Annotated in this window: 46 protein-coding genes and 1 pseudogene (1 of these 47 cut by a window edge); 27 read left to right on the top strand and 20 right to left on the bottom strand. The window is 64.5% G+C overall.

The annotated features are described in order from the left end of the window. Window positions 1-649 carry the 5' portion of a YciC family protein gene (locus QBK88_RS17855; protein WP_277963063.1) on the bottom strand. 11 nt of this gene lie to the left of the window's left edge, so only the first 649 of its 660 coding nucleotides appear in the window; the start codon lies at window positions 647-649; its stop codon lies beyond the left edge, outside the window. 201 nt (window positions 650-850) lie between these two features. Between QBK88_RS17855 and QBK88_RS17850 the strand changes: the two genes are divergently transcribed. The 4 genes from QBK88_RS17850 (at window position 851) to QBK88_RS17835 (ending at window position 4,242) form a co-directional block, all read left to right on the top strand. Next, on the top strand, window positions 851-1,561 hold the full coding sequence (locus tag QBK88_RS17850; protein ID WP_268148104.1) for a DUF2076 domain-containing protein: 711 nt from the start codon (window positions 851-853) through the stop codon (window positions 1,559-1,561). Between the two features lie 129 nt (window positions 1,562-1,690). After that, window positions 1,691-2,170, top strand: a complete 480-nt coding sequence (locus QBK88_RS17845; protein ID WP_158153504.1) for a LabA-like NYN domain-containing protein — start codon at window positions 1,691-1,693, stop codon at window positions 2,168-2,170. 15 nt (window positions 2,171-2,185) lie between these two features. Next, window positions 2,186-2,797 carry a 3'-5' exonuclease gene (locus QBK88_RS17840; RefSeq protein ID WP_277963062.1) on the top strand — a complete coding sequence of 204 codons (612 nt, stop codon included), beginning with the start codon at window positions 2,186-2,188 and terminating at the stop codon, window positions 2,795-2,797. Between the two features lie 107 nt (window positions 2,798-2,904). Beyond that, entirely contained in the window at window positions 2,905-4,242 is a 1,338-nt protein-coding gene (locus QBK88_RS17835; protein ID WP_277963061.1) for a DEAD/DEAH box helicase, read from the top strand. Window positions 4,243-4,338: 96 nt separating this feature from the next. On the opposite strand, the gene QBK88_RS17830 is transcribed toward QBK88_RS17835, so the two are convergent. Then, window positions 4,339-5,574: a TIGR03862 family flavoprotein gene (locus tag QBK88_RS17830; RefSeq protein WP_277963060.1), complete on the bottom strand. Its 1,236-nt coding sequence runs from the start codon at window positions 5,572-5,574 to the stop codon at window positions 4,339-4,341. A 151-nt stretch (window positions 5,575-5,725) separates the two neighbouring features. After that, entirely contained in the window at window positions 5,726-6,643 is a 918-nt protein-coding gene (locus QBK88_RS17825; RefSeq protein WP_268148114.1) for a histone deacetylase family protein, read from the bottom strand. Window positions 6,644-6,724: 81 nt separating this feature from the next. On the opposite strand from QBK88_RS17825, the gene QBK88_RS17820 reads away from it, so the two are divergent. From QBK88_RS17820 to QBK88_RS17805, 4 genes are all read left to right on the top strand, one after another. Then, the gene (locus tag QBK88_RS17820) at window positions 6,725-7,294 is read left to right on the top strand and encodes a GNAT family N-acetyltransferase (protein ID WP_268148116.1); all 570 of its coding nucleotides are present in this window, start codon (window positions 6,725-6,727) and stop codon (window positions 7,292-7,294) included. A gap of 89 nt (window positions 7,295-7,383) precedes the next feature. Continuing rightward, window positions 7,384-8,253, top strand: coding sequence for an acyl-CoA thioesterase II (gene tesB / locus QBK88_RS17815; protein ID WP_277963059.1), 870 nt, complete (start codon window positions 7,384-7,386; stop codon window positions 8,251-8,253). Continuing rightward, a complete protein-coding gene (locus QBK88_RS17810) occupies window positions 8,250-8,843 on the top strand; it encodes an HAD family hydrolase (RefSeq protein WP_277963058.1) in 594 nt (197 codons plus the stop codon). Before tesB ends, QBK88_RS17810 begins: the two co-directional genes overlap by 4 nt. A gap of 255 nt (window positions 8,844-9,098) precedes the next feature. Beyond that, window positions 9,099-10,379 (top strand): carbohydrate porin, encoded by a 1,281-nt coding sequence (locus QBK88_RS17805; protein ID WP_277963057.1) that lies wholly within the window; start codon window positions 9,099-9,101, stop codon window positions 10,377-10,379. Here the strand turns inward: QBK88_RS17805 and ypfJ are convergent, their stop codons facing one another. Further along, window positions 10,380-11,279 carry a KPN_02809 family neutral zinc metallopeptidase gene (gene ypfJ / locus QBK88_RS17800; RefSeq protein ID WP_277963056.1) on the bottom strand — a complete coding sequence of 300 codons (900 nt, stop codon included), beginning with the start codon at window positions 11,277-11,279 and terminating at the stop codon, window positions 10,380-10,382. A 146-nt stretch (window positions 11,280-11,425) separates the two neighbouring features. On the opposite strand from ypfJ, the gene pcaH reads away from it, so the two are divergent. Together pcaH and pcaG are read left to right on the top strand one after the other, a co-directional pair. After that, window positions 11,426-12,145, top strand: a complete 720-nt coding sequence (gene pcaH, locus QBK88_RS17795; protein WP_277963055.1) for a protocatechuate 3,4-dioxygenase subunit beta — start codon at window positions 11,426-11,428, stop codon at window positions 12,143-12,145. Window positions 12,146-12,158: 13 nt separating this feature from the next. Next, window positions 12,159-12,764, top strand: coding sequence for a protocatechuate 3,4-dioxygenase subunit alpha (gene pcaG, locus QBK88_RS17790; protein ID WP_277963054.1), 606 nt, complete (start codon window positions 12,159-12,161; stop codon window positions 12,762-12,764). Between the two features lie 69 nt (window positions 12,765-12,833). Here the strand turns inward: pcaG and QBK88_RS17785 are convergent, their stop codons facing one another. Then, window positions 12,834-13,655: an aldo/keto reductase gene (locus QBK88_RS17785; RefSeq protein WP_277963053.1), complete on the bottom strand. Its 822-nt coding sequence runs from the start codon at window positions 13,653-13,655 to the stop codon at window positions 12,834-12,836. A 29-nt stretch (window positions 13,656-13,684) separates the two neighbouring features. Then, window positions 13,685-15,403 (bottom strand): FAD-dependent oxidoreductase, encoded by a 1,719-nt coding sequence (locus QBK88_RS17780; RefSeq protein WP_277963052.1) that lies wholly within the window; start codon window positions 15,401-15,403, stop codon window positions 13,685-13,687. A gap of 191 nt (window positions 15,404-15,594) precedes the next feature. Here QBK88_RS17780 and QBK88_RS17775 point away from each other — a divergent pair, with 191 nt between their 5' ends. Next, a complete protein-coding gene (locus QBK88_RS17775; RefSeq protein WP_277963051.1) occupies window positions 15,595-16,371 on the top strand; it encodes an IclR family transcriptional regulator in 777 nt (258 codons plus the stop codon). 160 nt (window positions 16,372-16,531) lie between these two features. Continuing rightward, window positions 16,532-17,275 carry a sugar phosphate isomerase/epimerase family protein gene (locus QBK88_RS17770; RefSeq protein ID WP_277963101.1) on the top strand — a complete coding sequence of 248 codons (744 nt, stop codon included), beginning with the start codon at window positions 16,532-16,534 and terminating at the stop codon, window positions 17,273-17,275. Window positions 17,276-17,362: 87 nt separating this feature from the next. Here QBK88_RS17770 and QBK88_RS17765 read toward each other — a convergent pair whose 3' ends face one another. Beyond that, on the bottom strand, window positions 17,363-18,679 hold the full coding sequence (locus tag QBK88_RS17765) for an MFS transporter (RefSeq protein WP_268148136.1): 1,317 nt from the start codon (window positions 18,677-18,679) through the stop codon (window positions 17,363-17,365). A 351-nt stretch (window positions 18,680-19,030) separates the two neighbouring features. Here QBK88_RS17765 and quiC point away from each other — a divergent pair, with 351 nt between their 5' ends. Beyond that, complete coding sequence (gene quiC / locus QBK88_RS17760) at window positions 19,031-20,941, top strand: 3-dehydroshikimate dehydratase QuiC (protein WP_277963050.1); 1,911 nt, start codon at window positions 19,031-19,033, stop codon at window positions 20,939-20,941. 111 nt (window positions 20,942-21,052) lie between these two features. Further along, on the top strand, window positions 21,053-21,724 hold the full coding sequence (locus QBK88_RS17755) for a TetR/AcrR family transcriptional regulator (RefSeq protein ID WP_277963049.1): 672 nt from the start codon (window positions 21,053-21,055) through the stop codon (window positions 21,722-21,724). Here QBK88_RS17755 and QBK88_RS17750 read toward each other — a convergent pair. From QBK88_RS17750 to QBK88_RS17735, 4 genes are read right to left on the bottom strand one after another with little or no spacing between them, the layout of a single operon-like run. After that, window positions 21,651-23,402: an FAD-dependent oxidoreductase gene (locus tag QBK88_RS17750; protein WP_277963048.1), complete on the bottom strand. Its 1,752-nt coding sequence runs from the start codon at window positions 23,400-23,402 to the stop codon at window positions 21,651-21,653. The two genes, QBK88_RS17755 and QBK88_RS17750, sit on opposite strands and share 74 nt — an antisense overlap. A gap of 9 nt (window positions 23,403-23,411) precedes the next feature. Further along, on the bottom strand, window positions 23,412-23,732 hold the full coding sequence (locus QBK88_RS17745; RefSeq protein WP_158153523.1) for an NIPSNAP family protein: 321 nt from the start codon (window positions 23,730-23,732) through the stop codon (window positions 23,412-23,414). A 2-nt stretch (window positions 23,733-23,734) separates the two neighbouring features. Further along, entirely contained in the window at window positions 23,735-25,462 is a 1,728-nt protein-coding gene (locus QBK88_RS17740) for an FAD-dependent oxidoreductase (RefSeq protein ID WP_277963047.1), read from the bottom strand. Between the two features lie 10 nt (window positions 25,463-25,472). After that, complete coding sequence (locus QBK88_RS17735) at window positions 25,473-26,282, bottom strand: shikimate dehydrogenase (protein ID WP_277963046.1); 810 nt, start codon at window positions 26,280-26,282, stop codon at window positions 25,473-25,475. Between the two features lie 150 nt (window positions 26,283-26,432). Here QBK88_RS17735 and QBK88_RS17730 point away from each other — a divergent pair, with 150 nt between their 5' ends. Further along, window positions 26,433-27,203, top strand: a complete 771-nt coding sequence (locus QBK88_RS17730; protein ID WP_277963045.1) for an IclR family transcriptional regulator domain-containing protein — start codon at window positions 26,433-26,435, stop codon at window positions 27,201-27,203. Window positions 27,204-27,210: 7 nt separating this feature from the next. Here QBK88_RS17730 and QBK88_RS17725 read toward each other — a convergent pair whose 3' ends face one another. The 3 genes from QBK88_RS17725 to QBK88_RS17715 all read right to left on the bottom strand — a co-directional run bounded on the left by QBK88_RS17725 (window position 27,211) and on the right by QBK88_RS17715 (window position 29,828). Further along, the gene (locus QBK88_RS17725) at window positions 27,211-28,071 is read right to left on the bottom strand and encodes a shikimate dehydrogenase (protein ID WP_277963044.1); all 861 of its coding nucleotides are present in this window, start codon (window positions 28,069-28,071) and stop codon (window positions 27,211-27,213) included. Window positions 28,072-28,077: 6 nt separating this feature from the next. Continuing rightward, window positions 28,078-28,524, bottom strand: a complete 447-nt coding sequence (gene aroQ / locus QBK88_RS17720; RefSeq protein WP_277963043.1) for a type II 3-dehydroquinate dehydratase — start codon at window positions 28,522-28,524, stop codon at window positions 28,078-28,080. A gap of 413 nt (window positions 28,525-28,937) precedes the next feature. After that, on the bottom strand, window positions 28,938-29,828 hold the full coding sequence (locus QBK88_RS17715; protein ID WP_277963042.1) for a LysR family transcriptional regulator: 891 nt from the start codon (window positions 29,826-29,828) through the stop codon (window positions 28,938-28,940). 151 nt (window positions 29,829-29,979) lie between these two features. On the opposite strand from QBK88_RS17715, the pseudogene QBK88_RS17710 reads away from it, so the two are divergent. Both QBK88_RS17710 and QBK88_RS17705 read left to right on the top strand, forming a co-directional pair. Continuing rightward, window positions 29,980-30,624, top strand: a pseudogene (locus tag QBK88_RS17710) (hydrolase). Between the two features lie 26 nt (window positions 30,625-30,650). Beyond that, complete coding sequence (locus tag QBK88_RS17705; RefSeq protein WP_277963041.1) at window positions 30,651-31,214, top strand: antibiotic biosynthesis monooxygenase; 564 nt, start codon at window positions 30,651-30,653, stop codon at window positions 31,212-31,214. Between the two features lie 12 nt (window positions 31,215-31,226). Here the strand turns inward: QBK88_RS17705 and trmA are convergent, their stop codons facing one another. Beyond that, window positions 31,227-32,312 carry a tRNA (uridine(54)-C5)-methyltransferase TrmA gene (gene trmA / locus QBK88_RS17700; RefSeq protein WP_176572008.1) on the bottom strand — a complete coding sequence of 362 codons (1,086 nt, stop codon included), beginning with the start codon at window positions 32,310-32,312 and terminating at the stop codon, window positions 31,227-31,229. Continuing rightward, window positions 32,309-33,604 (bottom strand): NCS2 family permease, encoded by a 1,296-nt coding sequence (locus QBK88_RS17695; RefSeq protein ID WP_277963040.1) that lies wholly within the window; start codon window positions 33,602-33,604, stop codon window positions 32,309-32,311. Before QBK88_RS17695 ends, trmA begins: the two co-directional genes overlap by 4 nt. 272 nt (window positions 33,605-33,876) lie before the next feature. On the opposite strand from QBK88_RS17695, the gene QBK88_RS17690 reads away from it, so the two are divergent. The 3 genes from QBK88_RS17690 to QBK88_RS17680 are packed head-to-tail and all read left to right on the top strand — an operon-like array spanning window position 33,877 to window position 37,522. Beyond that, entirely contained in the window at window positions 33,877-34,356 is a 480-nt protein-coding gene (locus QBK88_RS17690) for a 2Fe-2S iron-sulfur cluster-binding protein (protein WP_277963039.1), read from the top strand. Next, window positions 34,353-35,342, top strand: coding sequence for an FAD binding domain-containing protein (locus QBK88_RS17685; RefSeq protein WP_277963038.1), 990 nt, complete (start codon window positions 34,353-34,355; stop codon window positions 35,340-35,342). Before QBK88_RS17690 ends, QBK88_RS17685 begins: the two co-directional genes overlap by 4 nt. Next, on the top strand, window positions 35,339-37,522 hold the full coding sequence (locus tag QBK88_RS17680) for a xanthine dehydrogenase family protein molybdopterin-binding subunit (protein ID WP_277963037.1): 2,184 nt from the start codon (window positions 35,339-35,341) through the stop codon (window positions 37,520-37,522). Before QBK88_RS17685 ends, QBK88_RS17680 begins: the two co-directional genes overlap by 4 nt. A 73-nt stretch (window positions 37,523-37,595) precedes the next feature. Here the strand turns inward: QBK88_RS17680 and QBK88_RS17675 are convergent, their stop codons facing one another. After that, a complete protein-coding gene (locus QBK88_RS17675; RefSeq protein WP_277963036.1) occupies window positions 37,596-38,822 on the bottom strand; it encodes an MFS transporter in 1,227 nt (408 codons plus the stop codon). A 392-nt stretch (window positions 38,823-39,214) separates the two neighbouring features. Here QBK88_RS17675 and QBK88_RS17670 point away from each other — a divergent pair, with 392 nt between their 5' ends. The 3 genes from QBK88_RS17670 to QBK88_RS17660 all read left to right on the top strand — a co-directional run bounded on the left by QBK88_RS17670 (window position 39,215) and on the right by QBK88_RS17660 (window position 41,890). Then, window positions 39,215-40,651 (top strand): cytochrome ubiquinol oxidase subunit I, encoded by a 1,437-nt coding sequence (locus QBK88_RS17670; protein WP_158152582.1) that lies wholly within the window; start codon window positions 39,215-39,217, stop codon window positions 40,649-40,651. A 3-nt stretch (window positions 40,652-40,654) separates the two neighbouring features. After that, window positions 40,655-41,662, top strand: a complete 1,008-nt coding sequence (cydB, locus tag QBK88_RS17665) for a cytochrome d ubiquinol oxidase subunit II (protein WP_268148172.1) — start codon at window positions 40,655-40,657, stop codon at window positions 41,660-41,662. Window positions 41,663-41,728: 66 nt separating this feature from the next. Continuing rightward, window positions 41,729-41,890 carry a DUF2474 domain-containing protein gene (locus QBK88_RS17660; protein ID WP_158152584.1) on the top strand — a complete coding sequence of 54 codons (162 nt, stop codon included), beginning with the start codon at window positions 41,729-41,731 and terminating at the stop codon, window positions 41,888-41,890. A 95-nt stretch (window positions 41,891-41,985) separates the two neighbouring features. Here the strand turns inward: QBK88_RS17660 and QBK88_RS17655 are convergent, their stop codons facing one another. Next, window positions 41,986-43,110 (bottom strand): methyltransferase, encoded by a 1,125-nt coding sequence (locus QBK88_RS17655; protein WP_277963035.1) that lies wholly within the window; start codon window positions 43,108-43,110, stop codon window positions 41,986-41,988. Between the two features lie 118 nt (window positions 43,111-43,228). Next, the gene (locus QBK88_RS17650) at window positions 43,229-43,951 is read right to left on the bottom strand and encodes an autoinducer binding domain-containing protein (RefSeq protein WP_277963034.1); all 723 of its coding nucleotides are present in this window, start codon (window positions 43,949-43,951) and stop codon (window positions 43,229-43,231) included. Between the two features lie 201 nt (window positions 43,952-44,152). Between QBK88_RS17650 and QBK88_RS17645 the strand changes: the two genes are divergently transcribed. Further along, window positions 44,153-44,929: a ferredoxin--NADP reductase gene (locus QBK88_RS17645; RefSeq protein ID WP_277963033.1), complete on the top strand. Its 777-nt coding sequence runs from the start codon at window positions 44,153-44,155 to the stop codon at window positions 44,927-44,929. Window positions 44,930-45,061: 132 nt separating this feature from the next. On the opposite strand, the gene mscL is transcribed toward QBK88_RS17645, so the two are convergent. After that, the gene (gene mscL, locus QBK88_RS17640) at window positions 45,062-45,475 is read right to left on the bottom strand and encodes a large-conductance mechanosensitive channel protein MscL (RefSeq protein ID WP_158152588.1); all 414 of its coding nucleotides are present in this window, start codon (window positions 45,473-45,475) and stop codon (window positions 45,062-45,064) included. Window positions 45,476-45,641: 166 nt separating this feature from the next. Between mscL and radA the strand changes: the two genes are divergently transcribed. The 3 genes from radA to QBK88_RS17625 form a co-directional block, all read left to right on the top strand. After that, on the top strand, window positions 45,642-47,009 hold the full coding sequence (gene radA, locus QBK88_RS17635) for a DNA repair protein RadA (RefSeq protein ID WP_277963032.1): 1,368 nt from the start codon (window positions 45,642-45,644) through the stop codon (window positions 47,007-47,009). 723 nt (window positions 47,010-47,732) lie between these two features. Next, window positions 47,733-49,433, top strand: a complete 1,701-nt coding sequence (locus QBK88_RS17630; RefSeq protein ID WP_277963100.1) for a ShlB/FhaC/HecB family hemolysin secretion/activation protein — start codon at window positions 47,733-47,735, stop codon at window positions 49,431-49,433. Between the two features lie 24 nt (window positions 49,434-49,457). Next, on the top strand, window positions 49,458-57,466 hold an 8,009-nt coding region (locus QBK88_RS17625), incomplete at its 3' end, for a two-partner secretion domain-containing protein (RefSeq protein WP_277963031.1).

Genomic DNA, 57,466 nt, shown 5'->3' with positions numbered 1-57,466 from the left:
CGGTCTTGCCCACGCGCAACATGTACAGGCGGTAGGCCACCACGCTGGTGAACAATTGCAGGAAGCCGTTGAGGCTATCGAGCAGCAACATTTGCCAGTGGCTGGGGTCAGGCCAGACGGTATTGCTGGCCAGGTCGATGGCCCATAGCGGCACCAGCGAGCCGAACACACAGGTGGCAATGGGCAGCAGGTGCCCCTGGGTCAGCTGGAAACTGTCGCGCATGGCCGCCATGGGGGTAAGGCCTCGCAGTACCAGCAAGTACTCGGCGAACACCAGTCGGATCATCACGTACACCCCGGGCAGGATGAACAGCGACAGGCCCAGCATGATCAACAGCGTGCTGGTGGCCGCCAGCACGGCGAAGAACGGCCACATCTGCAGCGTGGCCGCCAGCAGATTGCGCTTGAGCGGTTGCAGGCCCTGGCTGCGGGCATCGAGGAACAGAATCAGGGCGCCGGTGTACAGCGGGTAGAACAGCAGGCCCACGGCGATGTCATACATAGGCAAGGCATCGGGGCCGATGCTGTGTTGCACCACTTGCGAGGCCAGGGCTTCGAGCACCAGCAGCGGCAGGCACAGCTGGGCGATGCCGGCCAGGTTGCGGCGGAAGAAATACAGGGAGTCACGCAGTACGTCTAAGGGGTTCATCAGTCGCGATCGCACATGAAAAAGCAGGCCGACACTTTAGCCCATGCGCCCCGTGGCTCCAACCGTGGCGGTCGGGCGGCCGGCTGAAGGAAGTTTCATGCTGCGCCGCCATTGAAACCGTCACCCGGGTGCCCCATTTTGTACGCAGGCCGCCCATATCGGGCCGGGCCGAATTTTTACCGGCAATCTAACGAGGTCGCCATGAACAGCGAAGAGCAAACCCTGATCGATGGACTGTTTACCCGGCTCAAGCAAGCCGAAGCGGGATCAGCCCCACGTGACGCCCAGGCGTACGAACGGATCAAGGAACATGTGGCCGCGCAACCGGCAGTGCCTTATTACATGGCCCAGGCCATCCTGGTACAGGAAGCGGCCCTCAAGCGCATGGACGAGCAGGTCAAGAAACTCCAGGCCGACCTGGCCCAGGCACGTGCCCAGGCAGGCTCGGGCAACCAGCAGCCCGCCAGCGGCGGCTTCCTGTCGAACCTGTTCGGCGGTGGCTCGCGTTCCGAGCCCGCACCGGCCCCGCAGCAATCGGGCGGCTGGCGCGAGCCTGGCAACGGCTACCAGCAGCCTGCGCCGCAGCAACCACAATACGCACCGCCACCCCAGCAGGCGGCTCCGGCAGGTGGCGGCTTCATGCGGGGTGCCTTGCAAACCGCAGCCGGCGTCGCCGGTGGCGTGATGCTGGCCGAAGGCATCAGCAGCCTGTTCCACCACAACAACCAGCCTCAGGAAATCGTCGAGGTGCTGCAAGAGCCTGTGCAGGACCAGGGCGGCTGGGGCGGCAGCGAGCCTGAGCGCTTCGCCAACAACGATTCGTGGGGCAACGATAGCGGTAACCTCACTGACACCGACTTCAGCGATGACAGCGGTGGCAGCTTCTTCGATGACGACGACACCTTCGTCTGAGCCCCTTCGGCAGGCGGCCCGCGGCAGTTGCCCGGGCCGTTTCGCCAGACAATTCCCAGCACGCGCGTCGCAACTGGCATACTGACGGCCTGATCAAGGTCGAGCGCTCCGGCGCCACGAGGATGTGCGGTGAAAAGAATCGCGGTGTTCGCCGATGTACAAAACCTCTATTACACCGTGCGCCAGGCCTACGGTTGCCATTTCAACTATGCCGCCTTGTGGGCCGACATCAGCCAGCGCGGCCAGATCGTCGAAGCCTATGCGTATGCCATCGACCGTGGCGACAGCAAGCAGCAGCAGTTCCAGCAGATCCTGCGCAACCTGGGGTTCACGGTAAAGCTCAAGCCTTACATCCAGCGCAGCGACGGCTCGGCCAAGGGCGACTGGGACGTAGGCATCACCATCGATATCATGGACGTGGCCGACCGCGTCGATGAAGTGGTACTGGCCTCCGGCGACGGCGACTTCGACATGCTGCTCGACCGTATCATCAGCAAGCACGGTGTGCAGGCGGTTGCCTACGGCGTACCGGGGCTCACGGCGAACTCGCTGATCCGCGCCGCCAGCCGCTACGTGCCCATCGAAGGCGCGTTGTTGCTCAAGAATTGAATACCTGGAGTTGTCTTGGAACGTATTGCCGTCATCGACTTTGAAACCACCGGCATCTCGCCGGGCGCCTACTGCCGTGCCACCGAAATCGCCGTGGTGATGCTCGAACGCGGGCAGATCGTCGATCGCTACCAGAGCCTGATGAATGCGGGGGTGGCCGTGCCCGCGTTCGTCTCCAGCCTGACCGGCATCACCACCGCCATGGTCCGCGGTGCGCCGCCGGCTGCCCAGGTAATGGGTGAAGTGGCCGACTTTGTCGGTGACACGCCGCTGCTGGCCCACAACGCCTCGTTCGACCAGCGGTTCTGGGATTATGAACTGGGCCTGCTGCGCCGCGAACGTCGCCAGCGCTTCGCCTGCTCCATGCTGCTGGCCCGGCGCCTGATGCCGGCGGCGCCCAACCACAAGCTCGGCACCCTGACGCAATGGGCCGGCCTGCCGCACACCGGCACTGCCCACCGGGCCATGGCCGACGCCGAGATGGCGGCCAACCTGGTTCAGCACCTGGCCGGCGAGCTGCGTCAGACCCATGGCTTGAGCCAGGTGTCCCATGCATTGTTCTGCACCTTGCAGAGGGTGCCGGCGGCGAAGATCGGCGACGCGCTGCGCAAGCATCGCGGCGCCTGACCGCCCCGCCAGCGACCGTTCAGAAAAACTCGCTGGCAAGCCCGCCTCCACACGCCCTGACAAGGTAAACTGCGCGCATTGCAGAATTTGACCTGACGGTACCCTCGATGACATTCGCCACCCTTGGCCTGATTGAACCCCTGTTGCGCGCCCTGGAAACCCTTGGCTACCAGACCCCGACGCCGGTACAGGCCCAGGCCATTCCAGCGGTGCTGGCCGGCCGTGACCTGATGGCCGCCGCCCAGACCGGCACCGGCAAGACCGCCGGCTTCGCGCTGCCCATGCTGCAGCGCCTGACCATGGAAGGCCCGAAAGTGGCCAGCAACTGCGTGCGCGCGCTGGTGCTGGTGCCGACCCGGGAACTGGCCGAACAGGTGCACGCCAGCATTCGTGAATACGGTGAGCATGTGCCGCTGAGCACCTATGCGGTGTACGGTGGCGTCAGCATCAACCCGCAGATGATGAAGCTGCGCAAGGGCATCGACCTGCTGGTGGCCACCCCGGGCCGCCTGCTGGACCTTTATCGTCAGAACGCGTTGAAATTCAACCAGCTGGAAACCCTGGTGCTGGACGAGGCCGACCGCATGCTCGACCTCGGTTTCGCCGAAGAACTGCGCGATATCTACGCCGCATTGCCGAAAAAGCGCCAGACGCTGCTGTTTTCGGCCACGTTCTCCGACGACATCCGCCTGCTGGCCGGGCAGATGCTCGACAACCCGTTGAGCATCGAAGTCAGCCCGCGCAACGTAGCGGCTTCCACCGTGAAGCAGTGGATCGTCACGGTGGACAAGAAGCGCAAGCCAGAGCTGTTCATCCACTTGATGAAACGCCTGAAGTGGAAGCAGACCCTGGTCTTCGCCAAGACCCGCAACGGTGTCGATGCCTTGGTCGAGCGCCTGCAGGGCCTGGGCATCAACGCCGACGGCATCCACGGCGACAAGCCCCAGGCCACGCGCCAGCGTGCCCTGGACCGCTTCAAGGCCAATGAAGTGCAGATCCTGGTGGCCACTGACGTGGCCGCCCGCGGCCTGGACATCGACGACCTGCCCACCGTGGTCAACTTCGACCTGCCCATCGTTGCCGAAGACTACGTGCACCGCATCGGCCGCACGGGCCGGGCGGGCCAGACCGGCGAGGCGATTTCGCTGGTGTGCGCCGACGAAGTGCAACTGCTGTCGGCCATCGAAGTGCTGACCCGCCAGACCCTCAAGCGCCAGGAAGAGTCGGGTTTCGAACCCGACCACCGCGTCCCGGAAACCAATGCCAGCGGCGACGTGCTGAAAAAACCGAAAAAGCCGAAGAAACCCAAGGTCAGTGGCGGCAAGCGCACCCTGGGCAAATGGATGGACAGCGGCGACACGCCCACCGAAAACGTTGCCCCGGCCGCCAAGCCCGTGCGCAAGGTGCCGGCCTTCAACACCGGCCCACGCAAGCGCAAGCCTTAACGCGCTGTGTAGCAGCGGACCCGGCCGCGACCGGACCGCCGCGTGGTTTCATTCACCCCGCGTGACGGCCGGCCCGGCCAGGCCCGCTGCTGACGGTCAGGTGCGCAACCAGTCCAGCGCACCGTGGGCCGCAACTCGCCCGCTGGCGAAGCACGCCGTCAGCAGGTAGCCGCCCGTTGGCGCCTCCCAGTCCAGCATTTCCCCCGCGCAGAACACCCCTGGCGCCGCCGTCAGCATCAGTCCTGCATTCAGCGCGTCAAATCGAACACCGCCCGCTGTACTGATCGCTTCATCCAGCGGCCGTGGCCGCACCACGACGATGGGCAACGCCTTGATCGCCGCCGCCAGCACCTGTGGTTCATCAAAGGCAGCCTTGTCCGACAGCTCGCGCAGCAGCGCCGCCTTCACGCCGTCGATGCCCAGCACGCTGTGCAGGTGCTTGGCCATGGAGCGCGAACCCCGAGGCCTGCTCAAGGCGGCTGCCACTTTATCCACAGGCTTGCCCGGCAGCAGATCGAGGTAGACCGTCGCTTGCCCCTGCGCATTGATCTGCTCGCGGATGCGTGCCGACAGGGCGTACACCAGGCTGCCCTCGATACCCGTGGCGGTGACGATCGCCTCACCCAGGCGCGGCGTCTCGCCGGCCAGGTGCATGGCCACGTTCTTCAGGGGGGCGCCAGCGAACCTGTCGCGTAGCAAATCACTCCAGGCCGCCACTTCGAAACCGCTATTGGCGGGCTGAAGGGGGGCGATGGCTACCTGGCGCTCCGTCAACCAGGGCAGCCAGGCACCGTCGGAGCCCAGGCGCGCCCAACTGGCGCCGCCCAGGGCCAGCACCGTGGCGTCCGGCTTTACCGCCAACTCGCCCCCAGGGTGTTGAATACGCAGGCTGCCGTCGACGTTCCAGCCCTGCCAGCGATGCCGGGTGTGGATAACGACCCCCTGTTCACGCAGGCGCTTGAGCCAGGCGCGTAGCAGGGGCGCGGCCTTCATGTCCGTGGGAAATACCCGCCCGGAGGTGCCGATGAAGGTGTCGATGCCCAGGCCGTGAATCCACTGGCACAGGCGTTCGGCATCGAACTCGGCCAGCATGGCGGCCACCTCATCACGCCGCTCGGCGTAGCGCGCGACGAACGCAGGGTACGGCTCGGAATGGGTGATGTTCATGCCGCCGACCCCGGCCAGCAGGAACTTGCGGCCCACCGATGGCATGGCATCGAACACTTCAACGCGCACGCCGGCCTGGCTCAGCACTTCAGCGGCCATCAACCCGGCAGGGCCGCCGCCGATGATCGCGACATGATGAGCAGGGGTGGGGAGGGAATCTGACATGGGCAGCCACACGGTACGAAATAAGCCGGCCATTGTAGCTCATCAGCAGTGGATAAAAAACGTACAGCGGCCTGCAGGCCACGCCGTTACTGGCGTGGCAGGGCTTTCCCGCAGGTTATCCACAGGCGGCTCCACAGCCGATGTGGGTAAGTCACAACCCCAGATCTGTCCACACCCGCTGGGCACTGTGGTGCAGCAGCCCGTGGCGGCGGGCCAGGGCCTGGCGGTCCTTGCTGTAACCGCCGCCGATCACGCCCATCACCGGAATGTCCCGGCCCAGGCAATGGCGCAGCACACGCTCATCGCGCGCCGACACGCCCGCATCGGTCAGTTGCAGGTAGCCCAGGGCATCGTCCTTGTGCACATCCACGCCGGCGTCATACAGCACCAGGTCGGGCCGGTACAGGGGCAACAGGTAATCGAGGGTTTCGTCCACCACTTGCAGGTAGGCGTCGTCGCCCATGCCCATGGGCAGGGGGATGTCCCAGTCGCTGTCGGCCTTGCGCGCCGGGAAGTTCTTTTCGCAGTGCAGTGACACGGTGATGGCGCTGGGCGTGTCGGCCAGGATGCGTGCCGTGCCATCGCCCTGGTGCACGTCGCAGTCGAAGATCAGCACGTTGCCCACCCGCCCACTGCCCAGCAGGTAGTGGCTGATCACTGCCAGGTCGTTGAAGATGCAGAAGCCGGCGGGATGGTCATGATGAGCATGGTGGGTGCCGCCGGCCAGGTGGCAGGCCAGCCCGTGCTGCAAGGCCTGCTCCGCCGCCAGCAGCGAGCCACCCACCGCGCGCACGGTGCGCCGCGCCAGCGCTTCGGACCAGGGCAGGCCCAGCCTGCGCTGGTCTTCGCGCGCCAGGCTGCCGCTCATGTAGCGCTCGATGTAATCCCGGTCATGGGCCAGGGCCAGGATGTCTGCCGGGCACAGTTCGGGGCGCAGCAGGTCGGCATCGCGTACCAGGCCGCTGCTCACCAGGTGGTCGCGCAGCAGGCGGAACTTGTCCATGGGGAAGCGATGTTCCGGGGGGAACTCGGGGCTGTAATCGTCGTGGTAGATCAATGGCAGTGGCATGGGCACTTTCGGCGCAGGGGGTTGCCTGAATCTTGCCACCGGCAGAGTAAACTTCAAGGACCGTCAACGGGGAACACAGTGATGAAGCCGATCCTGGAGCTGGAAAGCGCGCGCCTGATCCTGCGCCAATGGCGTGACGAAGACCTGACGGAGTTCGCGGCCCTGTGCGCCGATGAGCAGGTGATGCGCTACTTCCCCGCCTTGCTCACACGCCTGGAAAGCGCCGCGTTGATCGGGCGCATCCGTGGGCATTTCAACGAATACGGCTTCGGGCTGTGGGCGCTGGAGCGCAAGGACACCGGGGCCTTCATCGGTTTCACCGGTTTGGGCCATGTCAGCTTCGAGGCGCCTTTCACCCCTGCGGTGGAAATCGGCTGGCGCCTGGCCAGCCGTCACTGGGGCCTGGGTTTTGCCAGCGAAGCGGCCTGGACCAGCCTGCGGGCCGCCTTCAGTCAGCTGGGGCTGGACGAGGTGGTGTCGTTTACCGCCCAGGCCAACGAGCCGTCAAAGAAGGTCATGCAGGCCATCGGCATGCAGCGCGACCCGTTCGGTGATTTCGACCACCCACGGCTCCCGCCCGGGCATGAACTGGAGCGCCATGTGCTGTACCGCATCAATCGCGACCAGTGGCGCCAGACCCTGCACGGCTAGCACCTGGTCGGCGGCCGGGGCTTTTGCCTGTATCATTCGCCCTCACTGTCTCGCCTCACGGGCACCGTTACTGTTTTTGGAGAGTTCGAATGAGCCACGTGTTGGACGATCTGGTTGACCTGTTGACCCTCGAGCCCATCGAGGAAAACCTGTTTCGCGGCCGCAGCCAGGACCTGGGTTTTCGCCAGCTGTTCGGCGGCCAGGTACTGGGCCAATCGCTGTCGGCCGCCAGCCAGACCGTCGAGGACGCGCGCCATGTGCACTCCCTGCATGGCTACTTCCTGCGCCCCGGCGATGCCCAGCTACCGGTGGTGTACATGGTCGACAAGGTGCGGGATGGCGGCAGCTTCAGCACGCGCCGCGTGACCGCCGTGCAGAAGGGCCAACAGATTTTCACCTGCAGCGCTTCCTTCCAGTACGACGAAGAGGGCTATGAGCACCAAGCGTCGATGCCCGGCGTGGTCGGCCCGGAAAACCTGCCCACCGAACTGGAACTGACCCAGCGCATCGCCCACACGCTCCCCGAGCAACTGCGCGACAAGCTGCTGTGCCCCAAGCCCATTGAAGTGCGCCCGGTAACCGAACGCGACCCCTACAACCCGGTCCCTGGGGACCCGGTCAAATACGTGTGGTTTCGCGCCGACGGCACGCTGCCGGACATCCCGGCACTGCACAAATACATCATGGCCTATGCCTCTGACTTCGGCCTGCTGACTACCTCGCTGATGCCTCATGGCAAGTCGGTGTGGCAGAAGGATATGCAATTGGCCAGCCTCGACCACGCCCTGTGGTTCCATGGCGACCTGCGTGCCGATGACTGGCTGCTGTATGCCATGGACAGCCCCTGGGCCGGCAATGCCCGCGGGTTCTGCCGCGGCAGCGTGTACAACCGTGCGGGCCAGTTGGTAGCGTCCGCGGCCCAGGAAGGCCTGATTCGCCACCGCAAGGACTGGGCATGAGCCTGCGCGACATACGCCACTGGGTGTTCGACATGGATGGCACCCTGACCGTGGCCGTGCACGATTTCGCAGCCATTCGCGTGGCCCTGGAGATTCCGCCCGAGGATGACATCCTGACCCACCTGGCGGGCTTGCCCGCGCACGTGGCGGCGGCCAAGCATGCCTGGTTGCTGGAGCACGAACGCGAACTGGCGGTGGCTTCCCGCGCCGCCGATGGCGCGGTCGAGCTGGTGCGCAGCCTGGCGGCCCGCGGCCACACATTGGGTATCCTGACGCGCAACGCACGGGAGCTGGCGCACATTACCCTTGAGGCCATCGGCATTGCCGACTGCTTTGCTGCCCAGGACGTGCTGGGGCGCGACAATGCGCTACCCAAGCCGGACCCCGATGGCTTGCTGAAGCTGGCCAATGGCTGGGGCGTGTCACCGTCGCAGATGGTGATGGTGGGCGATTACCGCTTTGATCTGGACTGCGGCCGCGCGGCCGGCACCCACACTGTACTGGTCAACCTGCCGGAAAACCCGTGGCCCGAGCTTGCCGACTGGCACGCGCCAACCTGCTCCGACCTGCTCGACCTCGCTACCCGCTGAGACCCGCCCTCGCACTGTCTGACCGGCCATCACCGGGCGGGCTTTCACGTTTGGAAAGCCCCGCTCGACCATCGCATACCTGCGTATGAAACTAAACTAACTATTCCGATCATTTTCTTAAATTCCGCAACACAATTTTGTTACCATTGGTCTTAATTCCGCAGGGGTGCGTCATTATGATGCACCCCTCGTACTAGGCTAAACATCCCTGCCGGCCGATACCTCCTCCTGAATCAATCGAAATCGTAGAGAATCATGCTCATCAAATCTTCGCGTCGCATCAAGACTTCAGGCCTGGTGGCCGGCCTGTCGCTGGGCTCCCTGGTGGTTCCGGGCCTCGCCCTGGCCGACGACTCGCTCATGACCGGTAACTGGGGCGGTGAACGTACGCGCCTCGAGAACGAGGGCGTGAAGATCACCAGTGACTACGTGTCCGAAACCTTCGGCACCGTGCACGGCGGCGAGAGCCACGGCGCCCGTTACGCCCAGCAACTGCGCATTGGCGCGCGGTTCGACCTGAGCAAGATCCTGGGCGTGGACAACGGCGGCCTGGTGCAGATCATGGTTACCGACCGCCGCGGCAACAGCGCCTCCAACGACCTGGTGGGCAACCGCCTGCCGGTGCAGGAAATCTACGGCGGCCAGTACACCCGTATCAGTGAATTCAGCTACGAGCGCACCATTTTCACTCCCAACCTGGACATGAAAGTCGGTTTCATGCCCATGGGTAATGATTTCGGTGGCATGAGCATTCTCACCAACTTCGTCAACGCCGGCTTCTGTGCCCACCCGTTGTCGATGTCCGGTGGCAGCGGCTGGACCAACGCCCCGACCGGCCACTGGGGTGGCATGCTGAAGTACAAGATCAACGACGAGTGGGCGATCCAGACTGCCGCGTTCGAGGTCAACCCGATCACCAACAGTGAGTCCAAGTACGCGCTGCGCATGAGCCCGGATCACTACACCGGCACCATCATGCCGATCGAGCTGATCTACACCCACGCCGGCGAATATGACGGCCAGTACAAGTTCGGCTGGTACTACGACACCTCCGATACCGCGCGCATCGACCACAACGGCACCGCTGCCGGCCGTTCCGGTTCCTATGTGCTGGCCGACCAGTCCGTGTGGCACTCGGCCACCGACCCCAAGCGCAACCTGCACGTGTTCGGCCAGGCCACCCAGACCGACGTGGCCACTTCGCCGTTCCACCACTGGTACTCGGCGGGCGTAGTGCTGCACAAACCGTTCGACAGCCGTCCTGACGACGCCATCGGCCTGGCCTACGGCCGTGCGGTGCTGAACCCGCACACCCGTGACAACCAGATCGCCGCTGCGTCCACCGCCGCCGCAGCTGATGAAATCAGCAACCTGGACAGCGGCGAGCAGCTGATCGAGCTGAGCTACACCGCCCAGGTCACCAAGTGGCTGACCGTGCGCCCTGACGTGCAGTACATCAAGGAGCCGGGTGCGTTCTACGGCACCAACACCCAGAACGCGCTGATGGCCGGTGTGCAGATCAAAGCGGCGTTCTGATCACAGCGCCTTGGCGCCAAAGGTATCGCACTGGTTCACCTGACCCTGTGCGAAACCTGCCTTGAACCAGCGCACGCGCTGGGCCGAGGTGCCATGGGTAAAGGAGTCGGGGACCACGCGTCCCTGGCTCTGTTCCTGCAGACGGTCGTCGCCGATGGCATTGGCGGCATTGAGCGCCGCTTCCACATCCCCCGGTTCCAACCAGTTCAGCCGTTGCTGGGCATGGTAGGCCCACACCCCCGCCAGGCAGTCCGCCTGCAGTTCCTGCCTTACCGACAAGCCACTGGCGCCTTCCATGGGCTGGCCACGCTGGCGTGCGGCCTGGATCTTGGCCGACACCCCCAACAGGTTCTGCACATGGTGGCCCACTTCATGGGCGATCACGTAAGCCTCGGCGAAGTCGCCGGCGGCGTGGAAGCGCTGGGCCATCTCTTTGAAGAAGTCCATGTCCAGGTACACCTGGCGGTCGCCCGGGCAATAGAAGGGGCCCACTGCCGAGGTGGCGAACCCGCAGGCTGAATTCACCTGGCCGCGGAACAGCACCAGCTTGGGGTCCTGGTATTGCTTGCCGGCCTGCTGAAAGATCTGGGTCCAGGTGTCTTCGGTGTCACCCAGCACGGCGCGCACGAAATCTGCCTGTTGGTCGTTGGCGGGCGGGGCAGGGCGGGTACGTGTGTCTGCCGGTGCGGTTTGCGGCTGGCTCAGTTGCCCGGTCAGTTGTCCGAGAATCTGCATGGGGTCCTGGCCGGTGAGCAAGCCAAAGCCCACGATCAGCACCACGGCTGTCAGGCTCAGGCCCTTGCCACCGATGCGCAGGCCGCCACCGCCGCCGCCTGCGGCAGAATCATCATCCCGGGCGTCGACCACGTTGTCACTGCGACGACCTTTTTTCCACAGCATGGCTTAGACCCTCCAGAACAGCGGTATGGATAACCAATTGGATATGTATGGTGCTGCTATATTCAATTTTCGATACTAAAGATTTCATTGAGACTAGCCCCAAGCCTGTCCGCAGGACCCAATAAATCAAATAATAGGAGAACGGCATGTCTTCCCAAGACACCAGTCGCTTCGTTATCCGTGACCGTAATTGGCACCCCAAAGCCTTGACCCCCGACTACAAGACCTCCGTGCCGCGCTCCCCGCGCCAGGCCCTGGTGAGCATTCCTCAATCGGTGAGCGAATCCACCGGCCCGGATTTCTCGCACCTGAAATTCGGCAAGTACGACAACGACCTGTTGCTGAACTTCAACAACGGTGGCCTGCCTATCGGCGAGCGCATCATCCTGGCTGGCCGCGTGTGCGACCAGTACGGCAAGCCGATCCCGCACACCCTGGTGGAAATCTGGCAGGCTAACGCCGGTGGCCGCTACCGCCACAAGAATGACCGTTACCTGGCGCCGCTGGACCCCAACTTCGGTGGTGTCGGCCGCATGGTCACCGACAGCGAAGGCTACTTCAACTTCCGCACCATCAAGCCGGGCCCGTACCCATGGCGCAACGGCCCGAACGACTGGCGCCCGGCGCACATCCACGTGTCGGTAAGCGGCCCGTCGATCTCTACTCGCCTGATCACCCAGCTGTACTTCGAAGGTGACCCGCTGATCCCGATGTGCCCGATCGTCAAGTCCATCGCCGACCCCGAAGCGGTACAGAGCCTGATCGCCAAGCTGGACATGAACCACGCCAATCCGATGGATTGCCTGGCGTACCGCTTTGACATCGTGCTGCGCGGCCAGCGCAAGACCCACTTCGAAAACTGCTGAGGAGAGCGCCACCATGCCTATCACACTGCTCAAGGAAACAGCTTCGCAGACCGCTGGCCCCTATGTGCACATCGGCCTGGCCCTGTCCGCCGCTGGCAACCCGCCGCGCGACCAGGAAATCTGGAACCAGATGGCCAAGCCAGGCGCCCAGGGCGAGCACATCGTGCTGCTGGGCGACGTCTACGACGGCAATGGCCACAAGGTGCGCGACTCGTTCCTGGAGTTCTGGCAGGCCGATGCCAACGGCCACTACGACACTGACTACAACCTGGAGAAGCCGTTCAACAGCTTCGGCCGTACCGCCACCACTTTCGACGGCGGCGAGTGGGACCTGCACACGGTCAAGCCGGGCGTGGTGAAGAACGCCGCGGGCGTTCCGATGGCGCCGCACATCAACGTCAGCCTGTTTGCCCGTGGTATCAACATCCACCTGCAAACCCGCATCTACTTCAGCGACGAAGCCGAGGCTAACGCCAAGGACCCGGTGCTGAACCTGATCGAGCAGCCAGCGCGCCGCGAGACTCTGATCGCTACCCGCTGTGAAGTGAATGGCAAGACGGCCTACCGTTTCGACATTCGCATCCAGGGCGAAGGCGAGACCGTGTTCTTCGACTTCTAAGCCGAAAAGCCGACACAAAAAAACCGCCTTGATGGGCGGTTTTTTTGTGTCGCATCGCCTGATAAGGGATCAATCCCACTGCGGCGCGAACGGCGGGCTCACCAGGCGTTGGTCCTTGGGCAGGCCGGCGATCAGCGCACGGTCTTCATCATCCAGCTGAACCTGTAGTGAGGCCAGGTTGCTCAACTGGTTGGCCCGGCTCGCCGCTTTCGGAATGGCTGCCACGCCGTCCTGGTCCAGCAGCCACTTGAGCGCTACCTGGGTGGGGAGCACGCCATGCTTATTGGCGATGGCCTGCAACTGCGGGTATTCCGACACCCGGTTGCGCACGATCGGGCTGTACGCGGTCAGGGCCATGTCGTGCTTGCGGGCCAGTTGCAGCAGCGGGGTCTGGTCCAGGGTGACGTGGTATTCCACTTGCAGCACCGACAGCGGCGCTTTAAGTTCTTCGAGCACCTTGGTCAGCAATGGCAACGGGAAGTTGGCCACGCCGATGTTGCGGGCACGGCCGTCTTCCTTGAACGAAACCAGCGTCTCGATGGTGCGCTCCAGGTCCCAGTCCTTGGTCGGCCAGTGGATCATGAACAGGTCGATGTAGTCGCTTTGCAATGCCTTGAGGGTATTGTCGAACGACTGGCGCATGTCGGCCGGCGCCAGCTTGTCCCACCACACCTTGCTGGTGACGTGGATCTGCTCGCGCGGCACCGAGGTCTGGGCCAGGGCGTTGCCTACGGCGTCTTCATTGTTGTAGCCGGCAGCGGTGTCGATGTGGCGGTAGCCCACATCCAGCGCCTGGACCACAGCGGCGGTGCATTCCTGGCCGACCATGGGCCAGGTACCCAGGCCCAGCTTGGGCATGTTCAGCCCGTGACGGTTGGTGATGCTCTGCATGCTCGATCTCCCTGCATTCGTGGTGGTGTTCATTCGTAGGTCGTTGCGCCCGCCAGGTGGCGGCCGGCGATATAGCCGAACGTGGTGGCCGGCCCCAGGTTGATGCCGCCGGCGGGGTAGTAGCCGCCCATCATGCTGGCCATGTCGGTGCCTGCCGCGTACAGCCCGGCGATGGGCTGGCCGCGGGCATCCAGTACCTGGGCATGTTCATTGGTGCGCAGCCCGGCGAAGGTGCCGAAGCTGCCCGGTTGAACCTTGACCGCATAGAAAGGCCCCTGTTCGATGGGGGCCACGCAGGGGTTGGGCTGGTGCAGCGCGTCGCCCTGCTTGCGGTTGTAAGGGGTATTGCCGCGGCCGAACTCGGGGTCCTGGCCATTGCGTGCGTAGTGGTTGAAGTCGCTGACCGTCTGCACCAGGCCGGCCGGGTCGATGCCGCAGGCAATCGCCAGTTCTTCGATGGTATTGCCGGTCTTCAGGTAGCCGTTGGTGACCCATGGCGAGACGGGCAGGGGGAAGGGGCGGGAAATGCCCAGGCCATAGCGACGCTGGAAGGCATGGCTGCAGATCAGCCATGACGCGACTTCTTCACCCGGTGCCTCGCGCACCATGGCGTTGGTGTAGTCGTAGTAGCCGTCGGCCTCGTTGACGAAACGCTTGCCGTTGGCCAGCACGCCGATGATGCCCGGTTTGCCCCGTTCGATGATGTGCGGGAAGTGGCCGAAGCTGCCGTCCTTGTAAGGCACCTTCGACACCGGGCACCAGGCCGCGGCGCTCACCAGGTCATCGGCCACCTGGCCGCCCACGCTCTCGCCCAGGCGCAGGCCATCGCCGCTGGTGCCCAGGGGCGGCAGCGCCAGGTGCTCGTGGCCAGTCGGGGTACGGGGGAACAGGGCCTTGCGCCGTTCCACATCATTGGGGAAACCGCCCGCCGCCAACACCACGCCTTTGCGGGCTCGGATGGCAATGTCCCCCTTGGCTGTCTGCACCACGGCGCCGGCCACGCGGCCTTGTTCGTGGATCAGGCTTTTGGCCGGTGCCGACTCCCACAGCAGCACGCCCAGGTCTTCGGCCGACTTGGCCAGACGCGCTACCAGCGCCACGCCGTTGACCAGGTGCATGGCCCGGCCGTGCACCGCCAGGTCCCACAGGTGGCGGCTGAAGCGCTTGGTCACGTGCAGCAGCGACTTCCAGGAGCGGGTCAGGGTCAGGAACGCGGTCAGATCAGCCCCCGCCATGATCGGCATCCCCATGAACGAGGTTTCGCGCAGGGTCCGGCGCAGGCGTTTGAGCAGCTTGCCCACCTGGCGCGCGTCATAGGGCGCGGCGATCACAGAGCGCCCGCCAGTCCCCGCTCCCGGCGTGTCACCGTGGATATCGGCAATGGCGTTGCCATCACTGAATTGCAAGGACGTGTGCTGTTCGAAGAACGCCACCATGCGCGGTGCCGCTTCCAGGAAAGCGTCGACGATGGCCGGGTTGAAGCGCTCGCCCAGTTCGTGTTCCAGGTAGGTGCGTGGCAGCGAGACGTCTTCGTCGATGCCCGCGCGCTTGGCCAGGGGGTTGCACGGCGTCCACATCCAACCGCCGGACCAGGCGGTGGCCCCGCCGAACACGTCGTCCTTTTCCACCAGGATGACTTTTTGGCCATGCCAGGCGGCGGTCACGGCGGCCGACAAGCCGGCCGCGCCAGAGCCGATGACCAATACATCGCAGTCCACGGTGGAATGAAGCGGGGTAGCGGCAGGCATGAACAAGATCTCCTGGCGGCGGCTCGGTGGGATGACGGATTTTGTAGTATTCTGGAACCGCGTTCCACATTCTATGGCGGCCATGTCGTCGCCGCCAAGGGTGCGCGTGGCGAAATTGGGCGAAGATCGGACAGCTTGCGCTTCGCCCCACCGCGTTTAGAATCGCCCCACTTTCACCAGGACCCGTCACCATGGCCGGCAGTCAGATCGAACGTGCTTTCAGCCTTCTGGAAAGCCTCACCAGCGACCCCCGGGGCTTGCCCATGCAGACCCTGGCCGAGCAACTGGACATTCCCAAGAGCGCTACCCACCGCATGCTCGGTGAGCTGATGCGCCTGGGCTACGTGCGCCAGAACCCCGACAATAACCGTTACCACCTGTCCACCAAGCTGGTGGCCATGGGCTTTCGCTACCTGGCCAGCAGCGGCGCGGACATCGTTCAGCCGATCCTGGAGCGCCTGGCCCAGGAAACCGGCGAGCTGGTGCGCCTGGGGGTGATCGACGGCGAGCGCCAGACCTGGATCGCCAAGGCCCAGGGCGCCCGCTCTGGGCTGCGCTACGACCCGGAAATGGGCCAGGACGCGCCGCTGTTCTACACCGCGTCCGGCCACGCCTGGCTGGCCAGCCTCAGCGATGCCCAGGCGCTGGCCCTGGTGGAGCGCCAGGGTATCGCCAACCGCGAAGACTTCGGGCCCAACGCGCCGAAGTCCAATACCCAATTGCTCGAACACCTGGAGCAGACCCGCCAGCGTGGCTACTCGCTGGTAATGGAAAGCTCGGCAATAGGCACTTCGGCCATCGCCGCCGTGGTGCGCCGGCCGGTCGATGGCCAGGTCGTGGGAGTGGTGAGCGTGGCCGGCCCTACCGCGCGCCTGAGCCAGGCCCGCCTGCAGGAACTGTCGGCGCCCCTTCTGGCCGCTGCCGCGGAGCTCTCCCAAGCGTGCCCTGCGTCCGAACTGTTCAGCTGATTGCCGCTCTTCGCAGCTTGTCGTGGCGTGGAAAAACCTCTTGCAGGAAAATGGAACTGAGTTCTAAATACTGAAGCAAGAACATCATCACGAGGATTCCCCTGTGCCACGCATCCTGTCCCTCGCCGCCCTGACGGTGCTTGAATTGTCCCCACCGGACATGGTTGAAGTCGCCGCCCGCGCCGGCTACAGCCATGTTGGCCTGCGCACGGAACCGGCGACCCCCGAGGAGCACCATTTTCCCCTGGTGCGCGACGCCGAGCTGCGCCGCCAGACTGCCGCGCGCTTGCGCGACACCGGCGTCAAGGTACTGGACATCGAGATACTGCGGCTCAAGCCCGATACACTGGTGGCAGACTTCGCTGCGCACCTGGCCGTCGGTGCCGAGTTCGGCGCCACCGAATTGCTGGTGGCGGGCAATGACCCGGACGAGGCGCGCCTGACCGAAAACTTCGCTGCCCTGTGTGACTTGGCCAAGCCCTACGGGATTCGCCCGCACCTGGAGTTCATGCCTTGGACCGACGCCAAGAACCTCGTGCAGGCCATGCGTATCGTCGAAGCAGCGGGGCGGGACAATGGGTGTGTGCTGGTCGACGCGTTTCACTTCGACCGTTCTGCCTCGCGCCTGGAAGACCTGCGCCAGCTACCGGCTTCACGTACCCATTACGTGCAGCTGTGTGATGTGGCCGGCCCCCGTCCTGATGATATGGCGGAGATCCTGCGCCAGGCGCGCAACGAACGGCGCTTCCCTGGGGATGGTGATTGCGATCTGCTGGGGCTGCTGCGGGCATTGCCGGCGGGCTTGCCGCTGAGCCTGGAAGTGCCGGTGCGCGACGGCGGCAGCGCCCTGGAACGGGCAAAGAAGGCGCTGGACAAGACCCTGCAGGTCCTGGAGCGCCTGTAGCAGCGGACCCGGCCGCGTCGCAGTCACCGCGTTCTGCCGATCTAATGCGGCGACTGCGACGCGGCCGGGTCCGCTGCTACGGTCGCACTAGTCGACTACCGGCACCTTGCGCGGCGCCATCAGGTACAGCCAGGCCAGTGCGATGAAGTACATGCCCGGGATGATCATGAACAGCACGTGGTAGTTGTTGTGGGTCACGGTCAGGATGTAGCCGACGATCTGGGTCATGAACATGCCACCCACCGCCGCGCACATGCCGCCAAAGCCGAACACTGTGCTCATCATGGGCTTGGGTGTGTAGTCCATCACCACCGCCCAGATGTTCGCTGTCCACGCCTGGTGCGCGGCGATGGCCAGGGAAATCGCCAGTACCGCCACCCACAGGTTGCTGGCGCCCGCTGCGCCGATCACGGCGACGATGCACAGGGCGAACAGCAGCATGGAGGTCAGGCGCGCCTTGACGGGTGACACCCCGCGGCCAATCAGGAACGACGACAGGATGCCGCCACCCACGCTGCCGAAGTCGGCGCTCAGGTAGATGATGATCAGCGGGATGCCCATTTGGGTCACGTTGATGCCCAACTGGTATTGCTGGTTCAGGAACGGCGGCAGCCAGTACAGGTAGAACCAGAACACGGGCGCTGTCATTGCATTGGCCAAGGCGTAGGCCCAGGTGCCACGCATGCGCAGAATGCGGTGGAACGGCACGGCCTTTTGCTCAGGCTCGGGTTCGGCCTGGATGTAATCCAGTTCGCTCTGCTTTACCCGTGGGTGGTCTTCGGGGTTGTAGTATTTGAGGGCCCAGCACACGCTCCAGGTCAGGCCCAGGCAGGCCATGCAAATGAACGCCGCCTGCCAGCCCCACACGGCGAGGATCAACGGCAGCATCACCGGGGTAATCATCGCGCCCACGTTGGTACCGGCGTTGAAAATACCGGTGGACACTGCGCGTTCGCCAGCCGGGAACCACAGGCGCGTGGTTTTAACGCAGGCTGGGTAGTTGGCTGCCTCGGTCATGCCCAGAATGAACCGGCACACCATGAAGCCCACGGCCGACGTGGCCAGCCCGTGCAGGCCGGTGGCCACGCTCCACAGCAGCACCGCGCAGAAGAACACGCGTTTGACGCCCACCTTGTCGATCAGCCGGCCTTGCAGCACGTAGCCGATGGCGTAGCCCACCTGGAACCAGAAGTTGATGTTGGCGTAGTCCATCGCCGTCCAGCTCATTTCCTTGGCCAGGATAGGCTGCATGACGCCCAGGGCGGCACGGTCGATGTAATTCAGGGTGGTGGCGAAGAATACCAGGGCGAGCATGCCCCAACGGGTTTTGCCCACGGCCAGGGCGCCGCGGATTTTCTCGCCCATGCTCGCATGGCGAGGCGCAAGTGCATTTACAGCGTGCATGATGGTTACCCGATTTTTTGAAATTTTTATGGAGTAGCGCGGTTCTGAAGTACGCTGGGTTGGCGTAGCTCAGTGCTGCGTCTGCTGGCTTTTGGCCGGCTGACGGGCTTCAATGAGGGGGGCGATGGTGGCGATTGATCGAAAAATCGTCAATTGAACCGGTGTGTTTTCGGTCGATAATCGCCCACAAAACTAACTGGTTCGTACGCCATAAAAGTGCGGTATAAATTAGCATCCAAGAATTCTTTCAACCCGTCGCAGGTGCGCCTGACACCCTGTAACGGACATCGGCCAGCTGGCCAGATGCGGACCCGTGAAGTGCCCTGGCCGCCAGCCCCATGGAGCTGAAACATGCATCGTTCGATTGCCACCGTCTCCCTGAGCGGTACCCTGCCGGAAAAACTCGAAGCCATTGCCGCCGCGGGTTTCGACGGTGTCGAGATCTTCGAAAACGACCTGTTGTACTACGATGGCAGCCCGCGCGAAATTCGCCAGATGTGTGCCGACCTCGGCATCGCCATCACTCTGTTCCAGCCGTTCCGTGATTTCGAAGGCTGCCGCCGTGATCGCCTGGCCCGCAACATCGAACGCGCCGAGCGCAAATTCGACCTGATGCAGGAACTGGGTACCGACCTGGTGCTGGTGTGCAGCAACGCTTCGGCTGACTCCGTGGGCGACCGCCAGATCCTGGTCGACGACCTGCACTTGCTGGCCGAGCACGCGGGCAAGCGCAACCTGCGCATTGGTTACGAAGCCCTGGCATGGGGCAAGCACGTGAATACCTACCAGCAGGTCTGGGACATCGTCAAAGCCGCCGACCATCCGAACCTGGGCGTGCTGCTGGACAGCTTTCATACCTTGTCGCTCAAGGGCGACCCGGCGGCCATCGCCGCCATTCCGGGCGACAAGATCTTCTTCGTGCAGATGGCCGACGCGCCGATCCTGAACATGGACGTGCTGGAGTGGAGCCGCCACTTCCGCTGCTTCCCGGGGCAGGGCGAGTTCGACCTGCCGGGCTTCCTGGCGCCGATCATCAAGTCCGGTTACACCGGCCCGCTGTCGCTGGAAATCTTCAACGATGGCTTCCGCGCCGCGCCGCCGCGCGCCAACGCCGCCGACGGCCTGCGCTCGCTGCTGTACCTGGAAGAGAAAACCCGCAAGCTGCTGGAACAGGAAGCCACCCCGGCGCCGAACCTGGACATCCTGTTCTCGCCACCCCAGGCCGACGCTTACGACGGTATCGAATTCCTCGAGTTCGCTGTGGACGAAGCCCAGGGCGCCAAGCTGACCAATGTGCTGGAGCAACTGGGCTTCGCCAAGGCTGGCCAGCACAAGTCCAAGGCCGTGAGCCTGATGCGTCAGGGTGACATCAACCTGATCCTCAACTCCGAGCCGTACTCGTTCGCCCACAACTTCTTCGAGTCCCACGGTCCTTCGCTGTGCGCCACCGCCATTCGGGTGAAAGACAGCGCCAAGGCGCTGGAGCGCGCCGTGGCCTACAAAGGCCAGCCGTTCCGTGGCCTGGTGGGCCCCAACGAGCGTGAACTGGCCGCCGTGCGCGCGCCGGATGGCAGCCTCATCTACCTGGTGGACCAGGACGCCCAGGGCCGCACCATCTACGACACCGACTTCAGCCTCAAGGACGTCAAGCAGAACCCCCTGGGCCTCAAGCGCATCGACCACATGGCCATGGCGCTGCCGCCGGACAACCTCGACAACTGGACGTTGTTCTACAAGAGCCTGCTGGACTTCACCGCCGACGACGAAGTCGTGCTGCCCGACCCGTACGGCCTGGTGAAGAGCCGTGCGGTACGCAGCCGTGACAGCTCCATCCGCCTGCCACTGAACATCTCCGAGAACCGCAACACCGCCATTTCCCACGCGTTGTCCACCTACCGTGGGTCGGGCGTGCACCACATTGCCTTCGACTGCGACGACATGTTCGCTGCCGTCACCAAGGCCAAGGAGGCGGGCCTGGCGCTGCTGGACATCCCGCTCAACTACTACGACGACCTGGCCGCGCGCTTTGACTTCGATGACGAGTTCCTGAGCGAACTGGCCTACTACAACGTGCTCTACGACCGTGACGCCAACGGCGGCGAGCTGTTCCACGTGTACACCGAACCCTTCGAAGACCGTTTCTTCTTCGAAATCATCCAGCGTCGCAATGGTTACGCCGGGTACGGGGCGGCGAACGTCGCGGTGCGTCTGGCGGCCATGGCCAAGGCGCGCAGCAAGGGTGTTCGCCACGCCAAACTGTAACCGTTTGCATGCAATTGCAAGCCTTTGGTTGTAGACCGGGGCTTGCAGGCTTCCTTCGCCGCGCTGGCCGCTCCATAATTGCCGCTGTTTAACGATGGCCGTGAGCCCAGAATGACAACAATGACAGAACGCTCCGTGGAAACTGCTGAACCGGCGCCACGCAAGAGCCGCAAGAACAACCCCGAGAAAACCCGCGAGAACATTCTCCAGGCGGCGATCGCCGAGTTCGTCCTGCAAGGCCTGGCGGGTGCACGGGTAGACGCCATTGCCGAGCGCACGCAAACCTCCAAGCGCATGATCTACTACTACTTCGGCAGCAAGGAGCAGTTGTACGTCGAGGTGCTGGAAAAACTCTACGGCGACATCCGCAGCACTGAGGTGGACCTGCACCTGGGTGAGCTGGAGCCGCGCGATGGTATCCGCCGCCTGGTGGAATTCACCTTCGATCACCATGACGCCAATGTCGATTTCGTGCGCATCGTGTGCAACGAGAACATGCACAAGGGCGAGTACATCAAGCAGTCCACCGCCATCCGCGCCATGAACAAGACCGTGTTGCACGCGCTGGGCGAGGTGTTGGAACGCGGTGCCCGCGAAGGGCTGTTCCGGCAGGGCCTCGATGCCCTGGACGTGCACTTGCTGATCAGTTCGTTCTGCTTCTACCGGGTGTCCAACAAGCATACCTTCGGCGAAATCTTCCAGATCGACTTCAGTGAAGAGCAGAACATGGCACGTCATCGCGAGATGATCGTCGACACGGTGCTGCGTTACCTGAAACCCTGACGGCGTCGGCTGCCAGGCTCAGGCCGGCGAGGTAGCCGAAGGTCATCGCCGGCCCCAGGGTAATGCCGCCGCTGGGGTAATGGCCGCCCATGATACTGTCCATGTCATTACCCACCGCATACAACCCGTCAACCACCAGGCCCTGTGCATCCAGCACCCGTGCCTGGCGGTCGGTGGCCAAGCCCATGAAGGTGCCCAGGCTGCCCGGCTCCAGTTTCACCGCATAGAACGGCCCACGCGCCAGCTCGCCCAGCGATGGGTTGGGTCCGTGCGTGGCTTCACCTTGGGCGCGGTTGTAGGCCGAGGCGCCGCGGTGAAAGTCGTCGTCATGCCCCTGGCGCGCCTGCTGATTGAAGCGCTGCACCGTGGAGTGCAGGGCAGCGGCATCGATACCGCAGCGCTCGGCCAGTTGCGCCACGCTCCGGGCCTTGATCAGATATCCCCGGCGACGCAGGCCCCAGGCAGGCAGCGGAAACGGCCGTGCAGCTCCAAGCCCGTAGCGGTGCAGGGCGCGGTGGTCGCAGATCAGCCAGCAATGGGGCTGGCGGTCGGTGGGGTTGGCGGCGAACAGTGCCTGCATGAAGTCATGGTAGGAATCGGCTTCATTGGTAAAGCGGCGGCCGTCGTCGCGCACGGCAATGAAGCCGGGTTTGGCCCTGTCCATCAAATTGGGAAAAGCCTGGGCCGAGCTGGAATGCCTGCCTCCGCGCATCACCCTGGAGACGGGTGCCCAGGCAGCCCCATTGGGCAGGGCAGGCACTACCCCGCCAGCCATTTCACCCAACCGAATCCCGTCCCCCGTATTCTGCGCCGGCGCAGCCGACAGGTGGTTGTCATGCCCGAATACTTCACTCATCCGCTGCCTGTCATGGGCAAACCCACCTGCCGCCAGTACCACGCCACATCGCGCCCGCACTTGGCCAGTGGACAAGCGCGCGCCCACTACCCGATGGCCATCCACCAGCAATGCCAGCGCCGGGCTGTGCGTACGCACCTGCACCTGCAAATCCAGCGCGCTGCGCAACAGGCGGGCCATCAGCGCGTTGCCATTGACCAGGTGCAGCCCGCGCCCATGCAGCAGGCGGTCGCACCAATGGCGCGCCAGCCGCCTGGTCACATGAAGCGCCGATTTCACTGACCGCGTGGCATTGAAGAAATGGCCCAGGTCCGTGCCGCCAGCGATGCCCATGTCGCCGAGGCTGATCAGGTCCAGGGGTGGGCGCAACCTGTGCAGCCATGGCCCCAGCCGCCGTCCATCGAATGGTTGCGCGCACAGCGAACGGCCGCCCAGGGCGGCGCCTGGCCCGTCATGCATGTCGGGCATGCGGCTGCCTGAATAAAACTGCACCTGGGTATGCCGCTGGAAGAAGTCGACCATCCTTGGCCCCTGTTCGAGGTAGGCCTGCACGCGGTCATCCAACTGCGCCGTGGCCAGTTGCTGGCGCAGGTACTGCTCTACGGCGCCGGGCGTTTCCAGCTGCCCCTCGGCCACTGCCAGCGGGTTGCCGGGTACCCACAACCAGCCACCCGACCAGGCACTGGTGCCGCCCAGGTGGTGGTGCTTCTCGGCGACGATCACCTTCAGCCCGTGGTGGGCGGCGGTCACGGCGGCGGCCAGGCCGGCGGCCCCCGAGCCGATGACCAGTACGTCGCAGTCGTAGTGCTCAGGAGCGCTCATGGGCCTGGCCTACTTGAGTGGCGAGAATGCAGTGGGACGCATCATCCGCGACTCCAGTTTCATCACGGCGTCCAGTTCCTTGTTCTTGCGACTGAACTCCATCCAGCGGCTGTCGGCCGCCATGGCAGTGCGCCGGGCCATGCGCTCGTCCAGGCTCTCCCAGGCCCAGATATGCACCACCTGGTTCACGTCGCCGATTTCGGTGGTGAAGAAACCCACCAGGCGGCCCAGGTGCTCGGTCTGCACGGCCAGGGCATCGCTTTGGTACAGCGCCAGCCAGTCGGCGAGCTTGGTGGGCTTAAGGGTGTAGGTGCGCAATTCATAGAACATGGTCATGCCTCTTGTTGGGTAGGGGTGCTGCGTTGCAGCCGGGTGGCCGCGTGGGTGGCGGCGATGTAGCCGAAGGTAAGGCCTGGGCCCAGGGTGATACCGGGGCCGGGGTAGGTGCCGTCCATGATCGAGTTCATGTCGTTGCCTGCGGCATACAGGCCGGCAATGGGCTGGCCCTGGCGGTCGAGCACGCGCGCGGTGGCATCGGTCACCAGCCCTCGGGCCGAGCCCAGGTCGCCGGTGTGCACGCGGATCGCGTACCAGGGCGCTTTCGTCAGCGGCGCCAGGCAGGGATTGGGGGTGTGATGAGGGTCGCCCAGGGAGCGGTTGTAACTGTTGCCGCCCTTGGCGAATTGGCTGTCGGTGCCGCGCACGGCATCGGCATTGTGCTGGCGCAAGGTGTCGGCCAGGCCGTCGGGGTCGACGCCGATCAAGTGCGCCAGTTGCGCGGCGCTGTCGGCCTGGTACAGGTAACCCGCGTCCACCAGTGCGCGGTTATCCACGGGCTTGGGTCGTGCCAGGCCCATGCCGTAGCTGTTCAGGGCCTGGGCATCGGCGATCAACCAGCACGGTGAGTTGGCGTTTTCCTGCATGGCCGGCACGAAGCAATGGTAGGAGTCGGACTCGTTGACGAAGCGCTGGCCCCTGCGGTTCACGGCGATGATGCCTGGTTTGGCGCGGTCGGTGACCAGGTGCGGGAAGCGTTCCAGCGACCCATTGGCGTGGCGGCGCAGGGACACCGGGGCCCAGAAGAAATTGGCCGCCAAGCCTTCGCCCAGGTGCCCACCCGCCACCTGGGCCAGGGCCAGGCTGGTGCCGTCATTACTGGCGGGGGACATGGTCAGGTGGTCGCTGCCGGTACCCGGGCGCAGGCCATCGGCATTGCCCGCGGCGGCGAAACCACCGCCGGCGCACACCACGGCGCAGCGTGCCTGAACCCTCAAGCGCTGGCCGTTATAGTCGGCTTCCACGCCAGTGACCGCGCCGTGCTCGTGCACCAGCGCCCGCGGTTCGGCCTTCAACCACAGGTCTACCCCCTTGGCGAAAGCCGTGGTGGCCAGCCGTGCGATCAAGGCGTTGCCGACGGTCAGGCGGGTGCCGCGCGGGTGGCGCAAGCGGTCCTTGCCGTAGCGCGCCAGCAGCTTCACACAATGCCACAGCGAGGCGGGCGACCGGCGGAAGCTGAGCAGGTGCTGGATATCCACCCGGTTGACCATCATGCCACCGAACAACAGCATGCCCGGCGGCGGGGTGCGCAGGTGCTGGAACCAGGCGCCCAACCGGCGGCCATCGTATTCCACCATCTCCAGGGCGCGGCCGCGGTCGGTACCACCGGGTTCCTCGGGGTGATAGTCGGGGGAAAGGGGTCGTAGCGCGTATTTCAGTTCGCTGTGGCTTTCCAGGTAGCGCAGCGCTTCGGCGCCCCGTGCGATGTAGGTGTCTATCAGGTCGGCACGGTAGCCGGGACCGATGGTGGCCTTCAGGTAGCGGCGCACGGCATCGGGGGGGGCTTGCACGCCAGCGGCACGTGCCTGGTCGGTGCCGTGAACCCATACGGCGCCGCCGGAGATCGCCGAGGTGCCACCAAACGTCTCGGCCCTTTCCAGTATCAATACCTTCATGCCCCGGCAGGCCGCAGTAGTGGCGGCGGCGAACCCGGCGGCGCCGCTGCCCAGCACCACCAGGTCCACATGGTGAGTCCAACCCTGTGTGGGTATGGCTGCGTTCATGGCGGCCTCCTCAGGCGTCTTCGGGGGTCACGCCCATGAAGGCGCCCAGGTTGCCCATCTGCGCGCGGGCCATTTCCGGGCCGGTCTGGATACGGCAGCCCTGGTCGCGGGCCTTGGCAAGCAGAGGGGTAACCGGTGGCGAAGTGACCACATCGGCCACCAGCGTGTTTGGGCGCAGGCCGGCCAGGGCGGTGTCGGGTAGCGGCAAGTGGCCGGTATCCCCCATGCCCACCGGCGTAGCGTTCACCACCAGGTCAAAGGTGCCCAGTTCACTGTAGGCGCTTTGTACTGCCAGCGTCGGGAAGGCGTCGATCAGCACCTTTTTCAGTGTCTCTACCTGAGTGGTGCGCACATCCACCAGCACCAGCTCGGCCAGGCCCTGCTCGGCCAGCGCGTAGGCAATGGCCGCGCCCACGCCACCGGCGCCCACCACCAGGGCACGCTTGCCCTGCGGCTGGAAGCCGTGAGCCGCCGCGGCCTTGAGAAAACCAATGCCGTCCAGGTGGTCGCCTATCAGGCGGCCATCGGCCTCGCGGCGGATCACGTTGGCCATGCCCAGGGCGGCGGCCCGCTCGGTGAGAGCATCGAGCAAGGGCGCCACGGCCTGTTTGTAGGGCACCGTCACCACACAGCCACGCAGGTTCTGCCAGCCCCGCAGCGTGTCGACGAACGCCGGCAACGCCGCGGCCCCCAGGTCGATGGGCAGCATGGCGATATCGCGATCGTTGTCGGCGAACCAGCGGTTGAAGTTGTCGGGGGATTTCACTTGGGCGATAGGCGTGCCGAGTATGGCCACCAATTGGGTCGAGCCGCGAATCATGTCGATCTCCTGGACCGTTTGCTGTTGTTGTGGGCCCATGGTGAGGCTGGCCGGCAAGCGTCACAACGCGGCTGTTAGCGGTTTTGGTTGTTATTCGCGGTACCACTGCGATAATCGCATCGTCGGGCCGATAATCCGGGCGGGGCACCAATGAAACAACCCACTATCCACGAACGAGACCTCATCGCAGGGCTGCAGAAGGGCCTGGCGCTGATGCAGTTGTTCAGCGAAGACCACCCGCGGCTCACGGTGCCCATGGCAGCGCGGCTGTCGGGATTGAGTCAGAGCGCCGCGCGGCGTTTTCTGCTGACCCTGGTGCATGAGCGCTTCGTTGAAACCGATGGGCGCGACTACTGGCTGACTGCCAAGGCCCTGCGTATCGGCCAGGCTTACGTGGATTCCGCCCAGCTACCGCGCATGCTGCGGCCGATCGTCGAGCAGGTGGCGCGCAGTACTCAGGAGCACGTGTCCGTAGGCGTCCGGGATGACGACGACATCATTCACGTGGTGCGCAGTCGTTATAGCCACATATCGTCGCTGTCGATCCGCCCTGGGTCGCGGCTGCCGTTGTATTGCACGGCGAGCGGGCGCATCTGGCTGGCGCAACTGCAGCCTGCGGAGTTGCGCAGCTACCTGCAGCGCGTCGAACAACGGCCGCTGACGCCCTACACCAAGGTGACGGTGGCGGCGCTGGAAGAAGAGTTGGAGCGAGTGCGCGAGCAGGGGTTCTGCATCGTCGATCAGGAGTTCGAGGTGGGCATGGCGGTGTTGAGCGTGCCCCTGCGTGACCGCAAGGGCGTGCTCAAGGCGGCGTTATCGATCACCACCCAGGTGGCCCGGCTCAATCCCCAGGCCATGCAGCAGCGCTACCTGCCGGCGCTCTACGAAGCCCAGGCGCTGCTGCGCCCGGTGCTTGATTGAGGCGGCTTCAGCCATTCATGCTGTTGAAATGCGCCGTCATGCGGTCGGCATCCGGCACGATGCCGCTGAACAGTTCAAAGGCCTTCACCGCCTGGAACACGGCCATGGTGCCGCCGTCCAGGGTGCGCGCGCCCAAGGCGCGGGCGGTGCGCAGCAGCTCGGTTTCCAGTGGGAAGTAGACGATCTCCGCTACCCACAGATCCTTGCGCAGCAGCTCGGCCGGAACGGGCATGCCTGGCAGCTTGGCCATGCCCATCGGCGTGGTGTTGACCATGCCGTCGGCTTCGTTCATCGCCGCCGCCAGGTCGCTGCCCGCACGGGCGCGGTTGCCGGGGAAGTGCTGGTTGAGGTTGTCGGCCAGGTCCTGGGCACGGCTGGCGTCCACGTCGAAGATGGTCAGCTGTTTCACGCCCTCGATCAGCAGCGCATGGGCAACTGCCGCGCCAGCACCGCCGGCCCCCATCTGCACCACACGTTCACGGGCGGCGCCGTCCATGCCACGGCGAAAGCCTTCGGCAAAGCCCAGGCAGTCGGTGTTGTGGCCTACGCGCTTGCCATCCTTGAGCACCACGGTGTTCACCGCGCCGATACCACGGGCTTCGGGCGATAGGTCATCGAGCAGCGGAATGATGGCCTGTTTGCACGGAAAGGTGATGTTGAGGCCGGTGTAGGCCATGCGCTGGGCCGCAGTGAGCAGCTCTTCCAGGTGGGTGGTGTCGAGCTTCAGCTGGTCCAGGTCGATCAGCCGGTAGAGGTAGCCCAGGCCCTGGGCGGCGCCTTCGCGCTCGTGCAGGGCAGGGGTGCGCGAGGCCTGGATGCCAGCGCCAATCAGGCCGGCCAATACACTGGTTTTATTGTTCTGGGACATTGCGAGTTAACCCTTGTTGTTCAACAGGTGGCTGACGTGTTCAAGCGCCAACCTATAGCCATTGGTGCCAAAGCCGCACAGCACGGCCACGGCGACGCCGGAGACATAGCTGTGGTGGCGGAAGGTTTCACGGGCGTGCACATTGCTGATGTGCACTTCGATCACGGGCAGCTCACTGGCGGTCAGTGCATCGCGGATGGCAATGGAGGTGTGGGTCCAGGCGCCAGGGTTGATGACGATCGCTGCGCAGCGGCCGCGGGCCTGATGAATCCAGTCGATGGCTTCGCCTTCATGGTTGCTCTGGCGGAACTCGACCGTCAGGTCGTGCTGTTCGGCAGTGCGGGCACACAGGGCAGAGACGTCGGCCAGGGTTTCGCGGCCATAGGTGGCAGGTTCGCGAGTACCCAGCATGTTGAGGTTCGGGCCGTTGAGCACCAGTACGGTACGGCTCATGGAGACTCTCCCTTGTTATTTTTGGTGTGAGACAGTGGAGCGAGGTGTACATAAATTGTACTAACCAGTTAATTTGGTCAAATTAATTTATCTCCACGCTCGTTCGGAGGCTGAATCACGGGCGTAAAAAAAGCGGGTGGAAGATTGCTCTTCCACCCGCTTCGCTGACGCCGCGCTGCGACCCGAGTTCTCTAGGCCAGGGTCATGACGCCTTTGAATTGTGGGGAACGCTGGGCATTCCGTCAACGCCGCCGGGCGGTCGGTTGTGGATATCTTTGCAGATGGCCCTTACCCCTCGTGTCTCCCCCCAGTAGGACCGGGCGCCAGCTCGGGAAGAAGGCGGTGCGGTGGGTCTGGAAGACCGCGCTGGCGGTTTCCCGAGCTTCGCCCCGTCTACAGAGATAGTCGCAACCTCAAGCAGAGGGCGCCAACTGCGACACCATGAAGTCGATGAACGCCCTGGTTTTCTGCGGCACCCGCCGGGCCGAGGGGTAAACCGCATGGATGCCGATCGGCGGTGCCTGCCAGTCGCACATCACCGCCACCAGCCGGCCGGCCGCCAGCGCGTCCTCGACGATGAAGGCCGGCAGCAGGGCGATGCCCATGCCGCCTTCGGCCGCCGTGGCCAGCAGGTCGCCGTTGTTGGCGTGCAGGGGGCCGGTCACGTGCACGCGCTGAGTGTCCTTGCCATTGCTCAACTGCAGGCTGACGCCGCTCTGCAGGTAGCCGTAGTTCAGGCACGCATGCCCCGTCAGGTCGCGGGGCACCTGTGGCGTGCCATGACGCGCCAGGTAGTCGGGGGAGGCCACCAGCACCCGGGGCGCCGGGGCCAGTTGCTTGGCCACCATGCTTGAGTCCGCCAGGCTGGCGATGCGGATGGTCACGTCGAAGCCGCCACGCACCGGGTCTACCTGCTGGTCGCTGAGCACCAACTGCAGTTCTATTTGCGGGTGTTGCTCGTGAAACCTGGGGATCAGCGGCCCCAGTTTGCGCAACCCGAATGACATGGGCGCGTTCACCCGTAACACCCCCCGCGCTTCCCCCAGGCCGCTGCGCGCCCGCTGTTCGGCTTCGTCCACCGAGGCCAGCACCTCGCGCACGGCTTCGTAATACTCCGCCCCTGCCTCGGTCAGGTGCAGGCTGCGGGTAGTGCGCTGCAGCAACTGCACCCCCAGGTCTTCCTCCAGGGCCTGGATCTGTTTGCTGATTTTCGAGCGTGGCACATCCATGGCCCGGGCGGCCGCGGCAAAGCCGTTTTCATTCACGGTGGTGACAAAGGCGCGCATGGCGTCGATACGGTCCATCAGTGTCCCTGATATGGAATCAATGAGTCTCGATTTTATGGGATTGTTGCGTAGAGTGCACGGACTTACATTATCAACACGCCAGGCGCACACCCCCAAGCGGCAGCGTCCAGCCACCCACTACTTCGAACCTGTTGAAAAGGAATACATCATGTCCAAGCACGAACTGCTGAACCCCGCCAATGCCGCCTTGATCCTCATCGACCACCAGCCACAAATGGCCTTCGGTGTGCAGTCCATCGACCGTCAGGTGCTGAAAAACAACACCGTGGGCCTGGCCAAGGCTGCGAAGATCTTCAATGTGCCGACGATCTATACCTCGGTGTAAACCGAAAGCTTCAGCGGGTACATCTGGCCTGAACTGTTGGGCGTGAACCCTGGGCAGAAGCCCATCGAGCGTACCTCGATGAATAGCTGGGAAGACGCCAGGTTCGTGGAGGCGGTGAAAGCCACTGGCCGCAAGAAGTTGATCATCGCTGCCCTGTGGACCGAGGTGTGCCTGACCTTCCCCGCCCTGGAAGCCATGGCCGAGGGCTTCGAGGTGTACATCGTCACCGACGCCAGTGGTGGCACCACTCAGGAAGCCCATGACATGTCGGTGCAACGCATGATCCAGGCCGGTGCTATCCCGGTGACCTGGCAGCAGGTTCTGCTCGAATTTCAGCGCGACTGGGCCCATAAAGACACCTACGACGCGGTGATGAACCTGGTGCGCGAACACAGCGGCGCCTACGGCATGGGCGTGGACTACGCCTACACGATGGTCCACAAGGCGCCACAGCGCCAAGCCAACTAAGCTCAGCGCGAAAGGAGTCCACCCACATGAACATCGAAATGTCCGACGGCGTAGTGACCCTGCTGGTGCGTCATCGCATCAGCAAGGGCCAGGAACAGCGCTACGAAGAATGGCTGCGGCGCATCATAGGCACCGCTCGCAGCTACCCCGGCCACCTGGGCATCGATGTCATGCGGGGCCACAGCCAGGGCTTGCAGCTGTTCACCAGCGTGCTGCGTTTCGCCAGCACCGAGCAGTTGCAGGCTTGGCTGGACTCCAGTGACCGCAAGCGGCTGGTGGACGAGGCCAGGCTGATGTTGGCGGACGGCGACCAGACCGAGATCAACAACGACCGCGAATTCTGGTTCACCCCCGTGGACGCTGGCAGCCCGCCGCCGCGCTGGAAGCAGGCGTGCGTGACCTTCATGGTCATTCTGCCGCTGAGTTTTCTGGTGCCGTGGTTGTGGGGGCCGGTGTTCAAACTGGTGCCCTGGCTGGGCAGCTATGCAGCGGCGAACACGCTGATCACCTTGAGCGTGGTGCTGTTGGTGGTCTACGTGTTCATGCCGCGGGCGACCCGTTGGCTGAGCGGTTGGTTGCAAAGCCGCTGACTGCTGACGTGGCTACCGGCGAACCAGCAGCACGCCCGATTCCATGTGGTGGGTATACGGGAACTGGTCAAACAGTGCGCAGCGCTCGATACGGTGCGTATCGTGCAGTTGCGCGATGTTCGCCGCCAGCGTCTCCGGGTTGCAGGAGATATACAGAATGTTGTCGAAACGCCGGGTCAGTTCGCAGGTGTCCGGGTCCATGCCCGCGCGGGGCGGGTCGACGAATACGCTGCCGAACTGGTAGCTCTTCAGGTCGATGCCCTGCAGGCGGCGGAATGGGCGCACTTCGTTCAACGCCTCGGTCAATTCCTCGGCGCTCAGGCGCACCAGGGTCACGTTATCCACAGCGTTGTCAGCGAGGTTGTTCAGTGCCGCGTACACCGAGGTCTTGCTGATCTCGGTCGCCAGCACTTTGCGCACCCGGGTGGCCAGGGGCAGGGTGAAGTTGCCGTTGCCGCAATACAGTTCCAGCAGGTCGTCATCACGCTGGCCCAACGCATCGTAAGCCCAGTTGAGCATCTTCTGGTTCACCGTGCCGTTGGGCTGGGTGAAGGCGCCTTCCGGCTGTTGATACTGGTAGGTACGGCCTGCCACTTCCAGCTTTTCCACGGCGAAGTCGCGGCCGATCACCACGCGCTTGCCCTTGGAACGGCCAATCAGGCTGACGCCCAGGTCGGCCGCCAATTGTTCGGCGGCGGCCTGCCAATGTGCGTCCAGGGGGCGGTGGTAGCACAGGGTGACCATGGCGTCGCCGGCCAGGGTGGTCAGGAACTCCACCTGAAACAGCTTGTTGCTCAGCGCTTCGTTGGCCTGCCAGGCGGCCTTGAGCTTGGGCATCAGTTCGTTGATGCGCAGGCTGGCGATCGGGAATTCCTCGATCAGGATGGCCTGGTGCTTCTCGCCCGGGGCAAACATGGCGTAGTGGCGCTGGCCGTCCTGGCGCCACAGGCGAAATTCGGCGCGCAGCCGGTAGTGCTCGCGTGGCGAGTCGAACACCGCGGGTTCCGGGGCATCGAAAGGCGCCAGCAGTTCACGCAGGCGCGCGGTCTTTTCGTCCAGTTGGCGGCTGTAGTCCGCCGGGTCCACTACTGTACTCATGCGTTGAACCAGCCCAGCTTGATGACAAACAGAATCGACAGGATGACCAGCGCCGGGTTCAGGTCGCGGGTGCGGCCCGACAGCAGCTTGATCAGTGTCCAGGAAATGAAGCCGAAGGCGATGCCGTTGGCGATGGAATAAGTGAAGGGCATCGCCAGGGCCGTGACCACCACCGGTGCTGCTTCGGTGATGTCGTCCCAGTTGATTTCAGCCAGGCCCGACATCATCAGCACAGCCACGAACAGCAAGGCCGGAGCAGTGGCGAAGGCAGGCACGCTGCCGGCCAGCGGGGCGAAGAACAGTGCCAGGATGAACAGCACGGCCACCACGATGGCGGTCAGGCCAGTACGGCCACCGGCGCTCACGCCCGCGGCGGATTCGATGTAGCTGGTGGTGGTCGAGGTGCCCAGCAGGGAGCCTGCCATGGCCGCGGTGCTGTCGGCGATCAGGGCACGGCCCATTTTCGGCATGTGGCCGTCCTTGCCCATCAGGCCGGCACGCTTGGCCACGCCGATGAGGGTGCCGGAGTTGTCGAACAGGTCAACGAACAGGAAGGCGAAGATCACGCTGACCAGCCCTACGTTCAGGGCGCCCTTGATGTCCAGTTGCAGGAAGGTCGGGGCCAGGGACGGTGGCATCGAGACGACGCCGCCGAACTCGCTGGCGTGGATCAGGATCGAGACGATGGTCACCGCCAGGATGCCGATCAGCACCGCGCCGCGCACTTTCAACGCTTCCAGGCCCACGATCAGCACGAAGCCCAGGGTGGCCAGGATAGGTGCAGGCTTTTTCAGGTCGCCCAGGCCGACGAGCGTGGCCTCGTTGCCTACCACGATACCGGCGTTATGCAGGGCGATCAGCGCGAGGAACAGGCCGATACCGGCGGCGATGGCTGAACGCAGGGGCAAGGGGATGCTGTTGACGATCCATTCGCGGATACGAAAGATCGACAGCAGGAAGAACAGCACAGCAGAGATGAACACCGAACCCAGCGCGGTCTGCCAGGTGTAACCCATGTGCAGCACCACGGTGTAGGTGAAGAAGGCGTTCAGGCCCATGCCCGGTGCCAGGGCGATCGGGTAGTTGGCGATCAGGCCCATGACGGTGGAGCCGATGGCGGCGGCCAGGCAGGTGGCGACGAAGACGGCGCCCTTGTCCATGCCGGTCTCGCCGAGGATGCTCGGGTTGACGAACAGGATGTAGGCCATGGCCAGGAAAGTCGTGATGCCCGCCAGTATCTCGGTACGCACGTTGGTGTTATGTGCTTTGAGTTGAAACAGCCTTTCCAGCATGCCTGCTCCCCGTGGCGCGCCCCGGCGCCGTGAATGAATTGACCCCTCAAGCAAAGCACATGCTCGCCGAGGGGCCGAAAAAAGCCGCGCATCATAGCAGCATGGTTGCCCGGCGGTGAATGCGCGTGTCGGTTTTAGGCGCGAATGCCTTTTTTAGGCAGGAGCCGCCCATCAATCCACCTGAACGATAGTGCCACCCACCCAGTCGTACGCCTTGACGACGCCGCTCGCAGAAGCTGCGCAAGAATCAGGCCGAACACCGTGAGGTTGCCATGAGCGAAACCACCCATACCCTGGAGCTGACCCTCAATGGCCAGCCCCGCAGCCTGCAAGTGCTGCCCTGGACGACCCTGCTGGACCTGCTGCGCGAACAGCTGGACCTGGTGGGCAGCAAGAAAGGCTGCGACCACGGCCAATGCGGCGCCTGCACGGTGCTGCGCGACGGCAAGCGCGTCAATGCCTGCCTGACCCTGGCCATCATGTGCCAAGGCGCCCACCTGACCACCATCGAGGGCCTGGCCGACGATGCCGGGCTGCACCCGATGCAGGCCGCGTTCATCAAGCATGATGCCTTTCAGTGCGGCTACTGCACCCCCGGGCAGATTTGCTCGGCTGTCGGCCTGCTGGAGGAGGGCCGCGCGCAATCACCGGCCCAGGTGCGCGAATTGATGAGTGGCAACCTGTGCCGTTGCGGTGCGTACGGCAACATCATCGACGCCATCGAAGACGTGCGCGCCGGGGGTGGGCAATGAACCCCTTCAGCTACAGCCGCCCGGCGGGCATCGCCGAGGCCATTGGCCAAGCGGGCCCCGGCAGCCGCTTCATCGCCGGGGGCACCAACCTGCTGGACCTGATGAAAGAGAATGTCGAACAGCCGGCGCGGGTCATCGATATCACTGGCCTGCCCCTGCATGACGTGGTGCCCACCCCCGATGGCGGTTTGCGCATTGGCGCGCTGGTGAGCAACGCGGACCTGGCCTGGTTGCCGCAAGTAGAATGGCAGTACCCCCTGCTGAGCCAGGCGATACTGGCGGGCGCGTCCCCTCAGTTACGCAACATGGCCACCACCGGCGGCAACCTGCTGCAACGCACCCGTTGCTACTACTTCTATGATGCCGGGGTGCCCTGCAACAAGCGCAAACCGGGCAGTGGCTGCCCGGCCCGGGAAGGCCTGAACCGCATTCATGCGATCTTCGGCGCCAGCGCCGAATGCGTGGCCACCCACCCCTCGGACATGTGCGTGGCCCTTGCCGCCCTGGAGGCAGTGGTGCACGTGCAGGGGCGCGCTGGCGCACGCACCATCGAGTTCGCCGACTTTCACCGCTTGCCCGCCGACCACCCGGAGCGCGACAACCAGTTGGCGGACGATGAGCTGATTACCGCCATCGAACTGCCCGCCGAAGGCTTCGCGGCCCATAGCCATTACCTCAAGGTGCGCGACCGGGCGTCCTACGCGTTCGCCCTGGTATCGGTGGCTGCAGCCCTGACACTGGACGGCCCCACCATCACCGCCGCGCGCCTGGCGTTGGGTGGCGTAGCCCACAAACCGTGGCGCGACCGTGCCGTGGAAGCGCAACTGGTGGGCCAGCCCGTCAGCCACGAAACCTTCACCGCGGCCGCCGAAGCGCTGGTGCGCGACGCCGAGCCGCTGGCCCATAACGCTTTCAAGGTGCGCCTGGTGCGCCGCGCCGTGGTACGCGCACTGGAGCAGGCGGCACTGGGAGGGCAGCCATCATGAACGGTACCCCCATGGACCGCGTTGACGGTGTGCTCAAGGTCACTGGCCAGGCTCGCTATGCCAGTGAGTTTCCCGAAGATGGCCTGCTGTACGGTAGCGTGGTCTCCAGCACCATCGCACGCGGCCGGGTCGTCAATATCCACGACGCCGCCGCCCTGGCGCTGCCGGGTGTGGTGGCAGTGATCGACCACCGCAACCGCCCGGCCATCGCCAGCTACGACAAACCCTACGAAGACGCCGACGCCGCCCCCGGTTCACCCTTCCGGCCGCTGTACAACGACAATGTGCTGTACAGCGGCCAGCCGTTGGCCTTGGTGGTGGCGTGCGACCTGGAGCTGGCGCGTTACGCCGCGACCCTGGTGCACATCGAATACGAAGAAACGGCGCACCAGACCGACCTGCTGGTGGACCTCAAGCACGCCCGCCCTGCACCGGCCGAGCCACCCAAGCCACGCGGGCACTTCGAGGAAGCTCTGGCGGGAGCGGCGTTGAGCATCGACGCCACCTACGACACCCCCAGCGAATACCACAACCCCATGGAGCCCCACGCCAGCACCGTTCTTTACCAGCAGGACGGCAGCCTGCTGATCCATGACAAGACCCAGGGGCCACAGAACTGCCAGGCCTACGTGCAGAAGGTATTCGGCCTGCCCAAGGAAAAGGTGCGGATCCTGGCGGCGTTCGTCGGTGGCGCCTTTGGGTCGGGCTTGCGCCCGCAATATCAACTGCCTCTGGCGGTAATGGCGGCGCTGCTGCTCAAGCGCTCAGTGCGCGTGACCCTTACCCGGCAGCAGATGTTCACCTTCGGTTACCGGCCGCGCACTCGCCAGCGCCTGCGCCTGGGGTGCGCCGCCAATGGCCGGCTGACCGCCATCGGGCACCAGGCCATCGGCCAGACCTCACGCTTCGAGAACTTCGCCGAACATGTGGTGGAGTGGAGCGGCATGCTCTACCACTGCGATAACGTCGAGCTTGACTACCAACTGGTGCCGCTGGATGTGTACACGCCGCTGGACATGCGTGCCCCAGGCGCGGCGTTGGGCCTGATCGGCCTGGAGTGCGCCATGGATGAACTGGCCTGTGCCGTGGCCATCGACCCGGTCCAACTGCGCCTGCTCAACTTTTCCGAGCGCAACCAGAACGAAGACAAGCGTTACTCCAGCAAGGAACTGCGTGCGTGCTACGCCGAGGGTGCCGAGCGCTTCGGTTGGGCGCGCCGCAACCCCGAACCGCGCAGCCAGCGCCAGGGCCACCAGCTGGTGGGCTGGGGCATGGCCGGCGGCGTGTGGGAGGCCTTGCAGATGAAGGCCAGTGCCAAGGCCAGGTTGATGGCGGACGGGCAGTTGGTGGTCAGCAGTGCCACTACCGACATCGGCACCGGCACCTACACGGTCATGACGCAGATCGCAGCCCAGGCGTCCGGCGTGGCGGTGGAGAACATTCGCTTCGTGCTGGGCGACTCTTCCTTGCCCACGGCGCCGTTGCAGGGCGGTTCCTTCACCGTTTCCTCGGTGGGCAGTGCCGTGCAGCAGGCATGCGCGGCGCTGCAAGGCCGCTTGCTGGACCTGGCTCGCCAAATAGACCCGGCGTTCGCCGCCATCACCCCCGAGCGGGCACGTTTCGAGGATGGCCACCTGCATTTTGGTGGCTACCGCCGAGCCTTGGCCGAGTTGCTGGAAGCGGGCGGCGAAACCTTCCTGGAAGTGCAGGTCGACGCTGAACCCGACAAGAAGCGTGAAGCCTACGCCACGGCGACTCACTCGGCGGTATTCGTCGAGGTGCTGGTGGACGAAGACCTGGGCAGCGTGCGGGTCAGCCGGGTGGTCAGCGCGGTAGCGGCGGGCAAGGTGGTCAACCCGAAAATGGCACGCAGCCAGATCCTGGGCGGCGTGGTGTGGGGCGTGGGCATGGCGTTGCATGAAGAAGCGCTGGTGGACCACGTGCTGGGGCGGCCCATGAACCATAACCTGGCTGAGTACCATATTCCGGTTCAGGCAGATATTGGGGACATTGACGTTATTTTCGTCGAGGAGGAGGACGTTATTGTCAATGCCCTGGGTTCCAAGGGCGTCGGCGAGATTGGTGTGGTCGGTGTGGCGGCGGCGGTGGCCAATGCCATTTACCACGCCACAGGCAAGCGCGTACGCGAATTTCCCATCACCCTCGATAAATTGCTCTGAGCGTGCATTCGCCGGCTCGCCCGGCCTCACAGGTGGTCACCTGCGAGGCCGGGCGAAGCTGGGGATCGGCGCGCTAAGGTTTACGGGTATGCATATGATCGCGCTTGGCCAAGGTCGGGAACAGCTTGATCCAGATCCCGGTCACCGCCAACGTACCCACACCGCCTAGCACCACCGCGGGAACGGTACCGAACCAGTGCGCCGTCAGCCCCGACTCGAATTCCCCGAGCTGGTTCGAAGCCCCGATGAACAGGCCGTTCACCGCGCTCACCCGCCCACGCATCTCGTCAGGCGTTTCCAGTTGCACGAACGCCCCGCGGATCACCATGCTGATCATGTCTGCCGCGCCCAGCACCGCCAGGGTACCCAGGGAAAACCAGAACGACGTCGACAGGCCAAAGGCGATGGTCGCCACCCCAAATACTCCGACGCCGGTAAACATGATGCGGCCCACGTTGCGCTCGATAGGGAAGCGTGACAGCCAGAAGGACATCAGCAATGCCCCCACCGCTGGCGCCGAACGCAGCAGCCCCAGGCCCCAGGGGCCGGTCAGCAGGATGTCGCGGGCGAACACCGGCAGCAGGGCCGTGGCGCCGCCCAGCAACACCGCGAACAGGTCCAGCGAGATGGCCCCCAGAATGTCCGGGCGGCTGCGGATGAAGTGAATACCCGCCAGCAGCGATTGCAGCGTGGCCTTGCCCTTGTTCAGCGGCGTCTGCCGCGCCGGCAGGCTGAGCATCAGCGACAAGGCCAGCACGTACAGCACCACTGTGGGGCCATACACCCAGATGCTGCCGAAGGCATACAGGAAACCGCCCAGTGCCGGCGCGACGATCGTGGCGGTCTGCATGGCCGACGCCGAGGCCGCCACGGCCCGGGGGAATAGTTCGCTGGGCACGATATTGGGCAGCAGGGCCTGGGTCGTGGGCATCTCGAACGCCCGGGCGCTGCCCAGCAGGAAAGCCAGCACGAAGATCATGTCGCGGCTGACGGTATCCGTGCTGCTGCCGATCACCAGGGCCAGGGCCACCAGCGCCTGGCCGGTCTGGCAGATAGCCGCCACCTTGCGCCGGTCATAGCGGTCGGCCACATGGCCCGTGTGCAGCATGAACAGCACGCGCGGTGTGAACTCCACCAGGCCGACCAAGCCCAGGTCCAGCACGCTGCCGGTCAACTGGTAGAGGTGCCAGCCAATGGCGACGGTCAGCATCTGGAAGCCGCTGGCAGTGCAAACCCGCGCGAACCAGAAGGCCATGAAGGGACGATGATGACGCAGCAGCAGTACAGCGGAACTGGACATGGGGCAGGGCGACCTCGCGGGCGGAAGGCGCGAGATTAACATTTGTTTGTAACCAGAGGTTGCAGAAACACAGGTTGGCGCCGTTCGCCACCATCCGTGAGCCCGATCAGCGAATTTCGCCGCATACACCCGTCTTTCGCAGGGTGAGGCAACGTGCCGCGTGACAATAGACCACGCAGTTGCCCGCGCCTTTTGGGTCTACTCTTTTAGGGATCATTGACCCAGGTCAAAGCCCATTGCGCCCGCACTGTGTTTGGCCTTCGGTCGCTGACTAACCTGATTACGCAGAACACATGACAAGCGCCGCACTCAGTAACCCTGAGGGCCGTAGGCGCGAGTTCACGGGCTGCCGCCCGTAACGTGCAGATGACACATCTGATAGAGGACAACTTATGTTCGGTTTAGAGGCTCTAGATCTCGCCCGAATGCAGTTCGCGTTTACCGTATCGTTCCACATCCTGTTCCCTGCCATCACCATCGGTCTGGCCAGTTTCCTGGCTGTGCTCGAAGGCCTGTGGCTCAAGACCAAGGACGATACCTACCGCGACCTGTACCACTTCTGGTCGAAAATTTTTGCCGTCAACTTCGGTATGGGCGTGGTCTCGGGCCTGGTCATGGCCTACGAGTTCGGTACCAACTGGAGCCGTTTCTCGGACTTCGCCGGCGCCGTGAACGGCCCGCTGCTGACGTACGAAGTACTCACGGCATTCTTCCTGGAAGCGGGTTTCCTCGGTGTCATGCTGTTCGGCTGGAACCGTGTGGGCCGTGGCCTGCACTACTTCTCCACCGTGATGGTGGCCGTGGGCACGCTGATCTCGACCTTCTGGATCCTGGCGTCCAACAGCTGGATGCAGACCCCGCAAGGTTACGAGATCGTCGACGGGCGCGTCATTCCGGTGGACTGGCTGGCGGTGATCTTCAACCCGTCGTTCCCCTTCCGCCTGGCGCACATGGCCATCGCCGCCTTCGTCGCCACCGCGTTCTTCGTCGGCGCCTCGGCTGCCTGGCACCTGCTGCGCGGCCGCGACAACCCGGCCATCCGCAAGATGTTCTCCATGGCCATGTGGATGGCGCTGATCGTCGCGCCTATCCAGGCCTTCGTCGGTGACGCCCACGGCCTGAACACCCTGGAGCACCAGCCGGCGAAAATCGCTGCCATCGAGGGCCACTGGGAAAACGTCGGCAACGAGCCGACCCCGTTGATCCTGTTCGGTATCCCGGACATGAAGGAAGAGAAAACCAAGTACGCCATCGAAGTGCCGTACCTGGGCAGCCTCATCCTGACCCACAGCCTGGACAAGCAGATCCCTGCGCTGAAGTCGTTCCCGCCTGAAGACCGTCCGAACTCGCTGATCGTGTTCTGGTCGTTCCGCATCATGGCCGGCCTGGGCATGCTGATGATCGCCGTGGGCCTGTGGAGCGCCTGGCTGCGCTGGCGCGGTGGCTTGTACACCAACCGCCTGTTCCTGACCCTGGCCATGTGCATGGGCCCGTCCGGCCTGATCGCCCTGCTGGCGGGTTGGTTCACCACCGAGATCGGCCGTCAGCCGTGGGTCGTGTATGGCCTGCTGCGCACCTCCGATGCGGTGTCCAACCACAGCGTCACGCAGATGAGCATCACCCTGGTGCTGTTCGTGGTGGTCTACTTCTCGCTGTTCGGTACCGGCTTCGGCTACATGATGCGCCTGGTGCGCAAAGGGCCGAAAACCCACGAAGGCGCAGAAGCTACCCACGGTGGCCCTGGCCAGACACGCACGCCTGCCCGTCCTCTCTCCGCCGCCCACGAAGGCGCCGAAGAAGGTACTGCCGACCTGACCAAGGGGAATTGAGTCATGGGTATCGATCTGCCACTGATCTGGGCCGTGATCATTATCTTCGGCATCATGATGTACGTGATCATGGACGGCTTCGACCTGGGTATCGGGATTCTATTCCCGTTCATCAAGGGCGAGTCCGACCGTGACGTAATGATGAACACCGTCGCCCCCGTGTGGGACGGCAACGAAACCTGGCTGGTGCTGGGCGGTGCCGCGCTGTTCGGCGCCTTCCCGCTGGCCTACTCGGTTGTACTGGAAGCGCTGTACCTGCCACTGATCCTGATGCTCATCGGCCTGATCTTCCGTGGTGTGGCCTTCGAGTTTCGCTTCAAGGCCCGTGCCGACAAGCGCCACATCTGGGACAAGGCGTTCATCGGCGGCTCGTTGCTGGCCACCTTTGCCCAGGGCGTGGCCCTGGGTGCCTACATCGATGGCATTCCGGTGGTCAACCGTGCCTATGCCGGTGGTGGCCTGGACTGGCTGACGCCGTTCAGCGTGTTCTGTGGCCTGGCGCTGATCGTGGCCTATGCCCTGCTGGGTTGCACCTGGCTGATCATGAAGACCGAAGGCAGCCTGCAGGAAGCCATGCACAAACTGGCCAAGCCGCTGGCGCTGGTGCTGCTGCTGGTAACCGGTATCGTCAGTATCTGGACCCCGTTGACCCACGCCGACATCGCCGGCCGCTGGTTCAGCATGCCTAACCTGCTGTGGTTCATGCCGGTACCGCTGTTGGTGCTGCTGTCGCTGTACGTGCTGCTCAAGGCTGTTTCCCAGCGTGCTCACTACATGCCGTTCATCATGACCCTAGTGTTGATCTTCCTGGGCTACAGTGGCCTGGGCATCAGCCTGTGGCCGAACATCATCCCGCCATCGGTGTCGATCTGGGACGCTGCTTCGCCGCCGCAAAGCCAGGGCTTCATCCTGGTGGGCACGCTGTTCATCATCCCGTTCATCCTGGTGTACACCTTCTGGAGCTACTACGTGTTCCGCGGCAAGGTGACCCATGAAGATGGCTACCACTGATACTGATTGATCAATGCCCCTTGGCGGTTTTCAGCACCGCCAAGGGCTTGCCTGGAGAGTCGTGACATGAGCACCAAGGAACACGAACCCGACCCGGCCGCCAACACCCCCTGGTGGAAGCGTGTTGGCTGGCTGGTGGTGATCTGGGCCGGCAGCATAGTGGCCCTGGGCATCGTCGCAGAGTTGCTGCGCATGTTCATGACCGCCGCGGGCATGAAGTCGCACTGATTCAAACCGTCTCATCCCACCGCTGTTTTGCACAGGCAGCGGCTTTCAGACCCTCTTCGGAGGGTTTTTTTTTGGTTCACTGCAGGGCTCGCGGGTTATTTGCGGGCCTTGAGGATGACGAACTTAGGCGTGGCCGCTACCTGCTCGACCCCGCGGAACAGGCGTGCCAGCTTGCTGTGGTAACCCAGGTGGCGGTTGCCGACGATGTACAACGCGCCGCCCACCACCAGTGCTTCGCGGGCCTGCTGGAACATGCGCCAGGCCAGGAAGTCACCCACCACCTGGGCCTGGTGGAACGGTGGGTTGCACAGCACCACGTCCAGCGACTGCGGTGCCTGGCCCGCCAGGCCATCGTCGGCACGAACGGTCACCTCACGGCTGCCCAGCGCGGCCTGCCAGTTTTCGGCCGCTGATTGCACCGCCATGTAGGACTCATCCACCAGGGTGTAGTGGGCGTCAGGGTTGCCCAGCGCGCTGACGATGCCCAGCACCCCGTTTCCGCAGCCCAGGTCCGCCACCCGGGCACTGCCCAGCCCCGTGGGCAGGTGCGGCAGGAATGCCCGGGTACCGATGTCCAGGCCTTCGCGGCAGAACACGTTGGCATGGTTCAGCAACGCCACGGCGGGTTCGTCCAGGCGGTAGCGGCTGGGGTAGGGCGAGGTGAACGGCCCCCGAGGCTCGGCGCGGGCGATCAGCAAACGCGCCTTCTTCACCGCCAGCGAGGCGCTGACCGGGCCGATGTACTTGTCCAGCAAGTCACCCGCGGCCCGTGGCAAATGCTTGACCATGGCCCCGGCCACCACCTCTGCACCGGGCGCCAGGTGGCCCTGCAGGCGAATCAGTTGCTCTTCCAGCAACGCCAGGGTCTTGGGCACGCGGATCAGTACCCGCTCGAACAACCCGTCCCAGCGCTGGCTGGCCGGCAGCACAGTGATGGCATCGAAGGGCCGGCCGTTGCGCACCAGGTTCTTCTCCAGCGCCAGGCTGCCCAGGTATGAATCACCGCTGCTGAGCAGGTCAAACTGGCCCTGCAAACTGATGGCCAGCGCACCGAAGCTGTCATTGAGCACCAGCACCTGGGTACTGGCCGGCAATTGCTGTTCGGCCAGGTGGTTGAGCAGGTACTCGTCCGCCGCGTCGAACGCCTGCAAAGGCTCGTTGGGCTGGTCGGGCTGGCGGATAAGGTCCAGTTGGGCAAACGGCGTGGTCAACACGGGCATGGGGCAGAGACTCGGGGGTAGGCAGCTTTATATTACGCAAGTCTCGGCGGCACCAAACTCGCAGCGGGGAGTTGCGCTCTGGCACTCCGGGCCGCGAATTCTACGTCCATTTGCAATTTTATGCAGGCGTGACACCGGATAACAGCCCCGTCCTGGTCGCATGTATCACGGCCTGGGTCTTGTTTTTCTGCCCGGTCTTGCGCACGGCGCTGGTGATATGGAAGTTTACCGTGCGTTCCGACAGGTTGAGGATCATCGCGGTTTCACCGGCGGTCTTGCCTTCGGCCAGCCAGCGCAGTATTTGCCGTTCACGCAGCGACAGTTCCGGCGTGGACCTGCCCAACGCATGAATGAAGTGCTCCCCCTGGCGTTCATGCAGCAGGTTGCACAGCCACAGGCAGCAGCCGCCCTTGGCGTAGAACTCGTCCTCGTTTACCGCCAGGGTTCTGCGGGTCAGGGACAGCATGCTCATGTGCCCACGGGCATCGTGCACCGCCAGGCTGATGCCGTGGCTGACGCCATGAGCGCAGGCATCCCGTTGCAGGGTGGGGGTGGTGGTGAACAGTTCATCGGTCCAGCGTATGGGCGTCACCGAGCGGCGGCAATGTGCCAACACCGGATCGGTTTTCGCGTATTCCATGACGTTGTAGCGTTCCGTCCACTTGCGGGGCAGGTTGCCCATGCCAGCGAGCCTGGGGTTGGCAGGGCCATTCAGGGCGACACTGAACTGGAAGTAATCGAACCCGAGGTCACGGACCAGGGTGGCGGCGGAGCGCAGGGTTTCGTTTTCATTGGTCAGCTGCAGTAGCTGACACATCTGTTTCTGTGGCCAATGGTTCATGGCATCGTCCAGGTACAATAACGGGATCCAATCTTGGTGGTCTTCCTCAGTTTAGGGTCAATTCCCTGGTTGCCAAGTTTAATTGCGGCCATGTGCAGCATTGGTCAGGTGGCCCTGTACCGTATAAGCCATTACAAAGCGCCGGTGTTTATCCCGCAGTATTTGCGGGAAACTGGCACCCTTGTTTCCGTGGAGAGCACCATGACTGCCAGCGCCGAGAACTTCACTCGCCAGACCTTGCTGCAGGTTCAGCCCTTGACGCCGAGCCTGTTCACCTTGCGTACCACCCGCGACCCGGGGTTCCGTTTTCGCGCGGGGCAGTTCGCCCGGCTGGGGGTGGCCAAGGCTGACGGTTCGGTGGTGTGGCGTGCCTACTCCATGGTGTCCTCGCCCCATGACGAGTTTCTCGAGTTCTTTTCCATCGTGGTGCCCGGTGGTGAATTCACCAGTGAGCTGAGCCGCCTGCGCGAGGGCGACACGCTGCTGGTCGACCGCCAGGCATTTGGCTACCTGGTGCCCGACCGATTCACTGACGGTCGCGACCTGTGGCTGCTGGCCACCGGCACGGGGGTAGCGCCTTTCCTGTCGATTCTGCAGGACTTCGAGGTGTGGGAGAAATTCGAACGCATCATTCTGGTGTACAGCGCCCGTGAAGGCCGCGAGCTGGCCTACCAGCCGCTGATCGCCGAACTCGCTCAACGCGAATACCTGGCCGACTATGGGCACAAGTTCCAGTACATCCCCACGGTGACGCGCGAGCAGTACCCGGGCGCCTTGAACGGCCGTATCACCACCCTCGTGGAGAACGGCGAACTGGAGCGCGTCGCCGGCTGCGCGCTCACCCCTGAACATTCACGGGTAATGATCTGCGGCAACCCGCAGATGATCGATGACACCCGCCACGTGCTCAAGGGCCGCGACATGCGCCTGGCCCTGACCCGCAAGCCGGGCCAGATCGCTGTGGAAAACTACTGGTGACCCAAGGAATGCAGGACCGGGCGAAGCTCGGGAAGATAGCGCCGCCCAACCACTGAAAATACGCGGCAGCCCGTTCCCGAGCTTCGCCCGGTCCCACAGGGGCCAGCGGTCAGGCGGTCATGCAGGAGGGCCTCAAGGCCGGGTGTTCTGCTCTTTCAGCAAGTCGCGAATTTCCCCCAGCAACAGCTCTTCCTTGGTGGGGCTAGGCGGCAGGGTAGGGGCCTTGGCCTCTTCACGCTTGAGGCGGTTGATGGCTTTCACGCCCATGAAGATCGCGAACGCCACGATCAGGAAGTCGATCACCGTCTGGATGAACTTGCCGTACGCCAGCACCACCGCTGGCGTCGTGCCTTCTGCCGCTTTGAGCTGAATGGCCAGGTCACTGAAATCCACCCCGCCTATCAGCAGGCCCAGCGGAGGCATCACCACGTCGCCCACGAACGACGACACGATCTTGCCGAACGCTGCGCCGATGATGATACCCACGGCCATGTCGACCACGTTGCCTTTGACCGCGAAGGCCTTGAACTCGGCTAGTACGCCCATGTTTGATATCCCCTGTTACAAATGATGGTGGCAGCCAGTGTAAGTTACCCAAGCGCGTCACGCTTGACACCTGGTAACAATGACAGGGGTTACGCCCGATAGTTTTACCGGATTTGCATGGCGCCTGGGGTATGATAACTGTTTTTCCATACAGGGGTTTTCCACCATGGCCAAGGCCAAGCGCTTGTACGGCTGCACCGAATGCGGCGCCACCTTCCCCAAATGGGCGGGCCAATGCGGCGAGTGCGGCGCCTGGAACACCCTGACCGAAACCATGATCGAAGCCGGCGCTGCGGCGCCCCCCAGCGGCCGCACCGGCTGGGCCGGCCAGCAGGCGCAGATCAAGACCCTGGCCGAGGTCAGCGTCGAGGAAATCCCGCGTTTCACCACCGCCTCGGCCGAGCTGGACCGGGTGCTGGGCGGCGGCCTGGTGGACGGCTCGGTGGTGCTCATCGGCGGCGACCCCGGCATCGGCAAATCCACCATTCTGCTGCAGACCCTGTGCAACATCGCCGCGCGCATGCCGGCGCTGTACGTTACCGGCGAGGAATCCCAACAGCAGGTGGCCATGCGTGCCCGCCGCCTGGGGTTGCCCCAGGACAAGCTGCGGGTGATGACCGAAACCTGCATCGAGACCATCATCGCCACCGCCCGGGTCGAACAGCCCAAGGTGATGGTCATCGACTCCATTCAGACCATCTTCACCGAGGCCCTGCAGTCGGCCCCCGGCGGCGTCTCCCAGGTGCGCGAGAGCGCGGCGCTGCTGGTGCGCTACGCCAAGCAGAGCGGCACGGCCATTTTCCTGGTGGGCCACGTGACCAAGGAAGGCGCGCTGGCCGGCCCCCGGGTGCTTGAGCACATGGTCGACACCGTGCTGTATTTCGAAGGCGAGTCCGACGGCCGCCTGCGCCTGTTGCGCGCGGTGAAGAACCGTTTTGGCGCGGTGAACGAACTGGGCGTGTTCGGCATGACCGACAAGGGGCTGAAGGAAGTCTCCAACCCTTCGGCCATCTTCCTCACCCGTGCCCAGGAAGAGGTACCGGGCAGCGTGGTCATGGCCACGTGGGAGGGCACCCGGCCGATGCTGGTGGAAGTGCAGGCCCTGGTGGACGACAGCCACCTGGCCAACCCGCGCCGGGTCACCTTGGGCCTGGACCAGAACCGTCTGGCCATGTTGCTGGCGGTGCTGCACCGCCATGGCGGCATTCCCACCCACGACCAGGACGTGTTCCTCAACGTGGTGGGCGGCGTGAAAGTACTGGAAACCGCGTCCGACCTGGCACTGCTGGCGGCGATCATGTCCAGCTTGCACAACCGGCCGCTGCCCCACGATTTGCTGGTGTTCGGCGAGGTGGGCCTGTCCGGCGAGGTGCGGCCGGTGCCCAGCGGCCAGGAACGCCTCAAGGAAGCCGCCAAACACGGCTTCAAGCGCGCCATCGTGCCCAAGGGCAACGCGCCAAAAGAGGCGCCAGCGGGGTTGCAGATCATCGCCGTGACCCGACTCGAACAGGCGCTGGACGCGTTGTTCGAATAGCCTGTCCCCAGCACCCGCAAAGCCTGATACCGCGCGGCGCTCGTGACACGGCCAGATCCGCTGCAAGGGCGCGCAAACCGTTGTGAGACCGGGCGCAAGCTCGGGAAGCAGGCAACGCGGTCGATCCGGCAGCCCCCTTCCCGAGCTTCGCCCGGTCCAACAGGGCGCTCATGCCGTTGTGAGACCGGGCGCAAGCTCGGGAAGCAGGCAACGCGGTCGATCCGGCAGCCCCCTTCCCGAGCTTCGCCCGGTCCAACGGGCGATCATGTCGTTGTGAGACCGGGCGCAAGCTCGGGAAGCAGGCGACGCGATCGATCCGGCTGGCCGGTTCCCGAGCTTCGCCCGGTTCTACTGGGTGGCCATCGCCTTGTAGCAGCAAGCGTCTTCATGGGAGCTTGGGGAGCCCGCTTCGCTGCCGCTCCTGAAATGGATTCCAGGCCCTTTCATGGCTTGGCAAAAATGTAACGGAAACTACCGTTCGTCGGCTTCACCCCCTACACCTGTAGGGGGTGATACCTCTGCTAGCAAAATTTGGATCCGCCAAGATAGCTACCTCTTACCCGCATTTAGCCTGCATATGCCTAACGTTGTCTGCAGCATTTCCGTTTGTAAAAGAATGTATCGTGAATTTGACGATCCGGGCGTGGCGCCCTAGTATCGCCGCTCTTTTGCACCCCCCCCGACGTTTCAAGGATCGATTTGATGTCTGCTTCCAGCCCTCGGATGACGGCCTGGCTGTTCCTGTCATTCAGCCTTTTCTGTGCGCCTTTGGTGGCCAATGCGGCGCCTGCTCCCCTGCCAACCCAGGGTGACCAGGACCTCATCCGCGACCGCCAGAACCGCCTGCTCGAAGAGCAGCAGCGCCGCCTGGAAGACCTCAAGAACCTGCCCGGCAAGGTGGCCCCCGAGGCGGCCCCGACCAAGCCCGTCGATACCCGTTGCTTCACCATCCAGCACATCGAACTCAAGGGCGCCGACCACCTTTCTGCCACCGAGCGTGAACGCCTTGTGGCGCCGTACCTGGGCCGCTGCCTGGGCCTTGCGCAGCTCAACGAGGTGCTCAAGGCCGTGACCGACCATTACCTTGACCGCGGTCTGGTCACCAGCCGCGCCTATCTGCCACCCCAGGACCTGGGCAGTGGCACCCTGCTTATCCAGGTGGTGGAAGGGCGTCTCGAAAGCCTGAAGGGCGCGGACGGCAGTGGGCTGAGCGAACGCGAGCTGGCCATGACATTCCCCGGGCGCACGGGCGAGGTGCTGAACCTGCGCGAGGTCGAGCAACTGGTGGACCAGCTCAACCGTCTGCCCTCCAACCAGGCGCGCATGGAGCTGCGCCCCGGCCAGGCCGTGGGCGGCAGCGACGTGCTGGTGACCAATACCCCGCAGAAGCCTTGGCGCGCGTCCCTGGGGCGCAGCAACGATGGCCAGCGCAGCACGGGCGAACAGCAGTGGAACACCGGCCTGGAATGGGACAGCCCCCTGGGCCTGGCCGATGAGCTGGTGCTGCGGGGCGGCCACGATGCGGTCAGCGACTCCAACCACAGCTCGCGCAACGGCCTGCTCAATTACAACCTGCCGTGGGGCTGGTGGAATTTCAATTACAGCTACAGCCAGAGCGGTTACCGCGCCCAGGCCACGCCGCAGGACGGCGGCGGTTCGTTCAGCCAGCGCGGTGACAGTGCCACCCATCAGTTGCGCGCCGAGCGGGTGATCTACCGCGACGCCTTGAGCAAAACCTCGGTGAACGCCGGTTTCGCCCGCGTGGCCACCCACAACTACAACGATGGCGTACGGTTGATCGGCGCCAGCAATACCCTCAGTGAATTCCGCTACGGCATCAACCACGGCCGGCGTATCGGCAACGCCTTCCTCAACCTGGACCTGGGTACCCAGCGCGGCATCGGTGCCTTCGGCGCCCAGGGCGACCATGCCAGCGGTGCCACGGCCCGCTATCGCAAGTACACGGCCACCATGAGCTACCTGCAGCCGTTCCAGTGGCTGGGTGAAAGCTTCACCTTCAGTAGCCTCGCCACCGGCCAGCGCACCCCCGACCAGCTTTACAGCTCCCAGCGCATCAGCCTGGGCGGCGAATCCTCGGTGCGCGGTTTCAAGGACCAGTACCTGACTGGCGACAACGGCGGCTACTGGCGTAACGAACTGCGCTGGAACCGCCCGGTGGACTGGGCCTGGTTGCGCCCGGCAGTCAGCGAATACGGCATGGCCGTGGCCTACGACCAAGGCGTCATCAGCCGCACCCATGGCGCCTACGACCAGCATGGGCGTGTGAGCAGCGATTCGCTGGAGCTGTTCGCCCGCGGCCGTTACCTGGGCGCCAGCGTCACGTTCGCCCACTCGCTGGAACGCCCGGATGCCATCGCCGACCGCGAAGCGCCGATCTATTTCAGCCTGAACCTCTACCTCTAATTTCTGCTGCAACGAGTACCCGACATGGACGCCCGTCACCTTGCCTTCCTGGCCCGCCAGCCCTCAGCCGCCCTCGCACCCCGCGACCGCTTCTGGGGCATGCCCAAGCGCGCCCTGGCCTTCCTGCTGGCCAACGTCATGCTCTGGCAGCCCCTGTGGGCCCAGGCCGATGGCATCGTGGTCAGCGGCCAAGGCACCACGCTGGGTACGGCGGGCAACGGCGTGCCGGTGGTCAACATCGCGGCGCCCAACGCCAGCGGGTTGTCTCATAACCAGTTTCAGGACTACAACGTCGCAAGCCAGGGCGTCATTCTCAACAACGCCACCGGCCGTACCCAGGCCACTCAACTGGGCGGCATCGTGCTGGGGAACGCCAACCTCAACGGCAAGGCCGCCACCACCATCCTCAACGAGGTCACCGGCAACAACCGCAGCCAGTTGAAGGGCTACACCGAGGTGGCGGGGCAGGCCGCACGGGTCATCGTCGCCAACCCCTATGGCATCACCTGCAACGGGTGCGGGTTCATCAACACGCCACGTGCGACCCTGACCACCGGCAAGCCCGTCCTCGACGGCAGCGGCCGGCTGGACCGCTTCCAGGTCGATGGCGGGGACATCGCCATCGAAGGCGCTGGCCTCGACGCCGCCAACATCGACCAGTTTGAACTGATCACCCGCACGGCACAGATCAACGCTCGCCTGTACGCCAAGAACCTCACGGTGGTGGCCGGCCGCAACGACGTCAATGCCGACACCCTGCAGGCCACGGCCCGTGCCGACGATGGCTCGCAGAAGCCCGAGCTGGCCATCGACAGCGCCGCCCTGGGCGGCATGTACGTAGGCGCGGTGAAATTGGTGGGTACCGAAAAAGGCGTGGGCGTGCGCCTGGCCGGTGACCTGGCGGCCAGCGCCGGCGACGTGCAGATCGACGCCAACGGCAAACTGACCATGGCCAACGTCAGCGCCAACGGTGCCGTGGTAGCCAAGGCCTCGGGCATCGACGCCCAGGGCGCGGTCTACGCCGGTACCCGCGCCGAATTGCGCAGCAGCGCCGACCTCACCAACGCGCAGAGCATCAGCGCCCGCGACAGCGTCACCCTCAGCGCCGACGGCAAGCTGAGCAACAGCGGCGTGATCGAAGCCGGCGTCAACGCCGACAACAGCCGCAACGCCCAGGGCGACGTGACTCTGCAAGCCGCCGACATCAGCAACAGCGCCAGCGTGATCGCCAGCCGCACCCTGGCCGCCACGGGTACCCACACCCTGCGCAACGACAACGGCGTGGTCCAGGGCCACGACGTCACCCTGACCACTGCCCAGCTCACCAACAACGGCAGCGGTGCGCGGCTGCGCGGGGAAAACAGCCTCAACCTCAACACCCCGGCCATTGCCAACCTGGGCGGCCTGATTCGCTTTGGGGGCGGCCAGAATGTCGACCTCAACCTGGCGAGCCTGGACAACCGCGCCGGGCGCCTGGAAGTGGTGGGTGGCCAGTTCAAGGTAGTAGCCGCCAGCTTCGACAACCGCGATGGTAGCCTGCTGGCCGACACCCTCTATCTGGACACCACCCAGCTGGATAACCGCCGTGGCGTCCTGGCTGCCAGCGTCGGCAGCGCCAGCGTCAAGGCCACCAACCTGCTGGACAACCGCCAAGGCACCCTACAGGCCGCGACTCGCCTGGACGTCAGCGGTGGCGAACAGCGCAACAGCGCCGGCAAGCTGCTGGGGGACGTCATCAGCGTCACCGCCGACAGCTTCGACAACAGCGCTGGCGGCCTGATCAGCGCCGGGCAGGGTGACCTGGCCCTGGCCCTGACCGGCGACTTCAACAACCAGAACGGCAGTGCCCAGGCCCAACAGGTCCTGAGCATCAACGCCGGGGCCGTGGATAACCGCACCGGTACCCTGAGTGCAGACAGCGTCAATGTCACCGCCGACAGCCTCGACAACAGCGCCGATGGGCTGGTCAGCGCGAGCCAGGGCGCCATCGACCTGAGCCTGGCCAGGCAATTCAACAACCAGGCCGGCCGCGCCTTGGCCAAGACCCTGTTCAGCCTGCAAGCCAGCGACCTCGACAACCGCGGCGGCAAGCTGCAAGGCCAGGCGCTGGTGCTCCGCACGCCTGCCGCCACCGTCGACAACCGTGGCGGCAGCCTGCTGTTCGATACCCTGAATATCGCTGCCGGCAAGCTCGACAACCGTGACGCCGGCCTCATTGCCACGGGCATTGGCGGCGCCACCCTGACGCTGACCGGCCTCGACAACAGCGGTGGTCGTATCCAGGGCGATGGCAGCTTGCTGATCAGCGCCGCCACGCTCGACAACCACGCTGGCGCCATCAGTGGCCAAGCCGTCACGCTCACCACTGGTGCCCTGAACAACAGCGCCAAGGGCGCCATCCTCGGCAACGGCGGCACCGTGCGCCTGACCATCAGCGGCGTGCTGAACAATGCCACCGGCACCATCGATGCCGCCAACCAACGCCTGTTGCTCAGCTTCACCCAGCTGGACAACCGCAACGGCAGCCTGGGCGGCAACCGCGTCGACATCAGCGGCACCCAACTGGACAACCGCGAGGGCGGGCAGATCCTGGCCGGCGCCGATGGGCTGCAGATTACCGCCGCTACCGTGCTCAACCAGCAAGGCCTGTTGTACGCCAAGGGCGGCGCCGTGACCCTAGACCTGGCGGACGGCACCTTGCAGAACCAGGGCGGCAGCGTAGTGGCCGACAGCCTGGACGTTACCGCTGGCCACCTCGACAACAGCGCCGACGACAGCCGCGCCGGCATGCTCTCCAGCATCGTGGGGGCGCTCAAGCTCAAGGTCGCGCAACTGACCAACCGCGCCGGCAAGCTGTTCGCCAAGGGCGACCTCAGCCTCGACGGCCAGCAGCTCACCAATGCCAGCGGCGGTGAAATCAGCGGCGCCAGCCTGGCCATCGACCTGGGCGGGCAACTGGGCAACCAAGGCCTGATCGAAGCCCTCGGCGGCCTGAGCATCAACGCCGCCAGCCTCGACAACAGCGGGCGCATCAGTGGCCTGGGCGGTACCCGCAGCCAATTCAGCCTGAGCGGCGCGCTGGTCAACAGTGGCACCCTGAAATTCAACAGTGATGTATTCAGCCTCACGGCCGGTAGCCTCAATGGCAGCCTGGGCAGCATCAGCGGCACCGGCAGTTCCGACTGGCACCTGGGCACGGCGAGCAGCGTAGGCCGCGCCCAGTTCGACGGTACCTTCGCTGTCACCAGCGGCGGCGCCTTGACCGTACTGGCCGGTGACCGCCTGGCCACCACCGACAGCCTCATCCTGAACGTCGGCAGTTTGGACAACGTGGGCGAGCTGGTCAGCAACCTCGACATGACCCTGCTCACGTCCGGTGACCAGGCCAACCGTGGCTTGCTGTCCAGCCAGGGCAACCTGCGCGTGAACGCCCGCGACTTCAGCCAGGTGGGCGGCCGCCTGGCCAGCGCCGGCAATACCATCCTGACCCTGACCGGCGACCTGGCCAACGGCGGGCGCCTGATCGCCGGCAACGACCTGACCATCAGCGCCACCCACGTCACTAACGACGGCACTTTGGGTGGCCAGGGCAATGTCAGCCTCAACGCCCGGCAAACCATCAGCAACAACGCCGATACCCTGCTGTTCGCCGGCGGCGACCTGGCACTGCGCGCCGACCGTTTCACCAACACTTATGGCGACCTCTACAACCAGGGCAACCTCAGCTTCGCCGCCTACGACGGCGGGCGCGCCAGTGCGTTCAGCAACCTCTCCGGCAGCGTGCAAAGCCTGGGGCGCATCGACCTCAACGCCGTCAGCATCGAAAACGCCAAGGCCCAGTTCGAACTGGACCAGGCCGTCGTCAGCGGCACCCTGGAATGGAAATGTGGCCAGCACTGCGGCGGCCACGACTCGTTCAAGCGCGGCGTCATCACCATCACCAAGGCGCTCGAGGAAAGCGTGCTGCTGGACTCGCCCATGGCGCGCCTGATCGCTGGCGGCAACATGACCCTCAACGCCAGCGACGTGCAGAACCGCTACAGCCTGCTGGCTGCCAACGGTGACCTGACCATCAACGCCGACACCCTGCTCAACCAGGGCGCCTCATCGCGCAGCGGCAGCCAGGTGATCATCATCGCCACGCCCCAGCGCATCAGCACCGGCTACTGGGACCAGATGCAGTACGTCGACGTGCCCGCGTTCAACGCCGCCGTCGCCGCGGGCCACTTCGACGAAAGCCGCTTCAACGAACTGATCGCCCGCTCCAGCGACAGCCGCTTCCAGCAGCAGAGTGACGTCACCACCTGGACACCTGACAGCACCCATAACTACACCAGCACGATCCAGTCCGGTGGCACTGCCACCCTGAACGTCACCCAGAGCGTGCAGAACGGCACCCTGCTGGAGCAGACGCTGGCGCAACTGACCGGCTCCCTCGACAGCGAAGCCACCCAGAAGGTGGGCGCAGTGGTGCTGCAACTCAGCCCCGAGCGCAGCGCCGCCACCCCGGTGGCGGCCAAGGACGTGCAGCGTGTGGAGCGCATCGACACCGACGGCACGGTGCACGTCAGCTTCACCCCGGTGGACTTCACGGGCGTACCTTTCGCCGCCGTCGACCCCACCGCATCCACCAGCTTCCGCCTGCCCCAGGGCGAATACGGCCTGTTCGTCCCCAGCCAGAACCCGCAAAGCCACTACCTGATCGAAACCAACCCGAACCTCACCGACCCCAGCCGGTTCATGAGCTCGGACTACCTGCTCGGCCAGCTGGGCTACAGCGCCGACGAAGCCGCCCGCCGCCTGGGCGACGGGCGCTACGAAACGCGGCTGATCAGCGACGCCGTGGTGGCCCAGACCGGCCAACGCTTCCTGGCCGCCAGCCTCACCAGCGACTACGACCAGTACCGCTACCTGATGGACAACGCCCTGGCCAGCAAGGACGCCCTGAACCTGAGCGTCGGCGTGGGCTTGACCGCCCAGCAGGTGGCAGCGCTGACCCACGACATCGTGTGGCTGGAAAACCGCGTCATCGACGGCCAGAACGTGCTGGTGCCCGTGCTGTACCTGGCCCAGGCCGACGAGCGCAACATCAACGGCGGCAGCCTCATCCAGGGCCGCAACCTCAGCCTCATGGCCGGCAGCGACCTGGTCAACGTTGGCACCCTGCGCGCCAGCGAAGACCTCACTGCTACCGCCGGCGGCAGCCTCTACAACGGCGGCGTGGTCGAGGCCAACGACCGCCTCAGCCTGCTGGCCCAGGACAGCATCCGCAACGCCCTGGCCGGCGACATCCGTGCCAGCCAGGTCAGCCTGCAAACCCTCAAGGGCGACATCGTCAACGACCGCACCGCCATCGCCGTCAACGACGGCGCGGGCATGCGCACCCTCACCGATGCCGGCGCACGCATCGCGGCGGGCGAGACGTTGAACGTCACGGCCGGGCAGGACATCACCAACCATGGGGCGATGAGTGCTGGCGGTGACGCCAACCTGAGCGCAGCGCGGGACATCAACCTGGTGGCGGTGCAGGACGTCAGTGAGAAGCATGAGTTTCACAATGGGGGGCATGATTCCAGTGTGACCAGCGTCGTCAAGAACCTGGCCGGCACCGTTTCGGCGGGAGGCAGCGTCCACCTGAACGCTGGCCAGGACGTCAACGTTATCGCCAGCGACGTGAAGGCTGGCACCGACATCAGCATCGTTGCCGCTCGTGACTTCAACGCCGCCGCCAACGGCGACGTGCACAACGTTGAAAGCCGCAGCAAGGACGGCAAAAAACGCATCAAGGAACAAAACGACAGCACCACCCAGCGCGCCGCCACCTTCACCGCCGGCAACGACTTCACCAGCGAAGCGGGCCGCGACACCACCCTGGTCGCCAGCAAGATCACCGCCGGCCACGAGGCCTACCTCTACAGCGGCGACCAGACCCAGCTGCTGGCGGCCCAGGACAGCACCCACACCCTGTACGACATGAAGGAAAAGGGCAGCTGGGGTGCCAAGAAAATGCAGCGTGATGAAGTCACGCAGCAGACCAACGTAGGGACTGAAATCAAGACCGGTGGCGACCTGACCATCGAAAGCGGCGGCGACCAGCGCTACCAGGTAGCGAAGCTTGAAAGCGGCAAGGACATCACCCTGGCCAGTGGCGGGGCAATCACCTTCGAGGGGGTGAAGGACCTGCACGATGAGAGCCATACCAAGAGCAAGAGCGACCTGTCGTGGTTCAGCGCCAAGGGCGAGGGGCATACGGATGAAACGCTGCGCCAGAGCGCGCTGGTGGCCCAGGGGCAGTTGGCAATCAAGGCGGTCGATGGGCTGCATATCGACATCAAGCAGATCGACCAGAACACCGTCAGCCAGACCATCGACGCCATGGTCAAGGCTGACCCGCAGTTGGCGTGGCTGAAACAGGCTGAGCAACGCGGCGACGTGAACTGGCAGCAGGTCAAGGAACTGCACGAGTCGTTCAAGTACAACAACTCGGGGATGGGGCAGGGGGCGATGCTGGCGGTCATCATCGTCGTCTCCGCCCTGACCGCGGGGGCTGCAAGTGCGTTGGCGGCTTCGGCGGGATCAACGGTAGGGGCCGGCGCCACGATGGCGGCCGGGTACACCACCGCGGCGGGTGTGGTGGTGCCGGCGGGGTTGGGCAACGTCATCGCCACGGCGGCGTTGACCTCAATGGCGAGCACCGGCGCCGTCAGCCTGATCAACAATAAGGGCAACGTCGGCACGGCGCTCACGGACACCTTCAGCAGCGACGGCGTCAAGCAGGCCGTGATCGCGGGAGCGTCGGCGGGCTTCATCAACTACGCCGGCGGCCACTGGTTTGGCGCCCAGACCGATCCGATCACCAACAAAGTCACGGGGCCAAGCGTGGTGCCGCACCTGACCGACTCCGCCGCCATCGCCCGCTTTGGTGCGATTCAACTGGCGGGCGGTGTGGTTCGGGGAGGGCTGTCCCAGGCCCTGGGGCAGGGCAAGTTCAGCGACGCCATGCTCAACAGCGTCTTCGATGTGCTGCAGGCCACAGTCTTCACCAATGTCGGCGATCTTGGCGACACACTTCAGCTACCCGACAGTGGGCTGGGTAAAACCGCTATTCACGCGTTGGCGGGCGGCTTGCTTGCCGAAGCGATGGGCGGCGACTTCAAAACCGGCGCACTCGCCGCGGGGGCGAACGAGGCACTGATTGAAACGCTGGACAGCCTGCCGTTCCTCCAGGGCGCTGATCAGGTTGAGCATGATCGGCTGGTCAACGCCGCTTCCAAGCTCGTCGGCCTAGTGGCGGCGGCAGGGGCTGGCGGGGACGTCTCCCTCGGCTCCGAAATCGCGGGTAATGCGCAGTCCTACAACCGCAAGCTTCACGCAAAAGAAGAAGAGAAGCTGGCGCAGGCGGCAACCACACTCGACGAGACGGTGGGCAAGAGCCGCACCGGTTTCAGTTGGGACATGCTGCTCACCCTGGTGGCAGGCGGTGACATCGACCAGCGCGACAATGCCCGCCTCACCGCCATCATGGCGCAGTACAACGACGGCAACCCCGAGGGGGTGGCGTTGGCTGACGACCTGGCCAAAGCACGCTCAGTGGTGCAAGACCTGCAAAACGCCAAGGTCTTGCTGACCTGGGAGGACGGCAAGCCGGTCATCGCCGATGGCGCAGTGGTCTATGAATTCAGCGCCACGCCCGAGCAGTTCAAGGACAGCGCGCTGTTCAACTCGGCCAACACCACCACCTACGACCCGCCTGGCGGCGTAGGGGTTGTTCCCGACAAGTGGGTCGAGCAGTATGGCGAGTCGGTGGCGACCAAAAAGCTTCGCGAGATAGGCGCTATCTCCAACGACGCGGACCTGAATGCAGATCAATGGCACGCGTTGGAGCGTTACGCCACTGGAGGGGTGGATACCAGCACCGTAGACTTGGATGTGCTGTTGGCGGTAGTGCCCGGGGCTAGCGCGGCGAAGGGCGGGGTACGGGCTGTTTTGCAGGCGCTCGCGGAGGCTCGGGCAGCTGGGGCGTCTGCGAAGAG

Origin of the sequence: Pseudomonas sp. RIT-To-2 (genome assembly GCF_029623465.1) — a bacterium.
Lineage (GTDB): Bacteria > Pseudomonadota > Gammaproteobacteria > Pseudomonadales > Pseudomonadaceae > Aquipseudomonas > Aquipseudomonas silvicola.
The sequence above is the reverse complement of the archived record's forward strand: the minus strand, read 5'-3'. Positions and strand labels throughout refer to the sequence as shown.

Excerpts from the sequence above, each read along its gene's own strand:
- QBK88_RS17850 (WP_268148104.1), top strand. The coding sequence starts at position 851 with ATGAACAGCGAAGAGCAAACCCTGATCGATGGACTGTTTACCCGGCTC.
- QBK88_RS17835 (WP_277963061.1), top strand. The coding sequence starts at position 2,905 with ATGACATTCGCCACCCTTGGCCTGATTGAACCCCTGTTGCGCGCCCTG.
- QBK88_RS17830 (WP_277963060.1), bottom strand. The coding sequence starts at position 5,574 with ATGTCAGATTCCCTCCCCACCCCTGCTCATCATGTCGCGATCATCGGC.
- QBK88_RS17825 (WP_268148114.1), bottom strand. The coding sequence starts at position 6,643 with ATGCCACTGCCATTGATCTACCACGACGATTACAGCCCCGAGTTCCCC.
- QBK88_RS17820 (WP_268148116.1), top strand. The coding sequence starts at position 6,725 with ATGAAGCCGATCCTGGAGCTGGAAAGCGCGCGCCTGATCCTGCGCCAA.
- tesB (WP_277963059.1), top strand. The coding sequence starts at position 7,384 with ATGAGCCACGTGTTGGACGATCTGGTTGACCTGTTGACCCTCGAGCCC.
- QBK88_RS17810 (WP_277963058.1), top strand. The coding sequence starts at position 8,250 with ATGAGCCTGCGCGACATACGCCACTGGGTGTTCGACATGGATGGCACC.
- QBK88_RS17805 (WP_277963057.1), top strand. The coding sequence starts at position 9,099 with ATGCTCATCAAATCTTCGCGTCGCATCAAGACTTCAGGCCTGGTGGCC.
- ypfJ (WP_277963056.1), bottom strand. The coding sequence starts at position 11,279 with ATGCTGTGGAAAAAAGGTCGTCGCAGTGACAACGTGGTCGACGCCCGG.
- pcaH (WP_277963055.1), top strand. The coding sequence starts at position 11,426 with ATGTCTTCCCAAGACACCAGTCGCTTCGTTATCCGTGACCGTAATTGG.
- pcaG (WP_277963054.1), top strand. The coding sequence starts at position 12,159 with ATGCCTATCACACTGCTCAAGGAAACAGCTTCGCAGACCGCTGGCCCC.
- QBK88_RS17785 (WP_277963053.1), bottom strand. The coding sequence starts at position 13,655 with ATGCAGAGCATCACCAACCGTCACGGGCTGAACATGCCCAAGCTGGGC.
- QBK88_RS17780 (WP_277963052.1), bottom strand. The coding sequence starts at position 15,403 with ATGCCTGCCGCTACCCCGCTTCATTCCACCGTGGACTGCGATGTATTG.
- QBK88_RS17775 (WP_277963051.1), top strand. The coding sequence starts at position 15,595 with ATGGCCGGCAGTCAGATCGAACGTGCTTTCAGCCTTCTGGAAAGCCTC.
- QBK88_RS17770 (WP_277963101.1), top strand. The coding sequence starts at position 16,532 with ATGGTTGAAGTCGCCGCCCGCGCCGGCTACAGCCATGTTGGCCTGCGC.
- QBK88_RS17765 (WP_268148136.1), bottom strand. The coding sequence starts at position 18,679 with ATGCACGCTGTAAATGCACTTGCGCCTCGCCATGCGAGCATGGGCGAG.
- quiC (WP_277963050.1), top strand. The coding sequence starts at position 19,031 with ATGCATCGTTCGATTGCCACCGTCTCCCTGAGCGGTACCCTGCCGGAA.
- QBK88_RS17755 (WP_277963049.1), top strand. The coding sequence starts at position 21,053 with ATGACAACAATGACAGAACGCTCCGTGGAAACTGCTGAACCGGCGCCA.
- QBK88_RS17750 (WP_277963048.1), bottom strand. The coding sequence starts at position 23,402 with ATGAGCGCTCCTGAGCACTACGACTGCGACGTACTGGTCATCGGCTCG.
- QBK88_RS17745 (WP_158153523.1), bottom strand. The coding sequence starts at position 23,732 with ATGTTCTATGAATTGCGCACCTACACCCTTAAGCCCACCAAGCTCGCC.
- QBK88_RS17740 (WP_277963047.1), bottom strand. The coding sequence starts at position 25,462 with ATGAACGCAGCCATACCCACACAGGGTTGGACTCACCATGTGGACCTG.
- QBK88_RS17735 (WP_277963046.1), bottom strand. The coding sequence starts at position 26,282 with ATGATTCGCGGCTCGACCCAATTGGTGGCCATACTCGGCACGCCTATC.
- QBK88_RS17730 (WP_277963045.1), top strand. The coding sequence starts at position 26,433 with ATGAAACAACCCACTATCCACGAACGAGACCTCATCGCAGGGCTGCAG.
- QBK88_RS17725 (WP_277963044.1), bottom strand. The coding sequence starts at position 28,071 with ATGTCCCAGAACAATAAAACCAGTGTATTGGCCGGCCTGATTGGCGCT.
- aroQ (WP_277963043.1), bottom strand. The coding sequence starts at position 28,524 with ATGAGCCGTACCGTACTGGTGCTCAACGGCCCGAACCTCAACATGCTG.
- QBK88_RS17715 (WP_277963042.1), bottom strand. The coding sequence starts at position 29,828 with ATGGACCGTATCGACGCCATGCGCGCCTTTGTCACCACCGTGAATGAA.
- QBK88_RS17705 (WP_277963041.1), top strand. The coding sequence starts at position 30,651 with ATGAACATCGAAATGTCCGACGGCGTAGTGACCCTGCTGGTGCGTCAT.
- trmA (WP_176572008.1), bottom strand. The coding sequence starts at position 32,312 with ATGAGTACAGTAGTGGACCCGGCGGACTACAGCCGCCAACTGGACGAA.
- QBK88_RS17695 (WP_277963040.1), bottom strand. The coding sequence starts at position 33,604 with ATGCTGGAAAGGCTGTTTCAACTCAAAGCACATAACACCAACGTGCGT.
- QBK88_RS17690 (WP_277963039.1), top strand. The coding sequence starts at position 33,877 with ATGAGCGAAACCACCCATACCCTGGAGCTGACCCTCAATGGCCAGCCC.
- QBK88_RS17685 (WP_277963038.1), top strand. The coding sequence starts at position 34,353 with ATGAACCCCTTCAGCTACAGCCGCCCGGCGGGCATCGCCGAGGCCATT.
- QBK88_RS17680 (WP_277963037.1), top strand. The coding sequence starts at position 35,339 with ATGAACGGTACCCCCATGGACCGCGTTGACGGTGTGCTCAAGGTCACT.
- QBK88_RS17675 (WP_277963036.1), bottom strand. The coding sequence starts at position 38,822 with ATGTCCAGTTCCGCTGTACTGCTGCTGCGTCATCATCGTCCCTTCATG.
- QBK88_RS17670 (WP_158152582.1), top strand. The coding sequence starts at position 39,215 with ATGTTCGGTTTAGAGGCTCTAGATCTCGCCCGAATGCAGTTCGCGTTT.
- cydB (WP_268148172.1), top strand. The coding sequence starts at position 40,655 with ATGGGTATCGATCTGCCACTGATCTGGGCCGTGATCATTATCTTCGGC.
- QBK88_RS17660 (WP_158152584.1), top strand. The coding sequence starts at position 41,729 with ATGAGCACCAAGGAACACGAACCCGACCCGGCCGCCAACACCCCCTGG.
- QBK88_RS17655 (WP_277963035.1), bottom strand. The coding sequence starts at position 43,110 with ATGCCCGTGTTGACCACGCCGTTTGCCCAACTGGACCTTATCCGCCAG.
- QBK88_RS17650 (WP_277963034.1), bottom strand. The coding sequence starts at position 43,951 with ATGAACCATTGGCCACAGAAACAGATGTGTCAGCTACTGCAGCTGACC.
- QBK88_RS17645 (WP_277963033.1), top strand. The coding sequence starts at position 44,153 with ATGACTGCCAGCGCCGAGAACTTCACTCGCCAGACCTTGCTGCAGGTT.
- mscL (WP_158152588.1), bottom strand. The coding sequence starts at position 45,475 with ATGGGCGTACTAGCCGAGTTCAAGGCCTTCGCGGTCAAAGGCAACGTG.
- radA (WP_277963032.1), top strand. The coding sequence starts at position 45,642 with ATGGCCAAGGCCAAGCGCTTGTACGGCTGCACCGAATGCGGCGCCACC.
- QBK88_RS17630 (WP_277963100.1), top strand. The coding sequence starts at position 47,733 with ATGACGGCCTGGCTGTTCCTGTCATTCAGCCTTTTCTGTGCGCCTTTG.